This is a genomic window from Paenibacillus nicotianae (assembly GCF_042681745.1).
GTDB classification, from domain to species: domain Bacteria; phylum Bacillota; class Bacilli; order Paenibacillales; family Paenibacillaceae; genus Saccharibacillus; species Saccharibacillus nicotianae.
Window position 1 is genome coordinate 1 of record NZ_JBHUGF010000001.1, and the last position, 57,671, is coordinate 57,671.

The window sequence follows — 57,671 nt, forward strand, 5'->3', positions numbered from 1 at the left end:
ACACGTATGATCTACGTGGCAATCGGAAAACGCTGAGTGATACTCAGGAAGCATCGGCGACTAAAGAATCCAGTTATAGCTATGATCCTGATGATCGCTTAACATCGGCTACGATCGATGGAACCAAAACCAGTATCGACTATCTACCGAATGGCTTACGTTTCCAGAAAACAACAGGTACGATATCGACTCAGTACGGATACGATGCTCAGAACAATGTTACTTCTGAGAAAGTCAGTAGTGGTGCTCAATCGACATACATCTACGGCGACCGTATTCTTTTGAAAAAAGACCAGACAGCAAACAAAGATTACTATTATCTATCCAATGGACACGGCGATATTGTGCAGATGGTGGATACGACTGGAGCTATTGTCAATAGTTATGGATATGATGAATGGGGTAATCTGACTCAAAATAAGGAAACAGTCGCAAATAACTTCAAATATGCAGGCGAAGCGTATGATAGTGAGACGGGATTGTATTACTTGAAAGCAAGATATTATGATCCAAGTCAAGGACGATTCTTGAAAGAGGATAGTTATGAAGGACAGATTACCAATCCACTGACGCTCAATAGTTACACATATGTAGAGAATAACCCAGTGAACTATGTAGACCCAACGGGTTATAATCCTGAAGAACCCTCTCAGGAAACAGATGCTGTACAAGGTTTCAGAGGGTCGAGTATACCCAAAGGTTCTAGCGGAAGTGGAGGCAAATCTTCTACTAATTCGTCGAACGGAAGCAAGACTGAAAAACCAAAACCAGCTCCGGTAAAACCTTTACCTAAATCAAGCGCAACTGATGTAGATTTACTAAAACAAGAACAAGCAGCACAAAATGCGGCAAAAGCCGCAGAAAAAAGGCTTTTTACTAGTGCCATGAATGCTTTTAAAAAAGTTGATTTTACCAAGTTTACTATTAAAAACAAACATTTGGATCTTCCAGAAAATGCAAATAAAAATTGGTCTAAATTTAATGTGGATACGCCTGAAGAAGCTAATAAGTTAGTTGACTCAATAATAAAGAAAGCAAAAGCTGATAATAGTCTTATAAAAAAAGTTGAAGATAATGATAAAGTAGGTTCTGATGGTGCATCTTCATACAAAATATGGATTGATGCACAAAAAACTGTAGGCGTTAATGGAGAAACTGCAATCCGTGTAATCTATGATGGTTCTAGCAATCCTTGGAATGTATTTCCTGATAAAATTCCTTTAAAATAGAAACGGAGAATTGAATATGATTACCAAACAAGAGTTTATTGAGAAAAAGGGTAAAAGTGCGTATAGTTCATTAATTGATTTTTTGCATCTAGAAGTTACTGAAGATTCATTTAACTGGATCTATGAATTTTTAAGTATTGAGAACTTCCGCAATGGAGAATATGAGGGAACACAATATATTCTCAAAAAATTGAATAAAAAAGAAATTATTATTGTTGATACAGTTGCAGAAGAATTTAGTAAAGATTTATCTACAACTTATTTTCAATTATATGTATCAGAGATGTTATATATTATGGATGAAATAGATGAGTGGAGAACAGGGCTTTAATATAAGTTAGTTTTATTATGTGGCAAAATAAGAAAAGAAAAGGAGAACAAGAAGAGTATGAATTTCAAAAAAAAAGACTTTATGATGAAGAACAGCCAACGTTCATGGGAAATATTAATTGACTTTTTAAATATAGAAATCAAAGAAGAGAATTTTAAAACAATATATACTTTTTTAAAAGTAGGCAACTTTAGAAAAGGGGAATATGAAGGCAATAAGCATGTTTTAAAAAAATTATATTCAGAAGAAGTAGTGATTATTGATCTTTCAGTAGAAGAAAAAGATAATAATTCTTCCCCAATACCATTTTGCTTAACCGTAAATGAAATGATAACTATTATGGATAATATTGATGAGTGGAGAAAGTACAAAATAGAGTAGAAAATTTGTATCAAAAAGAACTAGTTGATAATATTATATTTCCTTTTTGAAGATACAAAATTTAAGAAATAATTGTAGAAGGAAAAGTAAAACTTTTTATAATCTATTTTTTAGAGTGATTTATTTGACCTTGTTTGGTTTTATACCATTCAAGGTTTTTTTCGATTATATAACCAGTCTAAAAACAGCAACGGAGTCACCAGCAACTATACCTATGATGCTCTAAACCGACTCACGGCTGTGCAAGATGGGATCGACCAGACGACTCGCTATGCATACGACGGCACTGGAGGTCTGACGAAGATCACTGTGAACGACCTTGCTGGAAAAAGCGAAACGTTATACACCAAAGCCCAGACAGCGAGATACTATAACTCAAGTCACAAATAGTTCTTACTTATAATATAAGATATATATGAATTACAGATTACTAATGAACAATAAGGAGAATCACAATGACGTTAAATCTACTTTCTCTTAAAAAAAATAGTTTAATTTCAAAATCTACATGTACATATAATCCATCTATTCGAACATTTAATATTGTAACTTCATATATGAACGATGAATGTATACCTTTTCAGATTGGGATGGGTACTTGCATATGGTTAAATGAATCGGGCGCAATGGGAGAGATTGAACTTATCTATCCTATACAAACATCCAAACCAAATTTCTTTGAACCAGATACGATTGAGAACACTATAGGCGAGCCTAGCTTTAGTGTGAGTGAAGCTGATTACGATAATATAACTGTTGAAATTTCCCGAGAAAATTTCATGATATGGTTAAAAAGCGAAAGTGAATTTGATCTGAAGGTAGTCTCAGAAAATGTCTATTACTTGTTTCAAGATAAGGAATTAGTAGCTATAGGAGTAGAAGCTTATGATCTTATAGAATGAAAGAATGGATCTAATTGAACGACTTCCCTATGCTCCAGCAGATGAGTATGAAAAGGAGAATAATATGAAAGAATTTATTTCAAAAGAAAAACTTATTGAACGAAATAATGAATTTTTATACATTATGGATCATATAGATTATTGGAGAAAAAATAAATAAATGGTTCAAAGAAACGAGATCAGCAGTGTCTTAAAGGAGAAGAGATACTATGGAACAAGTAATAGACTACTATCTCGGTTTTGAAGGAGAACCGGAAATTCGGTTTATGTATATTAGTTCAGACAATACTAGATTTTCAATTAAAATGTGGGAAGGCTATTTTGATACTTTAATGTCATATATTCAGCCTACTACTGTGGGAGAAAAAGTATTATTTTACTACTATCATACGCATACTGGTTGGTACGATCATTCTCCTTGGAAGCTCCTGGATGTTTCAGGCGTTATTAATGAATTACAAGGTATAGACAAAACACATGTAGATCAAATATGTTTAGGCATTTTAAATGATATGTATCACTTAGCTTTACAAGCAAAAAAACAAGCAACGTACATTTGGATTACATATGATTAATAAATGTATATATTGTTATTAATCTGATTTTGAAAATATTCTAAAAAAGGTGAACACAATATGTCATCAATAAAAATTTATGTTGAAGATGATTCGGAGTTAGCAAATTTTGAAGCGCTAAACAAAGGTTTTCGATCAGATGTGTATGTAGAAATAGGACAACTTAGATATAAATTAGCTGTTCACGATATCGTTAGACTACAGCAGGATGTTCAATCAGAATACGAGAATTATGGATATTACGAGGTCTATCCAAATTTAATTATTGTAAAAGAAGTAACCATAGAAGAAATAACACGAACAGTCACTCATTTATATCAATGTAACTTTTTTGAACACTTAAAACCAATAAACTCTATAGTGCTATGCACAGATAATCAAATAACCAAAATAAAAGGAGCAAATATGAAAAAGAAAATTACTAAAGAAGAATTTATTACACAAAAAGGTCAACGAGCCTACAATGTATTGATAGATTTTCTGAATCTTGAGATCGAGGATGATTTTCTCGAAGTGATATATGCTTTTGTCAGTGTTGCGAATTTTCGAGCAGGCGAATATGAGGGTAATCAATATCTTTTGAAAAAATTGAATGCACAAGAATTAGTGATTATTAATATTTCAGGAGAAGGATTTGTTGAAGAAGAAAAGTTGTTCAGATTCAATATAAGTGTAGCTGAATTTTTATATATTTTAGACGAAATCGATGACTGGAGAAAAGAGTTCTGGAAAAATTGACAGGAGGGTAATATGGAAGATATTCATTATATAGCGTTAAATGATATGCAAACGATAAAGCATACCTTTGATAAGAATGGTTGTATGTATATTGCTGAGCTAGATGGCAAAGAAATTCAGACTTTGACTGATTATTTGACTCAAATGTCGAATCTGTTCCAATTTCCTATTCCGTCTCTTGGTCTGGACGGATACAACGACTGGATGAGAGATTTAGATTGGCTTAACAAAGAAGGTTATGTATTCATTATTTATCATTTTGCTGAGTTTTTAAAACAGGAGTTACTGATAAAAGAACAAATAGTTAATAACTTTCAAGACACTATATTACCTTTCTGGCAATATGAGATTACAACAACGGTTGTAGGTGGCAAAGTGAAACCATTTAAGATCTATTTCGTGGATTAATATTTGGTGTTTACAGATATAACAGTATAAATTATTTTTGAAGATAGGCTGAATAAAGGAGAAATGAAACATGGAGATTAAGCTTACTATTCCGGCTTATTCATCTAGCAAGGGATTACGATTAGATTGGGAAGAAGATTTTGAGATTTTCTCTAGCGTGGAAAATGATACGATCACAATCAGAGCCAATTCAGCAGAAGTCATCTTGGAGAAAATATAAAGATTTATTGACTATGTATTTATTTCTAAAATAAAAATTTATAAATATATAAAAGAATAGTGAGTACTTATTATGAATAAAGAACATATGGATCAGCAAATAAATATACTATTAGAAGAACTGGGTTTTGAAAAATTCATGTTAAATCATAATGAGTTTTATAAGTGGGAAGAGAATTATTACAAACTGGTATTTATAGATAAATTTCAAGCGTATATTCTAGAATTTGCTGTAACTTTACAAGAAGCTGAAAAGAATATATTTGAGGATAGTGATATATATCCATTATCTTTAGAAAACTTGATAGCTGATCTGCATTCTGATTTGCTCAAATATTATAGCAAAAGAAAAGTAGGTACAGACAATGATTAAAGTAGTAGGAATAAACAATAAAGATGTGCATTTTAACATAACATATATTGAAGAGGTAAAGACTTATAATATAACTACTGAATTTATGTCGGATGAGTGTGTAAACTATAGAGTTGAACAGAGTAATATGATTTGGTTAAATCATGAGGGAGCTATAGCAGAAATAGAAAGTATATATCCGAAGATTGTTCAAAAAGAATGCTGTTATTTTGCAAAACAAGTAAAGTTTTTGTCTGGATCTCCTAGGCTACATATTATTTCAATAGCAGATGACTTTTGTATACAACATGCTCAGAATAAATTTACAATGTGGTTTGCCAAAGAAAAGATTATTGATGTTCATTTGCAATCAGAGAACATTGATTTTTATATTGGAAAAGATGAATTGTTAGGGATACATTGTAGAAAGATAAAAGTTATCATATAGCATTAAAGTGAATTTACATCAATGTAAAGTAACATAGTCATATGAGGAGGTAAATATGCTTAAACGCATGATTATGAGCATAATCTTTTTAGGACTTCTGTGTTAGGTTTTATTTTTTTATCGGACAAAGAAATAATAGAGAAAGATTATTTTATGAGAGCAAACATAAGCTCTTTTTTCTATAAAAATATTATTTCTAATAAAGGTAATCCTTTATCTGAACATACAAAATTCGATCCAAAGAATGGTCAAGAATATGCAAAAGAATTGTTATATCCAGGCTACCGCTTATTCTTTATGAATAAAAGTTCTGCTAATAATCAAAATGACTATTTTTTAGCTAATGTAAAAATCACAGATGATAATTACCGTATTGGAAGTGAAAAAACAGGTATAGGAACCTCAAAACCACTCGTAGAAAAGGTATATAAAGGTAATAAGAGAATACTAGATATACGTGATGGATTTATAGATGGTGATACGTGGATAGACTATAGATTTGATAAAAAACAGAATATTAGTGAAATAAAAATTTATTACGGACCTTAATAAAGATGTACTCAAGTTAAACACTAGGAGGAATCGAATTGAAAAAAAGTAGTGTTATATACTTCATACTTCCCGCACTTTTACTAAGTGGATGGGGAGACTCTAATCCATTGGAGTTAGAGCAAATGACTGCATTACATAAACCTGCTATACAGACCAAAGAGGAAAATAAACAAATCGTACCTGTTGGAAATCAGACGCCTTCTTTTGTGCAAAAATATCTATTTGGTCAGTGGAAAGTTAAAAAAATTGTAAAATCTGCTTGGATTACAACGATTGCTGAATCAGCAGCAAAGAAATTAGTAGGTACCCAATTCACATTTGGTGCACAATCGATTATATCGGATAGTAAAGCATTAAAGCCTATTTTGATCAACGAAGATAAAGCAACCACACCACGCTTATCTAATCCTACATATACTCAAACCTCTGTAAGTAAAGCAGAATTTGAGACAGATAACGATATGGCACAATTCAAAGAACTTGGATTCACCCATAATTCTATTAACATTATCGAAATATATACAGACAAACATTACGAAAACTTATGGAGTCTGGGTTATATCTATATTGATCCATTAACACCCAAACGATTAATTGTGACTAGCAATGGATACTACTTTGAATTACAAAAAATCAAGTGATGACAAACAAACAACATAATCAAAAAGATATAAAACTCTCCACATAAAAAAGGGATAGGTTCATATAAATGAACCTATCCCTTTTTTTGTTTCACTTCACACTAGATGCTTATAATACAAATTCGTAGCATCTAATCCGCCATTGCCTGACTTGGCGTAATTGGGAATTTGTCCGGCTTGGATATAGCCTAATGACTGATAGAGAAGATTGGAAGGATCTCCATCCCGGGTATCAAGCACAAGTAGAATACGGTTCTCTTCTTTTGCTTTTTGTTCGATATGTTCCATAAGCCGGCGAGCAATACCATGACGGCGGTAGTTGAGATGTACCATCAACTTGGCAACTTCAGCCCGGTGATCTCCGTTAGGCTTGGTACATAGGTGCAATTGAATCGTACCCGCAATAACATTGTCGATTTTGGCAACATATAATAATGTGCCTGGTTGTAGTACCTGTTCCCAATAAGCACTAGCTTCTGCATGAGCCAGAGGTGGGAGAAATCCGATCGATGCGTCTGCATCTACTATTTGTACCAGCATATCCGACATTTCATCGAGATACGGTTCAATTTGTTGTACTTGTTCGATCACAACAGTCTGTAGCAAAAGAGCACCTCCATATATAAGATCAGTGATACTATAGTGTTTATTGTAGCGTGGGCTCTTTATGATAAAAATAGTAAAGTAGCAGCGAAATATTTCTACTTTTCGTATGGAATAGGTGTTAGTTGTGCATATGATTAGGTGTCCTGAAACCACAGCGTAGCAAAGTCTACCCATCCTTTATGATTAACATGTACTCCGCGCAACGATGGATGATAGATTGTACTTGCTGTCCGCACCACTAGAAATGCGCTTGTCCAAGATTCATGGAATAATTGATTAACTGCACTAGACCAGTTTGCAATAGCATGCTCGGCAGAGGAAGCCAGCATATGTTGAGTGAGCTGATCTAATTGGTGTACAGTCTGAGTAGGTAAGAAATACCTGATCCAATTACGATCGGATTGAACATATTCGAGCAGTCCAATAGGCTGATCACTAACCATCGCTTCAAATAACATAAGGTCTGCTTGTTCCATTATGTCAGGTTGAATAGTCTCTGCCCATGTTACGATATGCACCTGTATCACAATCCCGAATGTCTGATACTGTTGTTGAAGCCAGTACGCATCTGTAGCATGACGGGCAAACGTATACAAATGTAGAGTTTTTCCAGCATAAGGAGTGTGCTGTAACTGTGCTAGCATAGATTCCCGAATAGCTGTATATTCTGATTGCTCTACTAACAACTCTAGAAACCCACTTGTTATAGCGTCTGTCTGAATATGTAGTCCAGATGCAGGGCAAAGATGGGTTGCTCCTAATTCTTCGGTCATTTGTAGACGGTTGATCCCCTGAACTAACACTTCCCGAAATCTCGAATCTTGTAAAATAGTATCTTTTCGCAGATTAAACGTCAGCGTGGATACACCTGTGACTGTTTGTGTTAAAGGCATTTGCAGATCAGCAGGGATCTCCAATTCTCCTGTAACTACCGTCAATACCCCTGGACTGGTACCAAAGCAAGCTTCTGCTTCATTCTCAGGCACAATAATAATTTCTATCTGATCGATAAACCCTTTATATCCAAAATAACTTGAAAACAATGTCAGCGTACATTTTCCAGGATGATGGGATATCACCTGATAAGGCCCTGAACCGATAGGCAATATATGCTTTGAATGAGGTAATAACGAAGATGCAGGTGAGATCGAAGCGGCACTATGACTCATATAGAAAAGAAACTGCGTATTAGGTCGCCGCAGGGTGATCTGTATTTGATACCGATGGATGATTTGAATATGGTCGATATCTTGCACCAACCAGTGATGAATTACCGATGGATCTTGTAATCGGGTAAGACTAGCATCTACATCTTGCGCAGTTAGTTCTTGTCCATTGTGAAAAGCAATCCCTTTGTGAAGGTGAAAAGTCCAGCAGGTCGCATCTTCGTTAACTTCCCAGTGATGAGCGATGTCTTTGGTAAATGTCTGTTGCAAGTGATCGTATTGCACCAATCGACTATAGATTTGATGAATCAGATGGGTATCAAAAGCATACATCGCATTGGCTGGTTCTAGCGAGACAATCGGTCGATAAATCGGTAAACGCAACGTCTCGATCATCCGATCTTGTCCGATCTGTTGTGTACTATGCCCGAAGTAAGTCATCAGCCATTCTAAAAAGAGTGGACGTACGATAGCCAGCGGTTCATGGGCTTGAAGCCAATCAAAAGCACTCTGCACATCTCCCTGTAGAACTCGTTGCTTGGCTTCCTCTAGTAATACCGTTGTCACCGGATGTAAAAAGGTGAGTTCAGACGTATTTCCTCGACCTCGACCCGAGCGAAATTCAACCCAACAGACTTGCTCCATTTTGGTGATAATTAATTTGGCATTACGAGGGGTGCAAAATAAAGCCTGTGCCAATTGATCCATCGTAATATGAAAAGGTTGTTGATCTGCATATTCTTGAAAAGCGAATCTGAGCTGCACATAATCTTCTGCTATCCGCAAAACCAATCGCTCCTTTACCCTATCCAAAATGCACAATAAATGAGTTCTAATGTAAACCATAGTAGCAGAAAACAAAAAGTAAAGAAAAGAGATCACCAATAAGCAAAAGAGCTATAATAGATACTGTATATTAACTTCGAATGGAGATACATACATGTGGATAGCATTGCTAGTTACAGGAATCGTTTATCTAGGATACTGGATTGTTCAGCGGATTAGGGTGAAGCCATTGAATCCACCAGTGAAAGTAATCATCGGATTGGATGCACCGCCACCTGCTAGCTTTTTTGTCAAAGATGCCAAAGAATCGGAAAAGATCGATTTTTATCATAAAGCCACTTGGTTACGTGTAAAAAGTAAAGATTCGATCGCTGTCCAAGTTGAAATTGACCGTATTCTAGCACATATCGATCGCTCTACTCAAGCCAGGCAACCGATCAGTGAGAAATGGGTGTTTACGACGGTCGAAGAGTGGATACTGGTGAGCAGTTATGATCTGCCTTCTCCTGAAGATGAGCAAGGATCGCAACAACTGAAGCAACTATTACAAGTACTAAGTAGTATATGGGGAGAAGCCCATTATTTCGCTTATTATCGGACAGTGCATTATTACGCCTGGGCAAAAGCAGTTGATGGGCATTTAATTCGTGCATACGCATACATAAGTGGTAAAGAAGATCCTCTCTGGGAAGAAGGTAGATTAACTCCAGAAGAGATACAGTTAGAATTGGACTTTCGAGATACAGGACGAATGTTGGAGTGGGAAGATCCTATAGAGGAAGAACAATATTATACACCTGATGAACAATCGGTAAAAATGATCGCTGCGGCATGGCGAGCGACAAGTGAACAATCTGTGCTGTAGCTAATTATCCTATAATAATAAAGTAAAAAGCACAATTGCACTAACGATAGCAATTGTGCTTTTTTTTACATAAAATATTACTTTTTATATCCATAGACAAAATGAATAGCACCCGAGTAATCGATATATACATCGTGTACATTCGACTTTTGCAGAAAATACGTATTAAAATAATAAAGAGGAATAGCAATCATCTGATCGGTAAGCATTTTTTCAGCAGCCCGATATTCTTTCATACGAGCTTTTGTGTCGGTTAAGCTGTATGCTTTAGTAATATGAGCATCGTAGGTGGCATTTTTCCAGCCGGATGTATTTTCACTGTTCCAGGAAGTGAATAATTCGAGAAAAGCAGCAGGATCGTTATAGTCTGCTGACCATCCACTGCGTGCTATCTGATAATTTTTCTTCTGCTTGTCTTGCAATAATGTATAGAAATTTTCGACTTTTACTTTGATAGTAACACCTAGATTTCTTTTCCACATATCTGTAATTTGATTAGCAACATACTGATTACCATCTCCATTAGTGATTAACGTGATAGAAGGTAAAGAAGTAATTTTTTCCTCTTTCATCCCTTTTTTCAGTAATTGACGGGCTATTTTAGCGCTGGTCTCAAAGTTGGTTACTGGATATTCTTTACGGAATGTAGAAGTAGACCCTTTGATTACTGGGGGTACAAAGCCATAAGCAGATTTGGGACTGATTAATGCAGAACGCTTTATCGACAGCGCAAAGGCTTTACGGATATTTACATTGTTGAACGGCTTTTTAGTGATATTAAAATTGTAATAATATAGCGATGCTGTATCAGGATAGACGGTTTCTTTTTTCATCGTATTGGTCATTTTATACGTCGGAATATTACTTTCTGAGGTGCCTGACCAGTCTATTGCCCCTGTTCTATACATATCATTTTCTTTATCAGGATCGTTGATAAAACGGATAAAGACTTGATCAAAATGCACTTTTTCCACTTGAGCATATTGAGGGTTACGAGCTAATGTGATCGAGCGTCCTTTGGTCCAATTTTTAACAACAAACGGGCCGTTACTTACTATAGATTGTGCTTGAGTATCCAAGTTGGTATCGGTTGTCGTACTTGATGTATGTACTGGGAAATAGGCTGGAGACGATAATGTTTCGAGAAAGTAAGGCAACGGCTGTTGCAGAACGATTTGCAAGGTGTGATCATCTAATGCTTGGAATCCTAATTGGCTAGAGTCGGTAAGTGTACCTTTGTAATAGTCTTGAGCTTGTGCAATTGGAAATAACATAGAAGCTAATGGAGAGCGAGTGGCAGGTGTCAATACACGTTGCCATGCATGAATAAAGTCAGAAGCAACAAGAGGATCACCGTTACTCCAGCGAGCATCGGCACGTAATGTAAATGTGTACGTTTTGCCATCCGGTGAAATAGTCCACGATTCTGCAACTCCAGGTTCTATCGCTCCATTGGATTTGGTACGCACCAGTCCTTCGAAAATAGCTTTCACAATCGTACCGGTTGTGCTATCACCAGACAATGCAGGATCAAGAGTAGCTGGTTCCAAATATAGATTAAAGCGAAACGTTTGTGCTGGAGCTATGGCGGCTTGAGTGATACTGGATGTACTTGTACCTCCTAACAGTACACATATAAGCAAAATGACTAGACGGGCTATGTATGTTCTTCTCATAAATCAATATATCCTCCTTAACCATAAGTACGTTCTTTCTAGTTATAACATACTATTCAGTCAGATAGAGTACGAATCCAATAATATACAATATCCTTTTATGATATGGCTATCTATAAATATTCAAAAAAGTGCAAGTCATGAACGACTGAAATCGGGTAATACATTAATGATAGAAGTGAGAGTAAGGAGAGACTAATCGTTATGAATAAAGTAGAAGTCATGCAAGCTGCACAAAGTGAATGGACATGGTATCGAATGAAAGATGTGAAGCTTCTTATGGAACATCCTGATTTTGATGAACATTTGCAGAAATGGGCGCAGGAAAGTCTAATGTGCACACACAATCGAATAACTTCTATTTATTATAAAGACAAAGATAAGAATTATATTAGTGGAACATTAGCGATCAATATGAATCCAGATCACTGGGAAGATCTCAATATATTGCATTATTATATCGATGCGAATCGAATGATCACTATCGGCGATAATACATGGTTGTTACATGATATGAGTTATGAAGAATGGGATCACTATATTTTGGGCTGTGATTATCCAGTCGATGGATTTATGTTTGTCGTTAATGCGATTATTCGTGCGTTTTTCGGGCGAATGGATGAGATTGAGATGCAATTGAAAGAGATCGAATTTAAAATGAAAGAGAATAACGGTGGGAAATTATTACGCGAAATTGTAGACTTGCGTAACCAGATGACGCGCTGGAATGTACAGACAGTCGCTTTGAAAGAAATCCGCTTTGCAATTGAAGAAGTATTCCCTGATCTCGTCAAAGACGCACAAACCTTCCACACGTTAAAAGTAAGATTATCCCGTATCCAAATGCTTCAAACAGCGTATGAGCATGAAATTGATACCTTACTCAAAATCGATGATAATGTAGCGAATTACCGTTCTAATAATATTATGAAAACATTAACAGTTTTTACTGTATTACTGACGCCGATGACAGCTTTAGGTGCGATCTGGGGAATGAACTTTAAGAATATGCCTGAATTAGAATGGAAATGGGGATATCTTGCTTCATTGATTTTGATCTTCGGGCTTACCGGGTTAACGTATTGGTGGCTCAAACGAAAAGGGTTGACTGGAGACATTTTAGATATGAATTTAGAACATCAATCCAAACGCAAACACAAAAAGAATATGCCTCACAGCAAATAAATCACAAGACAACATCTCTGAATAGAAGGGAAGTTTGCTTATGTATCCAAAAATATTGTTGGCGGTAGACGGATCAGAACATTCATTACGAGCTACAACAGAAGCGATTAAGCTGGTGTCATTACAACAGTCGGGTGAGATCGAAGTGGTGTTTGTCGCTGATTTTGGCAAAAGTCGTGATGAAGTATTACGCTATGGAGATATTGATGAATTAGAACTATCCAGACGACAAAAATTATTTCCGATTGAAGAACTACTGCAACAGCAACAAGCAACCTATGCGCTAAAAATATTACATGGAGAACCTGGACAAAGTCTAATCAGACACGCTAACGATCATGCTTTCGATCTGGTTGTGATGGGGAGCAGAGGGCTGGGCTCTTTGAAAGAAATGGTACTCGGAAGCGTCAGCCACAAAGTCGCTCGTGGTGTAAAATGTCCTGTGCTGATCGTGAAATAAATGGCAAAACACGTATACATGCGGAGTCTACTCAAGATACTCCGATTTTGTATACGTGTTTTTGTGTTAGTTATTAAATCGTATGAAGCGTTCTATACTTTATGACTTAGGAACAGATACAGGAACATATTTAGCAACATCTACAGCAACCTGTTCTAGCTTCGCTTTACCTAGCAAATGATAAGGTGAAGAAATCGTTACATAACGATCATCTAATTTGAATGTTAACATATCTACTTTATCCGGTTTGTACCATTTGGCTTTAACTTGATTGGAATTAGGTAGAGTGACTGTAGTTCCTTTGTAATCATAAGAATAATCACGTGGTGATACTGAAACAGTCATATATTTGAAAAGAAAAGTTACTCCGTCGCCGACACCGCTCACTTTGCGAAACGCATCGCCTTTGATCATACGAGTAGGTACATAAGGCGTCTCAAATCCATCAAAACCTGCAAAAGCTTGAGTGATTTTTTTGAGTTGAGCAGAAGAGTAGTTTACATTGGTTACCGGATATTGCTTGTTGGTCGTGTTAGAGCTAGCAGTAGTTGCTTTAGCTTCTATGTTACCTGAATGGCTTGGAGTTGTAGCGGCTGCGTGCGTTGTTGTCGCTCCTGTCAGAAGTACTCCTGCGATAACAGAAGTAGCGATCCATTTGTGCATATTCATAATTGTACATCTCCTCTATAGTGTGTTTGTCTTGCCTTTTATATTACACAGCAAATGTATCTAACTTAAATACCAATTGTATCCAACTTGTAAATAATTACAGTCACTTAGGCAATCATTAAGAAACTGTTGCTAATTTATGACGAATCTTTGGTTGTTCGTTAGTGATAACGATGTTAACTTACATATAGTCGATAGATGTACACCTGATCACCAATCGATAACTGGCAAAAGATTTCAAAATAAATAAACAAACATGGAAACTTTTTGCAAGAGGTGTGCGTCTATTAGATGGGGAATAAAGGACAAGCTTAATAGATAGCGTTTGGCACTATTTCGGGGGAACGAGGATGAATACAAATGAAAAAGAAGATTTGTTCAGCAGTATTAGTAACAGCTTTGACGGTAAGCGGAGGTCTACATACACCATCCGTCAGCGCAGCAACACCGATTAAGATTACGATCGACGGGGTTCAGCTAACAACAGATCAGGCACCTGTAATGTCAGCGAATCGGACGATGGTTCCATTAAGAGGTGTTTTTGAAGCGTTAGACGCAAAAGTATTTTGGAAGCAAAGCACCAAAACAGTAACAGCTACAAAAGACGGTACAACGATTGTATTACCGTTAGGATCTAAAACAGCAACGATTAATGGCAAATCGGTTACATTAGATGTACCTGCGAAGTCGATTAAAGGAAGAACCGTTGTCCCTTTACGCTTTGTCAGTGAATCGTTGGGCGAGAAAGTAGGCTGGAACGCATCTACGAAGACTGTGAGTATTACAACCACAAATTCAAAACCAACTACACCGACTCAACCCACTACACCAACCACTCCATCGACTTCGATCTCACCTGTACCTTATGTAAACACCAAAGTGGTAGGACAACAAGGAAATGGAAATGATTTAGAAATTAGCTTTCCGGCTTCTGCCAGTACCAAAGGAATCAGTCAATACCGAATTTTGGTGGTCAAAGCAAGTAATAGCAATCCATTTAATGTAAATACAGCATTAACCGTTCCTGCGGCGAATTATACAGCTATTCCGCAAGGAAGTAGCAATTATACGATCACCTTAATGCCTCAAGCGCGTGATACAGATGGTGCATTGATTCAGAAAAATATGAATTACCGTGTCTATGTATTGGCAGTGGGCGCTACTGGATACAATAGTGCTTTATCTGTTAGTTCACCGATTGTATCTCTAGGCGTAGTTGCAACAGCATCTGCTATAGCAACCGATGTCAAAGCAAGTGATGTCTCCGACAATGGCGATGGACGCGATTTTTCAGTGACATTTACCAAAGCAAGTGATGAAAGTAAATTAAGCAATTACCGTGTATTTGTGGTAAAAACGACAAGTGCAGGTAGCTTTAGTGCGACAGAAGCAGCTAAAATTAGCAGTTCTAACTATACAACGATTAACAAAACAGGTTCTAATCCAACAACACGCTTAACGAACACGACACGTGATACATCTGGTGAACTGATTACTACAGGAACAGCCTATACCGTATTTGTGGTATCTATCACCAGTGGTGGCGACAATATCGGCATATCCGCAGGTTCTAATTCATTGACATTGGGACGTACCGTAGAAGCACCTTCGATCACTAAAGTGGAAGATGTGAGCAACTACGCAGATGGACGCGATATCCAGGTGACATTTACCAAGTCTTCTGAAGAATCCAAGATCAGTGGCTATCGTGTATTCGTGGTACGTAGCAAAGCATCTGGAGATTTTGATATTGCTACAGCTAACGGATTAGCATCAAGCCGTTATATTGATGTATCCAAAACAGGTAGCGATCGCACAGTTACACTAGCGACTTCTCTTAAAGACAGTGGCGGAGAAACGATTGTGAATGATGTACCTTATCGTATCTATGTAATGGCACTGGGTTCAGGTTCTTATGCAAATAGCCTATCTTCTGCATCCTCTACGCTTACACTAAAAACCGGCGATCAGACAGTCGGAAATGTGAGTGGTATCGCTGTTAGTGATATTAGCGATTATGGCGATGGACGAGATCTACAAGTAACGTTTAACAAAGCAAGCGATGAATCTTTAGTGAATAACTATCGTGTGATGGTCGTTAAATCAATCAATGCGAGCAAATTCAACCTTTCTACAGCGAACAGTGTATCCAGTTCAAATTATTTGCAGATTAGTAAAAATGGTTCCAACCCTACAGTAACGTTCAGTGCAGGTTCCAAAGATGTAAATGGTGATCTGATCAAAAACGGTACGAATTATCAAGTATTTGTATTAACAACAGGTACAGGGAATGCTTCAGGCAACAATTCGTTGTCAGGTGCTTCGTCTGTGATTACGTTAGCTTCGAATGGCGCAACATCGGCTGTCAATACAGTAGCGACAACCAATAGTGCTTCGACAAGTACAGCATCGGATATTACGTTTAGTTTTGTACCGGCTAACGATACAGGCATTTCGGAATATCGTGTCTATGTTGTACGTGCCGATCAAGCAGGTTCTTTTAACTTGAGCGTTGCGAACAATGTAGCCGCAGCAAATTATACACGTATTGCCAAAACAGCAACAAAAGTAACACAAGCTTTAACAACTAGCACTAAAGATTATAACGGTAATGCAATTGTCAAAGATGTAGCTTATCGTGTGTATGTATTAAGTGTAGCGGATGGTTCAGTTCGCTCTGTAAATACATTATCTGGAGCATCTAATGACTTTACGATCACTACACCAACTGTAGCGCCGGCTACCAATCTGAATGCGACTGCAATTAATGGTGGAATTAAAGTTACTTTCTCCAAACCATCCGGTGAAACAGGGATTGCTAGCTATGCTGTAATGCTGGTACCGTCTGCAAGCTCAGGCAGTTTCTCATTAGCAGATGCGAATCGGGTGAGTGAACGCAATTATGAGACAGTGACCAAAGGCGTGTACAGCGAGTGGACGTTTACAACAACAGATGTTGATATTAATGGTGCGGCTATCCGCTCAGGCGTTGCGTATAAAGCATTTGTATTATCGATTGCTGATGGACGTGTAGCGACAGTCAATGCTCTCTCTGTCGCTTCGAGAGAAGCTCAAATCATCGCTCAATAAAATGTAATCTGTATCTATATATTGTAGTCTCAAGCAAGCTCTAATCGGTCTTTACCGGTAGAGCTTGCTTTTTAGTTGCTCTACATTTACTGGTGATCCGGTAACAATCATTGAAATAATTAACTCATTATGTCTATTTTTGGTTATGATAAGTAAGAAAGTATCGATTTTTTTACTAATCGTATCGACTTGCCTCCGGGCGGAAAAGAGGGACATTAATGCAATATGTAAAATTGGGTCGTACCGGTCTCGATGTATCGCGAATTTGTTTGGGATGTATGAGTTATGGAATACCTGATCGTGGAGCACATCCATGGACATTAGATGAGCAGAGCAGTCGTCCTTTTATTAAGCAAGCTTTGGAAGCAGGCATTAACTTTTTTGATACAGCAAATGTCTATTCAGATGGAACAAGTGAAGAGATTGTCGGAAAAGCACTGAAAGAATACGCGAATCGTGATGAGATCGTTATCGCTACCAAAGTACATGGCAAAATGCATCAAGGTGCGAATGGTGGTGGACTTTCACGTAAAGCGATTATGGCAGAGATCGATCATAGTCTACAACGTCTAGGAACCGATTATGTGGATTTGTATCAGATTCATCGCTGGGATCCTCTTACGCCGATAGAAGAAACATTAGAAGCGCTGCATGATGTAGTCAAAGCAGGCAAAGCTAGATATATTGGTGCTTCTTCGATGGCAGCATGGCAGTTTATGAAAGCTTTAGATATTAGTAAGCAACATGGATGGACACGCTTTGTATCTATGCAGAACTATGTCAATTTACTTTACCGGGAAGAAGAGCGTGAGATGCTTCCTTTGTGCAAAGAAGAAGGTATTGGCGTGATTCCGTGGAGCCCTTTAGCACGTGGTCGTTTAACTCGTGATTGGGAAGAAGAAACGTCACGTTCTGAAAGTGATAGCTTTGGTCAGAGCCTGTATGCAGCAAGTGCTGAAGCAGATCGCAAAGTAGTGGAGCGAGTAGCAGAGATTGCTTCTGAACGCGATATTCCACGCGCACAAGTTGCTCTAGCATGGGTATTACAAAAAGAACCAGTCACAGCACCAATTGTAGGAGCAACCAAGCTACATCATTTGCAAGATGCAGTAGCGGCTGTAGATATTGTTCTCACTGAAAATGAAATCAAACGTCTCGAAGAACCTTATATTCCGCATCCTGTCACAGGATTCTAAGCTATATATAACAACAAAACTCCAATCCGATATATCTCAAGGATTGGAGTTTTGTTATTTGATGACACGTTAATCTCAATAGATTATCCTGTATTAGAAGCAGTGACGGTTTTGTTTTTACCTGTACGCTTGGCTTGATAAAGATAATGATCGACCTGTTCAAATAATTGTTCTTTGGTCTTTTCAGAGCCATAGCTTTGCAGTCCGATACTGACTGTAATAGATTTTCCATTCAGTTCAGGATGTTGCAAATCAGCCACACCACTACGTATACTTTCTACCAATGCATAAGCTTCTTCAAAAGTCTGATCAAATAAAAGCAAAGCGAACTCTTCTCCACCATAACGGGCAGCAATATCGCTAGAAGACATATGTTGTTGGATCACTTCAGAGACTTTTCCTAAAATAGCATCTCCTGCTTGATGACCATACGTGTCGTTAATAGCTTTAAAATCATCAATATCAAGTAAAGCAAGATGAAGCTTAGCACCCTTACTGGCATAATCAAAAGCAGTATTGTAATAATCACGAAAAGAAATTTGATTATATAGATTGGTTAAACCATCTGTTTTGGAAAGTTTACTCATGATAGCATTTTTTACAATAAGATCTTGCTTCGCTAACATCGTTGTCTGTAAATCTGTTAAAATTTCTATACCACAAGCAACAATAATATGAGCAATACACGTACTTACAATAATAAAAGCGATAACAGCAATCACATCAAAGGAAGATAGATAATTGCGGAAGTGTGAATCTGTTAGATACAATGAAGTAAAAGCGATAAGTTGTAAGATTGAAGGAAGCCATAATAAACGACGTTTGAAAAATACAACGGCTGACAAAATCGGTAACAAACATAGTGCTGTAATAATGCGAATATCATAATTTAGATAAATAATCGTCCATGTGATCAGTGTACTTGCGCTAAATAACACGTAAAAAGATAAATGATTCCAACGGATATACATCCATTTTGTAATCAAAGTAACAATGCTCATCCAAAGAGTCGGTAAAATTAGAATATAAATATAGAAATGAGAAGCACTATCGTTATAATCCAAAAATACAAAAGAACCCCACTGAGCAAAAAAGTGGACACTAATAACAATCCAGTATACTCTGAAAAATTGATATATCCATTTGGACTGCTTATTCATAACATCACCATACAGCCTCAAGATTTAAAATGTGTAAGCTTACACATTCATGTAAAGACAAGTATAAATCATTATACGATCATAAGAAAAGACAAGCTTTACCAAAATAAAAATATAACTATAGCAGGAGGCATAGCAATATGATTGATCCAAGCTGGTATACACAACTAACTTTAGAAGATTACGCTTATGATGTTACAGAAGAAGTTACATTTGAAGGTCAATATACATTGGATCTGATCGGGCAAAAGGTAGTAATTCAAGTAGAGTTTATTCAAGCGGTTGATCATGAAGAAGAAATAGAACATCTGACAGCTCCTTCTATAGAACAGCAACAGATCTGGGAGCATTATATCGAACATAGCGAATCTATTCAGCAGGATGTGCTACAGATCGTTTTTGAACATTATCAAAAGATTGAAGACCGATATCGTCAAGCATGGCAAATTGATCCTCAAGATCCAGCTACAATAGAAGAAAGAGATCAAGCGATTCCGTATATTACACAGTATGAGCAATTAAAAGAGTACATCACATTACAAGGATTTTTGATCAAAAATCCTTCATCAGAAGCTAGCTACTATCTTAATTTTCATTGTACATGGGATACAGAACATGGATTAGGTGTCAAAATAGTTAATCACCAACCTGTGCATGTGAGTTCTTTTTATACAGCATATGATATCGATTAAACAGTAATTAACTAATAAAGTATACGCTTACATTTATTGTTTGAAAGCGATTCAGTTCTGTATGCTCTGGTATAAGCATAAAGTGAGCCTTATGACCTTAGCGATTGCTGACGAAAAATGTCATCGTCTAAGATGAAAGATGCGGTTTAGTGAAATTACAAAAATTACCTGATAAAGAGATTGTATTTATTCATGTAATCGGTTATAATAAGAGTAACGAAAACGTGACTGGTACTCACATATTGTAGAGGGTTGTTATGTTAGAAGGTCAAGAGCCTTGTACAATATGTGATTATTCTATTTTATCGGATGTTAATCTTCTGAATAAAGAAGGTCATGTAAATTTAATTTCTTTGGAGGTACTACAATGCAAACAGGTACAGTAAAATGGTTTAACGCAGAAAAAGGATTTGGTTTTATCGAAGTTGAAGGCGGAAGCGACGTATTCGTTCACTTTTCTGCTATCACTGGCGACGGTTTCAAAACTTTGGACGAAGGTCAACGCGTAGAATTCAACGTTGTTGAAGGAAACCGTGGTCCACAAGCTGAGAACGTTGTAAAACTGTAATTTCAGTTTATAAGACGCCCTTAACGTTAGTTAAGGGTGTTTTTTTATTCTAATATTTGTAACTTGTGCAAGAAACAAATAGATATTATTACTGGGAGGGGACTACACATGTACTATTCACGGAAAAATCCATCGCAAGAGATTCCAATGGCAATGACTGACATATGGGAATGTACGAATCCAGATTGCAAAGGATGGATGCGAGATAATTTTGCACTTGCAGATGTACCGGTTTGTTCACAATGCAAGTCGCCCATGACCCGCGCTCAAAAAGAATTGCCGGTGTTGGATAATACAAGCTATAGTAGACCCAACAAAAAGCGTTAATTCTGATGAAGAGTTTATCAAGAATACTAAAAAGCATTAGTTTACTGATGGATGATTGTGATCCACAGATAGACTGATGCTTTTTTTAATTCTGTTAATTATAAATGATAAAGAACCACACATAACATCAACAATACGACAAAACACATAAACAATAGAAAATCATAACTATATTCCAAATATTTGGTGTATACCTCTTTGCATAAATGATATAACATAGTATACTAAATGATAATAGTAAATCTAAACTGAAGGTGATTGTATGGCAGATCAGTCAATATCGCTTAAACCGAGATATGAACAAATGTATTTAACGCTACGTAATCGTTTTCATTCAGGAGAATATACAATAGGAGATAAGATTCCGTCTGAGAAAGAATTAATGGAACAATTTGAAGTGAGCCGGATTACTTCAAAGAAAGCATTAGATATGTTAGTGCAAGATGGATATATTGTACGGCAACCAGGTCGAGGTTCTTTTGTTATTCATAATGGGAATCAATCTGACGTTGTAGAAGCAGAAGAGGCAGGCAAATACGATACTCCAAGCAGACCACGTACAGCCAGTAATCAGATTGTACTTGGACTGATTATGGAAGATTTTAGCGATAGTTATGGTAAAGAAATGCTGGTCGAAATGGAAAGAACCGCTCAAAAAATGGGTGTATATTTGATGTTACGGCTTTCATTTTCACAGACAGATATCGAAGAAAATGCGATACGGATGTTGAGAGATTATGGAGTCGATGGGTTGATTATTTATCCGACTCGCGGGCAGATATTTAATTCTGAAATTTTGAAATTAGTCATTGATCGCTTTCCTCATGTACTGGTTGATCGCTATGTCAAAGGCATTGATTCGACATCGATTAGTACCGATAATGTAGCCGCAGCAAGCCTGGGCACACATTACTTGTTGGATCAAGGACATCGTCATATTGCTTTACTAGCATCTAAAGTAACCGATAATGTAGCGATTGAAGAACGGATCGAAGGATTTGTACAAGCCCATGCAGAACGTGGTGTTGTACTGGATCGCTCATCATGGTTAACCGATATGTACTGGAATAGTAATCAAGAAGAAGATGAGCAAGTGCTTGTTCAACATACTGTCGATATGATTCAGCAAATGATAGAAACCCATCCTCAGATTACAGCATTATTTGCAATGCAGTATGAGTTAGCTTTATTTGCCAAAGAAGCTATTGAACATATGGGACTGCATATTCCGCAGGATATTTCGATTATCTGTTTTGATAGTCCGCAGGCAAGTGCAGCATTATATCCATTTACACATATGCAACAAGATCAACAATCATTAGGTAGATTAGCGATAGAAAATGTACTTGCACTTATCGAAGGTGCATCATTACCTAGCAAAATTTCGTTACAAGCGAATTTGATTCATGGACATTCTGTTACAGAAGCATCTGTTCATTCCTAAGTTATCTAATCCAAAGGTGTATCTTGCTTATTAAGGAGATACACCTTTTTTGCATAGATATACATTTTCTATTCTTAATCTTTTTCTTTAATAACATAATATAATGTATTGACATGTTAATATAGTGTGATTTATTATATAGCTATAAATGTAAGCGCTTAATAAGAGGGGGATTGCAATGAACGATATCGGAAATGATGTATTACCACTCTCTGTTCAACAATTAATAGCAGATGTGCAAGCACATCTTACAGAACGTCCCAAGCTTGCACGTATGTTTAACAATTGTATTCGTAATACACTAACGACGACGCTCAAGCCTTTAGAAGATGGAACCGTATTTGTGATTACCGGAGATATTCCAGCGATGTGGTTGCGAGATTCAGCCGCCCAAGTTAGACCTTATCTTATTCTTGCCAACAATGATGAAACATTAAGTGGTCTGGTCGCAAATGTAGTCAGACGACAAGTGCATTATATTCAGCTTGATCCATACGCGAATGCTTTTAATGAAAAAGATAATGGCAATGGGCATCAAGAAGATAAGACAGAGATGAGCAAATGGATCTGGGAACGCAAATATGAAATAGATTCGTTATGTTACCCGATTCAGTTAGCCTATCTATTATGGCGAACTACAGGCAGAACCGATCATTTAGACGAACATTTCCGCCAAGCTTGTCATATTATTATGACATTATGGCATACCGAGCAGAATCATAATGAACGTTCACCGTATACGTTTGAACGAACTGATTGTCCGGTATCTGATACGCTTCCGTATGAAGGCAAAGGAAATCCGGTTGGTTTTACAGGAATGACATGGTCAGGATTTCGACCGAGTGATGATGCTTGCGAATATGGATATTTGATTCCTTCAAATATGTTTGCAGTCGTTGTACTTGGTTATATGGAGCAGATTGCAAGCGAAGTATATCAAGATGCAGAATGGATCTCTCAAGCTTCGATATTAAAAGCACAAATTCAATTAGGCATTGAACAATACGGAATTGTAGATCATCCTGAATTTGGACGGATGTATGCTTACGAGACCGATGGATTAGGCAATTACAACTTGATGGATGATGCTAATGTACCCAGTCTACTTTCGCTTCCTTATCTCGGTTATTGCACACTGGATGATCCACTATATCAAAATACGAGAAAGTTTATACTCAGTCAGCACAATCCTTATTATTACAGCGGTACAGCGGCTCAAGGGATTGGTAGTCCTCACACCCCTCCTCAATATATATGGCACATTTCGTTAGCTATGCAAGCGTTGACATCTCAACATCAATCAGAAATTCTATCTTTGTTACACACGCTGGAAAATACCGATGCAGGTACCGATTTTCTGCATGAAGGCTTTCATATGGATCGACCGGAAGAGTATACACGCGAATGGTTTTCTTGGGCTAACTCATTATTTAGCGAACTGATTTTGACGTACTGCGGTTATAAAGTGCCCAGTGGCAAAATTCAATCGTCGTAACATAAGACACAAATAGCGATTACGTTGTAAAAGTAAGTACACCTTGGATGTCACATGATGTTGTTTGTACCCAGAACTAACGATAAGGGAGCGATAACGATGGCAAAAGGCAAACGTAAATGGATAGCAGGGTTGTTGGTTAGTTTGACTGTATTAACAGCAGCTTGTTCGAATAACAGCGCAGGAACGAGCGCATCTGGTGGAGATTCATCCAACAAAGTTGTCAAAGTAGCGTATGGAAAATGGAATGAAACAGACAACTGGGGCAAATGGTTAACCAGTGTCAAAACAGAGTTTGAGAAAGCGCATCCAGGTGTGACAGTTGAATTGCAACCGATTCAAGGGGCGCAATATGCGACCAAAATTCCTTTATTGATGTCTGATCCGAGTACTGCTCCTGAAGTACTTGCAGAAGATTCTTTTATGATCAATGCCGATAGTGAAGCAGGATATTTGGAACCGCTTAAAGTCGATAGCTGGTCAGATTGGAGTAATTTTAACGAAGCGATCAAAGCGGCTGCAAAAGGAAAAGATGACAAAACGTATGGTATTCCTTTCTCTACCGATGTACGGGGATTGTATTACAACAAAGAACTATTCAAAAAAGCAGGCTTACCGGTTCCATGGCAACCTAAAAACTGGCAGGATATTTTAACGGCTTCCCAGACGATTCATGAGAAATTACCAGATATTATTCCATTCTGGATGAACTCCGGTAAAGCGGGTCAAGAAGCTACGACGATGCAGACTTTTGAAATGTTATTGTACGGCACAGAGAATCCACTATATGAAAATGGAAAATGGATTACACAAAGTCCGGGCATCCTGAGTTCTCTTAACTTTATCAACAATATTTATTCCAATGGCTTTGGTCCACCATTATCTCAAGTATTGACTGCACAAGCCGGTCAAGTGTTGGAAACAGACCTTATGCCGAATCAAAAAGTAGCGATTGCACTTAATGGTAACTGGTTGACAGGTACATGGGCATCTTCAGGTAGCAAACCTTGGCCAGAAGCGTTAGATGTCTATGATTTTGTCAAAATGCCAACAGAAAATGGACAAGCACCTGGATTCACTTCGATGTCTGGTGGATGGACACTTGCTGTAGGTGCCAAATCGGTTGAAAAAGAATTAGGTTGGGAATTTATTCAATTGGCTGTAAATGAGAAACACAATAAAGAATTTGCAATGTTGGATGGCGCGTTAACACCTCGTCTTGATGTAGCGAAAGACAAAGAGTACAGCGAACAACCAGGTACATTGTATGCAAAAGCGGCTGATTTTATCACGTACACTCATGTTCGTCCAAGCACAGCCGATTATCCTGTTGTGTCTACCGCTATCCAGGAAATGGTCGAAAAAGTAGTAACTAAAGGTGCGAGCCCTCAAGATGCGATGACTCAATATGCACAAAGTGTACAGCGTAGCGTGGGTGCAGACAAAACAGAGACCAAGTAAAGGAAGAGGATCGTTCAATCTATGATGGGTAGATAAGGTTGAGTAGAGGCTTTAGGTAGCGTCGATCAGCCTTATCTGCTCGTTATGATTGTTCGGTAAAGGAGGGTTCCAGATGGAAATGTCACATCCGCGTGTGTCCAAACCCAAACGCCATGGAAGTGGCGAGCAATGGCGTGCAGCTTTATTTTTATCCCCTAGCTGGTTGCTATTGTTACTGTTCTTTTTTGTTCCAACGATTTTGACATTTTATTTTGCCTTTACCAATATGGCACTGACAGGTGCAACAGCAGCCAAAACAGAATTTATCGGGTTTGAGAACTTTAAATATATGTTTCAGGATGCTAATTTTCGTACGTCAGTATGGAATACATTAATTTTCCTGATCTTCTCAGCCGTCATTGGACAACAAGTGATGGGCTTTATTATCGCTGTGATGATGAACGGTCGAAAACAATGGTTCCGTAGTGTTATTGGTTCGATTGTGATTGCAGGTTGGGTCGCTCCAGAGGTAGTATGTGCATTTGTATGGTTTGCCTTTTTGAACGATACAGGAACGGTCAATACTGTGATTGAATCGCTCGGGATGAAGCCGATAGCATGGTTGTATACTTTTCCGATGGTGTCTGTAATTATCGCGAATATCTGGCATGGTACAGCATTTTCAATGATGGTATTTCAAGCGGCTTTAGGAGATGTACCGAAAGAAGTTGAAGAATCCGCGATGATTGATGGTGCTTCAGCATGGCAACGGATGATTCGGATTACATTACCGATGATTATGGGCTCTGTTACTACAAATATGGTATTGGTGACATTGCAGACGCTTGGCTCATTTACATTAATTTATGCATTAACCGGTGGTGGGCCTGGTATGGCGACCGAGACATTGCCTATTTATATGTATCATCAAGCGTTTGTTAATTATCAATTAGGTTATGGAACAGCAATCTCACTAATGTTGTTAGTGATTGGTATTGTCGCCAGTCTGTTGTATATGCGTATGTTGAAAGTGAAGTTATAAAGGAGGAGAGACCATGAGCAGTCTAAATCTTGGTAAACGGCGTCGAATGAATCGTTTTGTGGTTGCACGTACGTTGCCTTATATTATTCTCTCTCTAATCGGTATGTTATTTCTATTACCATTATTATGGTTGTTATTTGCATCGCTAGATCAAAATGCAACATTGGCTCTCAAGCTACCGAGTGCATTTACTTTGGACAATTATGTATCTACTGTGACCAATACCGATAATCAAAAATCGTTTGGCAATGGATTGATATTGGCGGTAGGTCAGGCACTACTTGTAGTGGTTGTAGCAGGGCTAGCTTCTTATCCATTGTCTCGCTATCAACTAAAATATAAACGTTCATTTATGTACATTATTTTATTCGCTACAGGCTTGCCGATTACAGCGGTAATGGTACCTGTATACCAATTTTTTATCTATTTCCGCATGCAAGATTCGCTCTTTTTTACAGTGCTGTTTTTGACTGCATCAGCACTTCCGTATTCGATCTGGATGATGAAGAACTTTATGGATTCAGTTCCGCTTGAATTGGAAGAAGCAGCATGGGTCGATGGTGCTTCGATCTGGACGACATTGCGCTTGGTAATTGTACCGTTGATGTTACCGGGAATTTTTACTGTAGGAATCTTTGCTTTTGCAGGCAGTTGGGGTAACTTTTTGGTACCGTTTATATTGTTGCAAAGCCCGGAGAAATTACCAGCCGCAGTAACAATTTATCAATATTTTGGACAAAATGGTCTGGTGCAGTACGGTACACTTGCTTCGTTTTCGATCATTTATACGATTCCAGCAGTAGCACTATACATTATCGGGCAACGTTATATGTCTCAAGGATTTAGCTTTGGTGGAGCAAATAAAGGTTGATCTTGATGCATGAAAATGGATCTAAACAATATGTTAAAAAGAGTAATGATAGCGTGTAGATCATTGCTCTTTTTTTTGATTTGTTGCGCTATATCGAAATTTGTTGTCAGTTTACATAAAATTTACTGAAATCACTTGGTACAATAGAAGGAGTATTGTATGATATAGGTTGTGAAATCATCCCAATACTTATGAATGGACAAGGTGAATAAATATAATGAAACCAATAGATTTGCAATATAAGATGCCCGCAGAATGGGAACAACATGAACGTACATTATTATCTTGGCCGATTATGGATTCGATGGTCTATCCTGATGATTATGCGACAGTCTGTGATGGATACGAAGAATTAGTTAGCGCTATTGCTGAATTTGAGCCAGTAACACTGGTTGTGAATCCAGATGATGTAGATAATGTAAGCAAGCGTTTTGTAGGTCAAGCGGTAGACTTTTTGCCACTTGAACATAATGATGCATGGTTACGTGATAATGGGCCGACGATCGTTGTTAATGACAAAGGAGAGCGTGCAGGGATCAACTGGCACTTTAACGCTTGGGGTGGAAAATACGAGCCGTGGGATTTGGACGATGCAGTGGCTCCAGCGATTCTCAAACACTTGAATATCCGTCAATTCGATGCACCACTTGTGCTTGAAGGCGGTTCGATTCATGTCGATGGTGAAGGAACGATGTTAACGACAGAAGAATGTCTATTGAATACGAACCGTAACCCTGATCTTACACGTGCAGAGATTGAACAGCATGTAAAAGATTTTACTAATGTAGAACAAATTATCTGGTTAAATCGTGGTCTTGCTGGCGATGAGACAGATGGTCATGTCGATAATGTAGCTTGTTTTGCGGCTCCAGGGAAAGTGATTATTCAAGTGTGTCATGATCCTGCCGATGATAATTATGAGATCACGCAAGAAAATCTACGTATCTTAAACGATGCTGTCGATGCTAAAGGACGCAAGTTAGAAATTATCGAGATTCAGCAACCGCCTATGGTGATGCATGGTGAGCAACGCCTGACACTAAGCTATTTGAATTTCTACTTCGTCAATGGTGGTATTATTTTACCAGTATTCGGTGGTACAGCAGAAGAAGCAGATCAACATGCAATGAATGTATTGCAAGCAACATTCCCTGATCGTAAGATTCGTGCGATTAATGGTATGGCTGTGATTCGTGAAGGTGGTAACGTCCACTGCACAACGCAACAAATTCCTGCTCAAGCTTAATCATATAATGAATGACCTTACTATAGAAAGGATGACAATAACATCATGAGAAATGTCAAAGTAGCGGCTACACAAATGAGCTGTACGTGGGATATCGACGATAACATCCGCAAAGCCGACAAATTGGTTCGCGAAGCGGCGGCGCAAGGTGCGCAAATTATTTTGCTACAAGAATTGTTTGAGACTCCATATTTCTGTCAGAAAGAAAAAGCAGAATATTATCAATATGCGACTGAATTGGAGCAAAACAAAGCGATCAACCATTTCCGTCTTGTTGCCAAAGAATTAGATGTTGTGTTGCCGATTAGCTTTTATGAAAAGAAAAATTATGCACGTTATAATTCATTAGCTGTGATCGATGCAGATGGTGAGATTCTTGGGAAATATCGCAAAAGCCATATTCCAGATGGCCCGGGATATGAAGAGAAGTTTTACTTTAATCCAGGAGATACAGGATTCAAAGTATGGGATACCAAATATGCCAAAATCGGCGTAGGAATCTGCTGGGATCAATGGTACCCTGAAGCGGCACGTTGTATGGCGTTGATGGGTGCAGAATTGCTATTTTACCCGACAGCTATCGGTTCTGAGCCACAAGATACATCAATCGATTCCAAAGATCACTGGCAAGCATGTATGCTCGGTCATGCAGGCGCAAACTTGATTCCTGTCATCGCATCGAACCGAATTGGTAAAGAAGAAGACGAAGATTCGTCGATCAACTTCTATGGTTCTTCCTTTATTGCAGGCGCTCAAGGGAACAAAATTGAAGAAGCGGATCGTCATAGCGAAGGTGTATTAGTCGCTGAATTTGATCTAGATCAATTGGAAACGCAACGTCTGGAATGGGGTATTTTCCGCGATCGTCGTCCTGAATTGTACGGTATAATCGGTACGTATGATGGCGAGAAAAAAGTCTGATCAATTGATCATCTTTGTCATATAGAGCATTATCGAGAAGCATATAAGCTTCTTCTAAATAGAAAACACCTTGTTATCTTTCGAGATCATAAGGTGTTTTTTTTGTTCTCGATATGAGGATGCTGTATGCCTTTGGCTGTATAAAGAATGAAGACTGATATGATGTATAGTTTATTTGGAAATGTGGTTGTATTAATGAATTGTTCTTAATGCTTCAATAACGGTTAATACTACATTAAAGTGTCAACAGACTGCTAAGGAGGATTACAGATGACTAACAAACGCCACATTACACTTAAAGATGGAACTGTTCTACCTGCAATCGGACAAGGAACATGGAATATGGGCGACGATTCTTCTCGTAGACAAGAGGAGATAGACGCGTTGAAATATGGAGTAGAATTAGGTATGACTGTGATCGATACCGCAGAAATGTACGGAGAAGGACGCTCAGAATTGTTAGTAGGAGAAGCGATTCAAGGGATCAGAGATCAGGTGTTTCTTGTATCCAAAGTCTATCCTCACAATGCAGGTGGAGATTCATTGATCCGTAGCTGTGAAAATAGTCTAAATCGACTGGGAACCGATGTGTTGGATTTATATTTACTTCATTGGCGCGGACGTATTCCGTTGGAAGATACGATTCAAGGGATGGAAAAGCTAGTGCAAGATGGCAAGATTCGCCGTTGGGGTGTATCGAATTTGGATACAAAGGATATGAAAGAAATGATGAAATTACCTAATAGCGACCACTGCGCTACCAATCAGGTATTGTATCATTTGGGATCACGCGGTATAGAAGTCGATTTGTTACCCTGGCAAAAAGAACAAGGTATGCCGATTATGGCGTATTCTCCGCTAGCACAAGCAGGATCATTGCGAAGTGAGCTTACAACCGATGCTACGGTACAACAGATTGCCGAGCAACATAGAGTTCATCCTTTCCAGGTGTTGCTGGCATGGTGTATTCGTGATGGTCATGTACTGGCGATTCCAAAAGCATCCAGTCGTAGCCATGTAGAAAGCAATGCGCAAGCAGCAGAACTGGTATTAAGTGAAGCAGAAATCGCTCAATTGGATCAAGCTTTCCCTGCTCCAGATCACAAAGTGCCACTGGATATTATTTAAGAATATGCTCTTTAACTACGTCAGGTTTTTGATCCATCAGCTCCAATAATCTTGAAGCAGAACCATTAGGGCTATTAATACCTCTTTCCCAAGCTTCAATTGTTTTGACAGATACTCCAATAGTTTGAGCAAATGTTTTTTGAGTTAGTGTCATATTTAAGCGAATACGTTTGATATCTTCTTTGCTGTAAGATTCTAACGGCTTTACACTAATAGTTTGTTGACGGGCTGATTTCGTATTTCCTTGTTCATAGTCTATAGCTTGTTCCAAACCTAATTTAATTTCATCAAAAAAGGAAAGATTTTGTTTAGTCATGATTATACCACCTTATAATTACATTATAGATATATACTTTTGAATTGAGCCACTAAGGCTTTAAGCATATTTTTTTCCTGTTGTGTAAGATTAGATTGTTCATTTTTACCGAATGCAGCGATTAGAATAATTTTTGATTGTGAAGGCATATCTAAATAAATAATACGAGCATCGCCACTTTTTCCTCTTCCTTCGCGAGCATATCTCAATTTACGGAGTCCGCCAGTTCCCTGAATCACATCGCCTTTGGAGGGAGAAGTCAATAAATCGTTTTGTAAAGCTTTAAGATCAGTATCATATAGGTCAAGACTTGCAAACTTTTTATCAAATTGAGCAGTCATTATAAATATTCTTTGCATAGATACCTCTTATATATAGCAGGAATAATTAAACAAATTATAAGTTTATAATACCCTACTGAATAGGGTATTACAATAATATAAATAATATATTTTTTCTAAATATGATGGGAGATACCCTATGTACCACTATCGGTTCACCAGTAGCTGGAAGATGGAGACGACTAGAGAGCAATTGTGGGAACTTGTAGATCATTTTGAAGATATCGATTTCTGGCAAGGTGTAAGCTTTGCGAAAATAAAGCAAACTGGAGATGAGAATGGAGTTGGCGATGAGTATGAGTGTACTTTTCGTACCAAAATGCTATTCAAACTCAAAATTCTGCTGAAAGTCGCTGATAAAAGCAAGCCCAATCAGTTTAAATTAATGGTAGAAGGCCCACTTGCTGGTGAAGGAACTTGTTTTTTAGAAGAATTAGATCATGGACGCGCGACACTGATTCGTTGTGTCTGGGAAGTTCGTCTAGATCATTCTATGTTGCGAATAACCAATCCTGTGATGCGTCCTGTCTATGTATGGAGCCATAATAAAGTGATGGATGAAGGCGTAGCAGGAGTAGGGAGACATTTGCAAGCCCGCGTATCCGAAGCTTCTCATACGACCAAAATATATCGTTAATCTATCGCTAATGATCAGGTAACAATTTTTACACAGGGGGCATCACTATGGGGAAATATGAGTTTACCGAAAGCTGGTTGCTGGAAGCAAGTACACATGAAGTATGGAATTTGATTAAAGATTTTGAGAAATTACATTGCTGGCAAGGGGTATCATTTCAACGGTTACAAGAAGGCGCCAGCAAAAATGGAATAGGCGATAAATATAGAATGAATATGAGAACTAAGCTCTGGTATACGATTTCGCTTGATTTTGTAGTCACCGAAAAGCAAGAACAAACGCTGATTTGTCTGGAAGCTTATGGCGATCTGAGCGGGCAAGGTATATTCCGTTTGCAAGAAAGTGGAGCCTATACTCGCTTGCATTACGATTGGCAAGTACACACGAACAAACCATGGATGCAACGCTGGGAACCGTTATTGCGTCCTCTTTTTATCTGGAATCATAATCGTGTCATGGGGGAAGCTGTGCGCGGTATATCTAATCAATTAGGCGCGCGTCTGGTATAATCAATAGATACTAATCAGATGCAGGAAGTGAATCTATGTACCAAAAAGCAATACTACGACTAATATTAATTATACTAGTGATGGTGATTGCAGGATGTAATCACCAAGCGAGTTATGAAGAAAATTCGTACCGAATTAACGATGTAAATATTAGAGCTTTTGTTTTACCAAATGGGAATTTGGATGTGCACGAGTTTTATACGTATACCTTTTTAGATGCTGTTCGTGGAGTTACTCGTTCTATTGGTCAACAAGGACATAAAGGCGTTTCCAATTTTCAAGCGTATGCTATTCCTAAAGGAGAAAGTATACCGTCTATTATTGAACATCCTGAACGCTTAGAGTTGTTACCTGTTCAACAGTATAGTAATAGCAATCTAGATACCTACCAAATTGCTAAGTCTTCTGTGCACGAGACTCAATCTTTTTATTATCATTATGAACTTCAACAGGTTGTACATAAATATACAGATATTAGTGATCTTTACTGGTCTTTTTTTGATCAACAGAATAGTAGCACACTTCACAATGTCCAAATTAGTATTACATTACCTCAAAAAGGCTCTATACAAGATATACATGCTTATCTTAAAGACAAGTATGACGGAACTTTTTTCTTTGATCAAAATCGAACAGTTTATTATGAAACTAAAGAACTTCCAGCACATCAATTATCAGAAATACGTATATTATTTCCATCGCAAATGATGTCTAATATGCAGGCACAACCGATTTTAGCTAAAGATTCACTGATTAGTGAAGAAGACACATTGGCTATAAAATATGCGTCAAGAACTGCAAAGTTACAACAGTTACGCTCTATTTTAAATAATGTCATGCTTGGTTTCATTCTTCTTATTATCGGTGGACTGATCTGGCGAATCTATCATCATCGTCGTGCTAAGAATGCTCGTTTTGCTGAGGGAGAGTTAGAGCATACCGATCCATTATTATTAGCTTATTTGTGGCATCCAGGTCAGGTTATACCTGAAGATATTATAGCTTCGTTATTCTCTTTGTATCGCCGAGATGTCATTACTATAGAGACGGTTCCGATTCGACTTCATTATCTTCACGATAGTACAGCACCGGATTATACATTACGTTTCTCGATTAAAGATGTGATTTCTATCCCTCTGCAAAAAGATGAACGTTATTTGTTAGAGTGGCTTTTCACTGACTCTCAAGGTAGTTTTACATTAGATACTTTAGCAGGACCGACTTTGCAAGAAAAGCATGATCCAGAGCGGATGGAGTATTACAGTGCTTAGTACAAAAAATTCTATAAACATTATCGAAAATGGAGCAAACAAGTTAAAAAACGGCTGGATTGGAATAGCTACTATCATGCGCCGATGCTGTTGTCTCCTATATGTATTGTGCTAACACTACTACATGCAGGGATGCTGGCTTATTTATACGTTATAGATATTTTACCGCCTTTGACAAATGTTATAGGATTAACGTGTTTAATCATTATGACAGGAATTACAATCATGTATTATCGCTCTAAATTCATATTTACGTTATATATGATCGCCTATGTATTGATCCTGACACTTGGCGTGACTATATCCGATGTATACGATCTATTACTATGGTGTAGTATTTTATTATTAATATGGCGTTATGTATTGCCTAATAAAGTATGGACAGATCAAGGATTGCCTTACCGTTACGGAATCAAGTCATTTCGTGGGCAATTACGTACAGGTGGGTATACACATGAGAATAATCCAGAACAATTAGATATATTACTCCAATGCAGTATTATTTTAAAAGAGGGTACATCTTTTTTAGCTACACATCCTCAAGTTACTAGTTATCAATATACCAGTCATGCTATTCCATTACTGTCTGGGGCAGAAATAAATACGTATACGATTCAATACACGTATCAAACGATGAGACGATCAACATATTCTCCATCGGATTCTTCAACAATCTATATTCCTAATTATCGTAATGATTCAGATCAAAACGATTCAGATTCTTCTTCTAACCACTCTTCAGGTGGAGGCGGAGGAGCAGGTACTTTTTGAGAAATAACGATTTCCTTTCATATATATTTAACATTATGTTTACTTCACTAAAGATCGGGTAAGTTGTAGATAAGCAATACACAAAGGAATCAAATGAAACTCAAGTATAGATTGAATCATACTGAAGGAGGAAATAAAAATGACTGGAAGAAAAGCGTTATGGAGTGCGATCGGAATGGGTGCAGCGTATCTTATGCGTAACAAAAGTGCACGTGATAAAGTGATTTCTCAAGTTCGTCGTGTAGCAACATCGATACGTGATAAGAAAAGTGGTAATTCATCCAATACAACCAACAACAATTACTAAGGTAAGCTTGAAATAAATAGAACTGAAACGCCAACAACGTAGACTTTATACGGGGTAGGCGTTTTTTTATTGACAAATACCAAGTTATCGGATAGGATTTAACAATAAACCGACTGACGAGTCAATCAAGGGGTTGATCGTATCGATCATACAACGTTAAGTCCTCGCGAACAGGATGCGATAGAGAAGCGTGACAAGTTGATGCAAATAGCGCTCAAGCAATTTGTAGATGCTGGTTATCATGCGACTAAAGTGTCTGATATTGTTGCAGAAGCAGGGGTAGCGCAAGGAACGTTTTACTGGTATTTCAAAAGCAAAGAAAGTATAGCACTTGAAATTATAGAGCAAGGTAGACAGCAATTATTGGAAGTGATTGGTGTAGGTTATCGCACCCATTCAGGCACTGCTGATGATATGGTGCAAGCTTCTGAGAAATTGTTATATCGATTATTTCAATTTGCTGAGCAGCATACTCATTTGATGCGGATGTTATTAGACGGTACAGGCTTTAGCGAAGCGGTAAGGGAACAGATTATGCTCACTCGTTCACACATGGAGCAAGGATTTGTGCAGAATATTCAGCGAGCTATAGAGTTGGAGATGTTACCGGTACATACGGAAGCGTCTGTACGGGCAGCCTTTTTGATGAGTCTGATCGAAGGGGTAATTGTACGCTGGTTGTTCAATTCAGGCACAAGTACATCTTCTTCAGGTCTGGCGAATCGTAGCGCTGAACAATTGGCAAAAGAAACAGCACGTTTTGAATTTTATGGTCTGCTGGGCAGAACCGATTAAAGGAGAATAACAGGATGAAATTATTGCGTCGTACATCTACACCGATTGCTTTGGCTATGTTGCTTATGGTTGTACTGGTATTGAGTGCTTGTGGTAATGCGACTCCACGTTCAACAGATACCAATACAGCAAGTAATACCACTTCAGAAAGTACAGCAACGACAGCTTCAGGAAATGAACTTGAAAATATTAAATCTGCGGGTGTGCTTAAAGTTGGATTGATGGGTACGTATGCCCCTTATAACTTTTTGAATGCGAATAAAGAAGTCGATGGATTCGATGCAGATATCGCCAAAGAAGTAGCCAAGCGTCTAGGAGTCAAAGTTGAATTTACTACACAAGCTTTTTCTGGACTGATTCCAAGTCTACAAGCAGGCAAATTCGATGCCATTATTAGCCAGGTAACGATTACAGATGAACGTAAGCAACAACTGGATTTCTCTGATCCTTATATTACTAATCAGGTTAAAATTATCGTCAATGCTAATAATACTGATATTACCAAGCTAGCTGATTTTAAAGATAAAAATATCGGTGTAGGGCTAGGTACAAATGATGAAACGTACCTGCGTACAGAAGTATTGCCACAGGTCGGTAATTTTACGATCAAAACGTATAACGATGTGATTACTTCTCTACAAGATTTGAATGTGGGTCGTATTGATGCCACGATCAATAATATTTATGCACTCAAACCGATCGTTGAAGAAAATGGATTCAAAATCAAAGCTGTCGGTGATGCAATCAAATCCGACCAAGCGGGTATCGCTATTCGTAAAGATAATCCTGACCTTTTAAAAGCATTGAACAAAGCATTAACAGACATGAAAGCAGACGGCACGTACGATACTATTTTTGTAAAATGGTTCGGTGAAAAACCTGCGGCTGAATAATAGCAAATATCAAAGCTTGATCAGGACTGCGTTCACTACGGTGCGCAGTCTTCTGTTTTACCTTGATCAAGAAGGGAGATAAAAGATATGCAATTAGTATGGGATAACCTACCTTTTCTTTTAAAAGGTGCAGGTTATACATTATTGATTACCGTAATATCGATGTTTTTTGGATTGATTATCGGCGTGATTGTAGCGATAGCACGTATGCAAGGCAATCGTCCGATTCGCTGGATTGCCCGGTTCTACGTATCTGTGATTCGGGGGACGCCTGTGCTTGTACAGCTAGTGATCGTGTATTACGGGCTGACGGATTATGGAATTACACTGGATGCTATTCCAGCCGCCTGTATTGCTCTAAGTATCAATATCGGTGCGTATTTATCAGAGACGTTTCGCGGAGCGATTCTTTCGATTCCGAAAGGGCAGACCGAAGCGGCTTATGCAACAGGGATGACTTCAGTGCAGACAATGTGGCGTATTATTTTGCCACAAGCGGCACGCACAGCCATTCCACCGATGGGAAATACCTTTATCGGGATGCTCAAAGAAACGTCATTGGTATCGGTGATTACCGTAACCGATTTATTGCGGTCGGCTGATTTGTTGATTGCTCAATATTATGTATATATGCCTTTTTATATTGGAATTGCGATTATGTACTGGATAATGAGTACGATATTCTCAACGATTTTGGAACGAATTGAACGAAGACTTGCTAAAGCATACTAAAACGAATGTGAGGGAAGAATTATGATCCAAACTCGTGGATTGTCCAAAACATTTGGCACACATCAAGTATTGCATGAGATTGATTTGGATGTACAAGCAGGTGAAATTGTTGTACTACTAGGCCCCAGTGGTTCTGGAAAAAGTACATTATTGCGCTGTCTGAATGGATTAGAAGACCTGAGCGCAGGTTCGATAGAAGTGAATAGTATTGAAGTCAACAGCGCGATGAAGCTAAAAGAACGTCAGCAAAAAATGCTCCAGATTCGCAGACAGACCGGTATGGTGTTTCAACAATTTAATTTGTACCCTCACAAAACAGCACTTGGAAATGTGACTGAATCTTTGCGAATGGTCAAAAAGCTAGACGCTACTCATGCTCGTCATATCGGCGAAAGGGTATTGGATCGAGTAGGATTATTGGAAAAGAAAGATCAATATCCTTCACGGTTATCAGGAGGACAACAACAACGGGTTGGTATCGCTCGGGCATTAGCAATGGAACCGGATATTATTTTATTTGATGAACCTACTTCTGCTCTTGATCCAGAATTGGTAGGAGAAGTGCTGGATGTTATGAAATCATTAGCGCAAGAAGGAATGACGATGATTGTTGTGACTCATGAGATGAAATTTGCCCGTCAGGTTGCTAATAAAGTGATTTTTATGGATGAGGGACGAATTATTGAGCAGTCTGATCCTGAATCCTTTTTTGAACGACCTGTTACAGACAGAGCGCAACGTTTTCTTAGTAAAGTAATGGATTATTAATACAATATAACGAAAGCAGGTAGAGATCATGAATGTAACGACAGTATGGAATGGTAAAAGAGCGTTTGAAGCGGTAGGGCCTTCCGGTTATCCAATCGGTATGGATGCTACAGCCGCTTATGGTGGCGATGGTAAAGGGGCAACACCGATGGAATTATTGCTTGCTGGTCTAGCAGGATGTATCGGTATAGATATTACGATGATTTTGGATGCATTTTTGCATAACATCGATAAGATTGAGATCGAAACAGAAGGTACCCGTAAAGAAGCGATGCCTAAAGGATTTACAGCGATAGATCTTATTTTCAAAGTAGATGGAGATATTCCAGATTATCGGGTATGGAAAGCAATTCAGATGGGTAAAGAAAAGTATTGCGCAGTCTCGGATTCACTCAGTGCCGATATTCATTATCGTCTGATTTTGAACGGAGAAGAAGTGGTACAACCCGCTTAAAAGCAAAGAGATGTCTTGTTACTTATACAAGATATCTCTTTTTTTATAGGATAAGAGCAAGTCTTTCTCCAAATAAGTGAAAAATTATACATAATAAAGATAGTCAACGACTATTCGTTAAACGCATTAAAGGGTAGTTTATACATATGAAAGCTTTCCGATGATAAATTGTGAAAGTGCGTACGGCAACATGGAGGGGAATACAGTGATTAACCATTCAGAACAAAATCAATTGATTTATGAACATATATATCGTATGTCTCCTTTTGGGATTGCTGTTATCTCACCTAAAGATGGAGCATGGTTACAGGTGAACCCTGCTTTTTGCAAAATGCTTGGTTACTCCGAAGAAGAAATGTGCCGGATGCGTGAAGAAAATATTACTTGTTTGGAAGATCAATTTCAAATCGGATATCAAAGTATACACGCACAAATGAAAGAGAACCAATCAGAACAATACCATACAGAACATCGGTATTTGCACAAAAAAGGTCATTTAATTTGGACGTCGATCGATGTTTCGATTATTTATGATATGCAGAATCAACCTTTATATTATATTGCTCAATTTCAGGATATCACCTCGCAAAAAGAACACGAGATGATTATTGCTGAGAATGAAGATTTATATACTTTAATTACCGAGAACGCGCGGGATTTAATTTCATATAGTACGCCGGATGGAACATTACGTTATGTATCAGATTCATTTTATGCTGTGCTCGGATATCACCCTGAAGAAATGATCGGACAAAATCGGATGCAATATTATCATCCTGATGATGCATTACAAATGAAAAATAGCGGCAATTCTTATCTAGAATGGGGTACGATGACCCGTCGTCTCAAACATAAAAAAGGTCATTATTTGTGGTTCGAGATTTTATTTCAAGTGGTGCGTAATGAGCAAGGAGATATCGAGAAAATTCTAGGTGTGGGACGTGATGTGAATGAGCGCAAAAAGAATGAAGATCGACTGGTTGAAGCTCAGCGGATAGCGCATATTGGAGCATGGGACTGGGATATATCGAATCAATCTTTTAGTTTTGCAGAAGAAACAAGACGTTTGTTTGGATACGCATTTCGAGCAGAAGAACCTTATACAGAAGAACTTTTGAAAATGATCCATCCTGAAGATCTGCCAGATTTCCGTAAAGCGATTCGTTACACGCTGCTTACTGGTGAAGGTGGCGACCATATTTACCGTATTATTTTAGCCGATGGTACGATGAAATATTTGCAGTCTCACTGGAGTGCGGCACTTGATGATCGAGGTCAACCGATTCATATTATCGGGATGACACAGGATATTACAGAACGCACACGTATGGAAGAACGTCTCAAAGATAGTGAGCGTAATTATCGCTTGATCTCAGAAAATTCGCTAGATTTTATATCGCGTAATTCTGTAGAAGATACAACTTATCTGTATTGCTCACCTGCTTGTTATTCTATTTTGGGTTATCAGCCTGATGAATTAGAAGGAACCCCGGCAATTGATTATATTCATCCTGATGATGTAAGTACGATCAAACAGTATATGACTCTCAATCTACAAGGAGAACAGCCTCAACCGATTACTTATCGACAGCGCCACAAATCAGGTAGCTATGTATGGATGGAGTTGTCCGGTCGCTACGTATACGATGAGCATGGAAATATTCAAGAAATGGTATCGATAGCGCGTGATATTAACGATCGCAGACAGGCGGCTTTGTTAATTGAAGAAAGCGAACAGCGGTACAAATCATTATTTGAATACAATCCAGCAGGTGTATTTTCTTTTGATGTGAACGGACGTTATACCACTGTTAATTCCAATATGGAGAAATTGCTAGAACGTACAGAAGCAGAATTGATCGGGATGCCTTTTGAACCGCTGGTTGCTCCTGAAAATATCTATGATACAGCAGAACATTTTGAATTAGCATTAAAAGGCAAACCGCAAACCTACGAATCTCAGATCATTTTGAAAAATGGAGATCGACGTGCAATCAGTCTGGTCAATGTACCGATTGTTGTTGATAAGCAAATTGTAGGTGTCTACGGTATTGCGACAGATATTACCGAAATGAGAAGATATATTGAACAGATTGAGAAGTTGAGTAATGAGTATACGCTTATTCTAAATTCGGTATCTGAAGGTATTTTCGGTCTGGACAATGAAGGGATAGCTACCTTTATTAATCCAGCGGCAACACGTATGCTAGGCTATCATGCACGCGAATTAATCGGCAAACATCTACTTGATATGTTCCAGCTAGCACATCCAGATGGTGGGCCGTATGTTGCTAAAGAAAATCCAATCTATGTTGCATTATTAGAAGGTTGTTTTCATGAAGAACAGGAAGCTATTTTCTGGCGTAAAGATGGTTCTAGCTTTCTCGTATCATACCGGATTACACCGATCTGGGATCGAGGCAAGCGCAAAGGTGCTGTTATTGTTTTTAATGATATTACCAATGAGAAGCAAATTATTCGTGCCAAAGAACTGGCTGAACGTGCCGATCGTGCGAAGTCTGAATTTCTAGCTATTATGAGTCATGAGATTCGGACACCGATGAATGGAATTATAGGCATGACCGGCTTGCTAGCAGATACACCACTAGATGAAGAACAACTAAGCTATACCGAAATTATTAAAGATAGCAGTGATGCATTACTGCATATTCTAAATGAAATTCTAGATTTTAGTAAAATAGAAGCGGGTAAAATGGTGCTGGATCATGAACCGATAGATCTAGTGATGTTAGTTGATAGTGTACTGGATCTATTCACTTCCCGCGCCGCCGAAAAAGATATTCAGTTAACTTATCATGTAGACAATAGGGTACCTGCTTCAGTGGTAGGCGATGCTTCTCGATTGCGACAGGTGTTGGTTAACTTGGTGAGTAATGCGATTAAATTTACCGATCAAGGAAGTGTACGGTTGTCGATTTCGCTATTAGATATGCGGTCGACAGGAGAATGTGTTTTGGAGTTTGAGATCAAAGATACAGGAATCGGTATATCTTCAGACAAACAGGATAAATTATTCCAATCGTTTTCTCAGCTTCATCCCGCAATCAATCGTAAGTATGGAGGAACAGGTCTGGGTCTGGCTATTTGTAAAAAGTTGATTGAACTGATGGGTGGTTCGATCGATGTGGACAGTGAAGAAGGGCAGGGAGCGACATTCCGTTTTGTTGTTCCATTCAAGCCGTTTGACGAATCGATCCATGCTATTCAAGCGATAGGAACAAGTAGCAATCATCAGAACCGTTATATGATGCCTGAATTTAAGTACGGCCCTTTGCGGATTCTACTAGCGGAAGATCATCCGGTCAATCAGAAGTTAATGGTCGAGATTTTGAAAAAGATTGGGTATCAAGCAGATGTAGCCAATAATGGACGTGAAGCTTTATCAGCGGCGATTGCTCATCCTTACGATATTATATTTATGGATATACAAATGCCTGAGATGGATGGTATTGAAGCTACTCGCAATATCCGTGAACGTCTGACAGAGCAAGAACAACCCGTAATTATTGCTGTTACTGCTTTTGCACGAATGGAAGATCGCCAAATGTGTTTGGACGCAGGGATGCAAGACTTTATTAGTAAACCACTACGGTTCCCTGATATCGATCGTGCTCTACAACAATATGCTAAATATATTCAGTCATCCGAATAAAGGAGGCGTCACATGAAGCGCAAACTATTAATAACAGGCGCAAGTGGTGTGATTGGCAGTAGTCTTTATCAAGGGTTACAACAAGAATATGATGTACTAGCAACAGATATTGAAGGCGATCCAACACAAGGAATAGAATCATTAGATATTACCGATGTAGAGCAAATCAAACAAAAAACAGTAGGCATTGATACGATATTGCATATCGCCTGGCAAAAAGATGAGGACGACTTTTTGGGGGTAGCGCTACCTGTGAATGTGACTGGTGCTTATCATTTATTTGAAGCCGCCAAAGAAAATGGGGTTAAACGAATTATTTTCGCAAGTTCCAATCATTCTACAGGCTTTTATAAAGTAGGAGAAACAGTAGATATCAATGATCCTTATCGTCCTGACAGTATTTATGGATTGAGCAAATGTTATATTGAATTGTTAGGTCGTTTGTATAGTGATCAAAATCATCTGTCTTCTTTCAATATTCGTATTGGAAACTTTCCTGGTGATGATCGACCTCATTCCGAACGTGCCACGCATATCTGGATCTCTGAACGTGATCTTCTTCAGTTGGTCAAATGTTGTATAGAAGCACCAGCAGATCGCAAATATATGAATCTGTACGGTACGTCAGCTAATACAGATAATTATTATAATATCGATTATCTGGCAGAAGAGATCGGTTATCGTCCGCAAGATAATGCTGCCGAAATATTGGCTGCTGAGAACCAAAAGAAAGAACAGCTTCCTCAAGATGAGACCCTATTTCAAGGCGGACAAAAAGGATAGTCAGGGTAATATAGATAAAAAAGCCAGTCACCTTCGTATCTGATATCTATTCAGACGTGAAGAGACTGGCTTTTGTGTTAAATCGCGGATGGTAGATTAATTATACTTTGAACACTGAAGCGGCTGTATTGAGTTCTTCCGCCAAGTTGGCTAATGATTGAGAGGTAGCGGCTGTTTCTTCAGAAGCGGCAGCAGATTCCTGACTAGCTGCGGCAATCGATTCTACAGCAAACATAACTTCGTTGGCTTGAGCTGCTTCTTCTTCACAAGCCGCTGCAATTTCATTCACTTTAATAGCGGAGTCATTCACTACATTTACAATTTTTTGGAATGCTTCTTCTGTATGTGCAGATTGAGTGACACTATGAGTAACTGCTTTGACGCTGGTTTGCGTATTTTTTTGCATTACTTTGATAATCGTTGCAATTTGCTTGGTAGCATCTATACTACGTTCAGCTAACTTGCGCACTTCATCAGCGACAACAGCGAATCCTTTACCTTGATCGCCTGCACGAGCGGCTTCAATCGCAGCATTTAGCGCAAGTAGATTCGTCTGATTAGCAATATCATCAATAACACTAATAATTTCACCAATGCGCTGCGAATCATCTTCTAATTTAGTCATAGAATCACTTACTTCATTCATAGATACTTTAGATTCACTGACAATCTGTTTGCCTTGTTCAGCCATATCTACAGTAAGATTGGAGAGTTCAGCCGCACCACTTGCACTAACAGCGACAGAATCAATCGCAGCCGAAAGTTCTTTGAACAATTCGGTAATCATAGAAGCAGATTCTGCTTGCGTATTGCTAGTATTGGCAATTTGTTCTGTACTTGCTGATATTTCTTGCGAAGAAGCGGCAACATTTTCTGAGGATAGTGTAATGCGTTCGATCAATTGGCGTAGATTAGCAGCCATCGTATGAACCGATGTAGATAACTGTCCAACTTCATCTTTATTTTTATTTTCCAAACTTTCACTGAGGTCGCCTTTCGCATAGTTGGAGATAAGACCATTAAGCTTGCGTAATGGGGAAGAAATACTGCGTGAGATCAGAGAACCGAGCAAAATACTAAATAATGTGACCAGAATCAAAGAAATAATCGTGATTTTGACACAAGCAAGATAGCTATCTTCAATCTCTTGACTGGCTTGTTGAGCAAGAGTCGAATTGTTTTCGATCATCACAGAAAGTGCTTCAGCTACCTTATCGCCCGCAGGTTTTAGCGTATTGTCTTTGTAGTCGTTAAAAACAGTTAAGTTATTGGCTTGCGCTAATCGTGTAGCTTCCTCATATAACGTTAAGTATTCTTTATAGGTTTGATTAAAGTTCGCAAGATTTGTTTTCTCTTTGTCCGTGGTAATTGAATTGCCGTATGTTTGAGCCAAATCTTCCATGTTGGTTTGGAAATCTTTCATTTTAGTAAGAAATTCCAGCTTCTTTTCTGCGGTCTGCGCGGTACTCAGATCCCGTACAGCTACTCGCAAACGTTGGTAGTATACTTCAATTTCTGATAAATCTTTTACAGCTATAAGATTATGGCTATACATATTCTTAGCTTTGTTGTTCAGATCTTTTAGATTTTGTAAACTGTATAATCCGAAACCAACAAAGATTAAGGTAATAATTAAAAAAGCAGAGATGATTTTTGTTGCTGTCCTCAAATTCCGAAACCATTGCATACCCTAACCTCCCAATTGCATAATGTAGACATGATATATATTTCGACACTATACGATAATTCTTAATAGGAAATTCAAACTTTTGTACCAAAATTTTAAAAAAAATAAATATTTTTTGAATATTTGGTTAACATATACACACTATGACGTTGATAGCAGACTTGTTTCTGGATTAGGAATAAAGGGGATAAACTAATAAGAGTTACTCATTTCAAATATATTTGCAGGTTCATGCAAACAAAGGAGAGTATAGTCATGGAACAAGTAATCGAAACACAGCAAGGGTTAGCATTGCAAATAGATGGCGAGACCAAAGCAGAAATCGGATTTAGTGATTATGATGAGCAATCGATCAGTATCGACCATACATTTGTATCGGAAGAATTGCGCGGGCAAAAAGTGGGGCAAGATCTGGTGAAAAGAGCTGTAGACATTGCTCGTAAACAAGGAAAAACAGTTGTACCTGCTTGCTCGTATGCATTAGCATTATTTAAACGCAATAAAGATTATCACGATATCTGGCGTAAAGACGTTTAAAAGACCAACAACTTTAAAATGTTCAAACTGTTGTCACCAAAGTGCTTACCCTCAACTCCAATATAAAACTATAATGAGAGTATGAACTTGAAAGATGGGGAGCGTTTGCATGGATAAAAACACACAGCCTAATGTGGTCACACCAAAAACGAATAAAAACTTTGCCGGAATCATTATTACGGTATCCGTTATTGCTAACGTTATTATTTTGTTGCTATTTTTCTCGCCAGCTATTGGTTACAAAGGTACCGTCGATTTCGATATTACCTTATTGCCACGAATGAACGCGATCTTTAACAGCTTTACGTTTATTTTTCTGGTAGCGGCTTTAATTGCTATTTTGAGAAAAAATATTAAAGTCCATCGCGGCTTTATTTTAGCGGCTTTTTCGTCTACATTGTTATTTTTAGTTACGTATTTAACATTTCATTACCTATCACCAGAAACAGCTAAATTTGGCGGTGTAGGTATTGTGCGTCCGATCTATTTCTTTATTCTGATTACACATAGTTTCTTAGCTGCGATTATCGTACCGCTTGCTTTGTTTGCTCTCGTGTGGGGATGGACGATGCAGATTGCCAAACACAAAAAAATTGTACGTTGGACTATGCCAATCTGGTTATATGTAAGTTCTACAGGCGTTATCGTATATCTAATGATGGCGCCGTATTATTGATCATTTTGGATTAATCAGAAATTACTCAGAACATAAAAAAACCGCAGCTATCCGGGCTGCGGTTTTTTTATACATATGGCTATAAGAAAAGTATTGTAAAAGCTGTATCTTATACAATACCGTCTTTGTAATTGTTCTGCCAGTGTTTGTCACCTTTGTGGTTGAAGTCTTCGACTGTTCTTTCCAATGTTTCTACCAATTGTGCTTTGATCTCAGCAATAGTATCACGGTATACGCGTTCTTCATTACCGTTGATTTTGTCGCCATAGATTGCTAAAGAAGCTGTATATTGGCGGTGTTTTTCAACCAACTCATCAATAGATTGTAATGCGTGTTCTACATAACGAGTAATAGATTGTTGATCTTTTGGAAGCATATCACGAAGTTGTTGTACTTTACTTGTATTTGTCATTTTCGGTCACCTCTTATTATTAATTGTAAATTTACATTAACACTTTTTCACATTAATTACCTTAAATTCGGATTAAATTTTGACGAATTTATGAACAAACTATAACGACAGTCCAATAAAAGTGTTGATACATAAGGGAAAAAATATATATATGATCAAGACCTTTGAATTAGGTTAAAGGTCATTGTTTACTGAAAAATGATGTGTCCAATATGTGTCTGTTAATGTCTATACTATCATTTCGGTAGAATTATTTTCAAATGTTATAGCAAATACTACTTTAGTCACAATTTGTCGATAAATAGGAACTATGTCCTACTTTATTTCCTATAGTCGGATAGGTAATCATTTTTCTAGTACTATTTTAGTATAAATCTTTATACACAGTATAAATTTACATATAAATCTATGATATACATTATAACCTCTTTTCCAAATAATTAACCTGTGATACAGTAACGGTCAGCTTGTCTATCTTTACCAACACGTCGAAGAAGTAGTCTTTTTGCAATAAGGATATCTATTCAAGATCAGAACAATGGTGTAAAGAAGATTATAATGTCTATGATTCAGAGCACATCGAACAAATTCTAATAACGAGGACGGTGAATTATGGAAGTACAATCACTACGACAGGTCGAGAAGTTAGCACTTGAAAAAAATCGTATCTACAAACAAAGCAAGCTTCGTTATTTATCGCGTTCGATGCTTGCCAGTATGTTTATCGGATTTGGCGTTATTGTTGCTTTCAAAACAGGGAACTTCTTTTACGCGGTGGAATCTCCAATGGCGTACCCGATGGCTGCGCTAACGTTTGGAGCGGCGATCATATTGATCTCCTACGGCGGTGGGGACTTATTTACAGGAGATACCTTCTATTACTCCTACGCGGCGATCAGGCGTAAGCTGAAGTGGTTAGATGTGATCAGGATGTGGATCACAAGCTATTTTGGGAATATACTCGGAGCATGTGCATTTGCATTATTAATCTTTTTAACAGGGCTATATGCAGATCATTCAGTGAATGCTTTTTTATTAAATGTGGTTCAGCACAAAATGGAAGCGCCTACGATGCAATTGTTTTTCCGCGCTATTTTGTGTAACTGGCTTGTCTGTCTGGCTTTCTTTATCCCGATGGGCTTAAAAGGCGATGGCGCCAAATTATTTGCAATGATGCTTTTTGTATTTTGTTTCTTTATTTCAGGGTATGAGCACAGTATCGCGAATATGTGTACATTTGCGATTGCTTTAGTAGTTGATCATCCGTCTACTATTAATTTTGCCGGTGTTGTTCATAATCTTATTCCGGTGACATTAGGGAATTTAATCGGTGGAGCAATCTTTATGTCAACGATGTACTATTATGTGAATAAACCATTTATGGACGAAGAACATGAAGCGTAATCCAATCTAATATGCACAAAAAGACCAGCCAAAATCATCATTTAGCTGGTCTTTTTGTTATGTAGTCTTAAAGAACTAAAAATATTTTTGAATTTTAATGAAATGTGTGTTTATTCGACAAAATATTGGTTATAATTATATAGTAGTAAGACTTATTACATGTGTCCAACACAAAGGGAGAGCCAACATGAGTGTTTATCAATTTTCTGCTAAAGCTATGAATGGTAAAGAAGTATCACTGCAAGAATATAAAGATCAAGTTATCCTAGTCGTAAATACAGCAAGTCAATGTGGTTTCACTTTCCAATATGAAGATTTACAAAAGTTATATGATCGTTACAAAGAAAAAGGGTTAATCGTTTTGGGCTTCCCTTGTAATCAATTTGCTGATCAAGAACCTGATGGTAATGATAAAGTAGAAGCATTTTGTATGTTGAATTATGGCGTATCGTTCCCAATGTTCCAAAAAGTAGATGTGCGTGACCAAAATGCTCATCCATTGTTCAAGTATTTAGTGGAACAGAAGTCATTTGAAGGATTTAATATGAATCATTCAGTATCTAAATTGATGGTACAATTGCTGAACGAAAAGCATCCAGAATATTTGCCAGGCGATTCTATCAAATGGAACTTTACTAAATTCTTGATCGATCGTAACGGTGAAGTAGTAAAACGTTTTGAATCGACAACCGATCCATTGGATATGGAAGAAGATATCGAAGCACTGCTATAAAACTGTATTACATTAGTATGTATGCTAGAGATAATCATTCAAATATATTGAACTCCTATATAGTAAAAGCCTGGCAGGGTATTATCCCAGCAGGCTTTTTTTGTGTATAAAAAAACCGACATCTTCGCAAATGAAGTATCGGTTTGAGGAACAGACGGTGGTGATAGATTCAACCATTCCAATCTTCCTTATATATAGTATAACAAGATCATCTGTATGATCTTTATTCTCAGTAACAGGGATTAATTTGGATTCTTAACAGCTATGCGCGTGTTCTAGAAGGAGTCTGGCTGTGTTTCATATATTCTAATTTACGAATAATTTCTTTTTGCCATTTAAGATCGCCAATACGTACGGCAAGGTTGAGAAGATCCAGATAATCATCTACTTGTAGTGAAGTCTTCTGTGTCATTACGTTCATCGAGATTCCGGCTCCTTTGAAGTTAAAATAGGTTGCTGTGCTTTATCAACATCTATATTATCATTTCATTATCAGTTGACTAGGAATGATAATCATTATCATAAATTTATTGTAAACATTAATACAGTCAATTGCAAATGAATTATGCAATTTTTATTAAAAATAAGTCTATATTTTGATATGTTCACATGATGTCCATACGTGAGATATGTCATAATCCTCTGCAAACACGTACAATAGTGATCGCAAAGATCTATTTTTACGTAAGTAAAGGAGAGTTATATGTCGTATACCAAAATTAAATGGATCATTTTATTTTTACCTACTGTAACGATTGGGTTATGGGAATATATTCGTCACCAATTTTTAATGCCGTATCTTTCTATGGAAGTAGGCAATTGGTTATCACCTGTGATTATCTATGTGGTTAGCGTTACTTTGCTACGGCAATTATTTGATATGCTAGAAAATACACGCGCCGCGCTCGATCAAGAGCGTATTGTCAAAGGAAAATTAGAAGAACGTCAATTGCTTGCAGGAGAATTGCATGACGGGGTCGCTCAATCTTTATTTTTATTAGGCGTGAAGTTAGATCGAGCGAAACGAATGTATGCTGATCCACATGTACAGGAAACGCTTAACGATATTAGTCGCACAGTAAGTGAAGCTAATCACGATGTACGACAAGCGATTGCTGATCTGAAGCATGTTCCTCGTAGTGGAGCAACTGAAGAAGTCTCACTTGCTTATCGTGTCTGGGAAATGATTCCGTTAGCCGGTGTACAAACAGAATTAGATTGGAAGTTAGATGATCAATATATCCAGCCTGAAGAACAAGCAGAACTGTTAGCTTGTATACGAGAAGGATTGTTGAATATTCACAAACATGCGCATGCCAAGCAGGTCTGGATACATAGTGAAGGCAATCAGAACGGGTGGCAGATTGTGATTGAAGATGATGGAGAAGGATTTCATGAACAGTCTTTACAATTGCCCGGTCGATTTGGATTGAAAATTACAGCCGAACGTGCGCAGTGGAGAGGATGGACGTTTGCTTTGCACCGTCAACAAGAGCGAACTTTATTTATCATCAAAGGAGGTCATCGTGATGAATAGTGTACGTGTCTTAATTGTAGATGATCATGCTCATGCGCGCGAAGCAACGCGTGTCATTTTGTCAGAAGATCCTATGTTCAATATTGTAGGTACAGCGACCAGCGGTCAGGAAGCTTTAGAGTTCACCGAGCAATGGATGCCGGATCTTATCCTGATGGATATTTCGATGAAAGGTATGGATGGGTTAGAGACAACGCGTCTGATTAAGCTTAGATTTCCGTATATCAAAATTATTATGATGACCGTATCCGATGATGCTGCTCATCTATTTGAAGCGATCAAGCAAGGCGCGCAAGGATATATTCTCAAAAGCTTACCTCCTTCGATGTGGTTAGAATATTTGCGTAGTGTTGTACTGGATGAAGCAGGGCTTAGTCAAGAAATTGCACTGCGTATTCTACAACAATTCCCGTCGACCAAAGCGCAAAACGATCCGGTAGCTAATACATTAACTCCGCGTGAAAGAGAAATTTTGCATTGGGTATCGTCAGGGCTGACCAATCGAGATATTGCGGCAGAGCTTAACATTTCAGAGCAAACGGTCAAAAATCATCTCAAAAATTTACTGCACAAATTGCAATTAGAAAATCGAGTACAATTGACCAGATATGCGATTGAACATGGATTAGCGTCTGATCAGCTCTATCGTCCATAATCTTTTCAAATTTAAGCCATATTTGTAACAGATATAGCCCTATATAGTCATGTTCAGAATGTACTCACTTCGATACTATAGAGATTGTGATTGCAGAAAACAGACTTCATAGAAGGCATCTCACATAAAGTAGGTGAATCATATTTATAATCAATCATTTGATTTTTCGATAACCAAACAGCGATTGTTGTTACCTGTATTGCTGGTGCTTTTGAGTATCTTCGGGGGATTATGTTTGCCACAAAGCACTTATGCTCATTCATATGTGCAACAATCTTTCCCTGCTCAAAATGAAGTGCTGGATAAAGCACCGGACAAAATTACGCTATTATTCAATGAATCGATACAGCCTGCGTATTATCAGATTGTATTGAATGATTCATCCGGTCAAAAAATAGATGGAGTCAAAGCTGTTATCGATAGCAAAAATGCGGCTCTATTAGAAGCAACGATTCCTGTACAACTTCCCGATGATATTTACAATATTTCATGGAAAGCGGTCTCAGGAGATGGGCATCCGGTAGAAGGTGGGATCGTTTTTCAAGTTGGAGACGGTGCTGGCAAAAAAATGTCATATGCACCAACGACGATTGCAGATAGTAAATCGGTTAATCCACTATTAATTGTTATGCGGTGGTTACAATATACCGGTCAATCATTGGTATTAGGATTGCTTGCGTTATCGTTATTTTTATTACCTGCTCGCTTGCGTACATCGGAAGCGACAACATGGATGCGTCAGCGACGATATGCTTTATTTTTATGGATTGGTATGGCGCTCACAGTGGTTGCTTTACTGGTTCAATTGCCACTGCGTATCGCCTGGAATGCAGATATTCCAGTTACACAGACTACAACAGAATTAGGAAATACATTCCGCGAAACGACTTTTGGACAGGTATGGTTGATCCAGATGATTGCGGCTGTGCTGATCGTAATTCTGTTGATCTTATATGCTCATAGCAAACTTACTACCTCTGCCAAACGCACGATCGGAATGATGGCGATTGTATTGATGATTGTGCAATTATTAGCCAAATCGCTAGATGGACATGCATATGCAGAACCGTATGCAGGCATCGCTATTGCGGCTGATTTTATCCATCTAGTGTCGGCTCTGATATGGAGTGGTGCACTGGTAGCAATAGCTGTATTTGTACCGCGTATTGTAGCTCCTTTTACAGGAGAAGAACGCAAAACGGTATATTGGAGTATTATTCGCCGATTCTCATGGTGGGCGATCGTATCGGTAGCGGCTTTATTAATTACTGGTATTTATGGAAGTATTATTTATCTGCCTAATCTAATGGCATTGTTCAATACCGCATATGGCTTAACATTACTTGCAAAAATGTTATTGTTCCTTGTAATGGCGGCATTTGGCGCAATGAATTATGTCAAAGGACGACAGCAAAAAGAAGAACTAGGCAAAGACTTAATGTGGGAAGTGTTAACCGGTTTTGTGATTTTGATGCTAGCAGCAGCGCTGGTGCATCTTTCTCCTCAAGCGGCTCCGATCAGTAATGGAGCGACACCGAAGCAGACTGTACAGACACAAGAAGTGAATGGATACGAGATTACGCTTGAAGTACCTAAAGCGCAGATGGGTAGTAATACGTTTATCGTATCTGTTAAAAATAAAAATGAATCTAAAGCGGTAGATGTAGAACAGATCACGTTAACGATGAATCATATGGATATGGCGATGGCTCCAACCGAAATCTTGCTTACAGCCAATGATGGCAAAGATGGAGTCTACCAGAAAACAGGTATGGTCAGTATGAATGGTAACTGGAATGTCAAAGTTCATATTTTGACCAAATCATTAGATACGATTGACACTGAATTTACACTACGTATTGGCTGATAAAGTGTTGTACAGCAGGCAGACTATATTATGCCTGTATCATATATAAAAAAGGGAGTATGACAAATGAAAAAAAACTCGGTATTTACTAAAATGATCACGATAGGTTCAGCAGTTATGGTTGCAGGATTACTAACATTTAGCAGTATTGCAAGTGCTCATGTTACGGTCAAACCTGCTCAATCGATGCCTTCCGCTTGGGAAACGTATACGATCAAAGTACCTTCTGAAAAAGACTTGCCGACTACTAAAGTCACATTAAAAGTACCGGAAAACTTATCTTTCAAACAATACCAGCCTGTACCGGGTTGGAAAACAACAACTGAAAAAAATGATGCGGGTGAAATCACTTCGATCACTTGGGAAGCAGAAAGTGGCGGAATCGAAGCAGGTCAATTTCAACAATTCGTATTTGTAGGTGAAAATCCAGCCAAAGACGGAGAATTAGCATGGGATGCTTATCAATACTATAGTGATGGTAGCGTCGTGGAGTGGACAGGGAAAGAAGGTAGCGAACTGCCACATTCGATTACTACGATTACAGAAAATGCAGCTACGACAACACCAGCGGCTCCAACAACAGACGGACATGATACAGCATCTACAGAAGACACTGCAACAACTACAGACGAAGCGACTGGAACAGATACAACAACTGAAAGTACTCCAGCTACAGGCACAACTACAGATACTGCGGCTTCTAACGATATGAATAATATGCCGATGGAACAACCAGCTAGTAGCAATGGTCTACAAGTAACTACATTGATTATTTCGATTATCGCTTTAGTATTAGGCGGAGTCGCTGTTATGAATTCACGTAAACGTAAATAAAAAAGGTAAGATAAAAAGACATTTTATAATATAAAGCCAAAAGATTGAGAACTTAGCTGTCATTGTTCTTGATCTTTTTGGCTTTTTTTATGCAGAAAAACTTATTTTTATCGAAAAAATTAATATTTTTGTTAAAAAACCTTACATATCTATTGTATCTTATGCATATTTTTTTTATACTGCATTAAACGAAAATGTCGTATTATGATCTTAAAATGGAGGGAATGCTAGTGAGTCAAACACCAGTACAATCGCCGTCAAGTCCAGGAAGAATATTTACATGGGTCGAGAAGATCGGTAATAAAATTCCTAATCCATTTTTACTGTTTGTGTATTTGATCATTATTTTGATGGTAGCAACAGCTATATTGTCGTGGTTGCATGTGTCGGTGAAAGATCCGACAAACGGAGAATCCGTTGTTGTCAAAAACTTGCTGAGTGCAGAAGGAATCCAGTGGATATTACCTAATATCATCAAAAATTTCAGTGGATTTACGCCTTTAGGTTCTATTCTGGCACTGGTCTTAGGAGCAGGATTAGCAGAAAAAGTAGGGCTGTTACAAGCGTTAATGTTAAAAATGGCTTCACGCGTCAGTGCCAAGTACGCCAGTTATATGGTGTTATTTATCGCCTTTTTCAGTCATATTTCTTCAGATGCCGCGTTAGTGATTATGCCTCCACTTGGTGCGCTGATGTTCCTAGCAGTAGGTCGTCATCCGATTGCAGGCTTGATGGCGGCTATTGCAGGAGTAGGTTCTGGATTTACAGCGAATCTACTGGTGGTAACGACAGATGTATTGCTATCTGGAATCAGTACAGAAGCCGCCAAAGCAGTAAATAATACGATTAGTGTTAGTGTATTGGACAACTGGTTTTTTATGGCGACATCGGTGATTGTACTGACGATTACAGGAGCGATTATTACCGATAAATTTGTAGAACCACGATTGCCTAAATATCAAGGAACAGATCAAGACAAAATGGAAGCTTTGACTCCTATTCAAAATAAAGGTCTACTGGCAAGTGGTATAGCGGCAATTGTATTTATTGGTGTGATGTTATTATTGATTTTGCCTAGCAACGGCATTCTTCGAAATCCAGAAACAGGTTCGATTGTCCCTTCACCATTTATGTCAGGGATTGTGCCTATTATTATTATTTTCTTTTTTGTTGTTGCTGTTACTTATGGTGTGGTTACCAAGCAGATTCGTAATCAAGGCGATATTCCACTGTTGTTGATTGATCCGATGAAAGGGATGGCTGGCTTTATTGTTATGGTTTTTCCGCTATCTCAATTTGTTGCTTTCTTCAACTGGAGTAATATGGGGAAATTTATTGCTTTGGGGTTAACCGATCTTTTAGAAAAAACCAATATGACCGGAATGCCTGCTTTTCTAGGATTGATGTTCTTGTCTGCACTACTATGTATGTTTATCGCCAGTGGATCAGCCATCTGGTCGATTTTAGCCCCTGTATTTGTGCCGATGTTTATGTTGCTTGGATATCATCCAGCCTTTGCTCAAATGATATTCCGTATCGCTGATTCGTCGGTAATTCCTTTCGCTCCAATGTCACCATTCCTTCCATTGTTTTTAGGATTTTTACAGCGATATCAGAAAACTGCTCGTCTAGGAACGTATTATTCACTTATTTTGCCGTATCCGATCGTTTTCTTGATCGTCTGGTCGCTTATGCTGGTTGTCTGGTATATGGTAGGGCTTCCGATTGGGCCAGGGGTATATCCTCGATTGGCTGATTAGTTACTAGATTATTGAATTGATCACTATATGCTTCTATACAAGATGGACATCGAACAAGGAGATGAACTTACATGTTAAACATCATTGAATTACGCCGCGATCTGCATCAACATCCTGAATTGGGATTTACCGAATATCGTACAGCTTCGATTGTTGTACAGACGTTAAAATCGCTAGGTTATGACGTGATCTACGGACAAGATGCGATCGATGGCGAGAGTCGCCGCGGATTACCAAGCGAAAAAGTACTGGAAGAATCGTATCAACGCGCTCTACAACATGGTGCTGATCCCGATATTTTAGCAAAAATGCGTGGTGGATATACCGGTGTAGTCGGTATTTTGAAAGGAAAGCATTCAGGGCCTACACTGGCTTTTCGTTTTGATATGGATGCACTGCCTATTGTAGAAAGCAAAGACGATGATCATTTTCCACAACAGCATGAATTTGTTTCGCATTTTCCAGGGAATATGCATGCTTGTGCGCATGATGGTCATACCACGATCGGGCTTGGTGTAGCAGAAGCATTAAGCCAGCAAGATTTCACCGGAACGATCAAGTTGATTTTTCAGCCAGCCGAAGAAGGGGTACGTGGCGCTTATGCTATGGTCGAAAAAGGAATGCTGGACGATGTGGATTATCTATTTTGCGCTCATCTGGGGTGTGAAGTGCCTACTGGTCAGTTGCATGGAGGAACAAAAGGGTATCTAGCAACAACCAAGTTAGCAGCGCATTTTCATGGAGTAGCTTCTCATGCAGGAGCAACACCGGAAAAGGGACGGAATGCACTGCTTGGAGCGGCAACCGCTTTGCTGAATATTCATAGTATTCCACGTTACAGTACAGGAGATACGCGAATCAATGTAGGAGTACTGGAAGGCGGTACAGCAGCCAATATTATTCCTGAACATGCGCGTATGATTATCGAGACTCGATCTGAATCCGAAGAGGTCAATAGCGAGCTAGAGCAACGTGTACGCACGATTATTGAACATAGTGCAGGTATGCATGGATTAGAGTATGAGGTTGAGATCGTAGGTGGAGCTATCCCGATTACTTGTGATGAAGAGATGATACAGATAGCGCGAGAAGAAGCGGTAGGTATCGAAGGGGTGCATATGATTCCTGAAGAGAGCGCCTATTCTACAGGTAGTGAAGATGCTAGTTATATGTTACGACGTGTACAAGAAAATGGGGGTAAAGCTACGTATATGATTATAGGAGGTAGTAACCCTGCTCCTCACCATCATCCGAAGTTTGATATTGAAGAAGCGGCATTGCCGATCGGAATCGAATGGTTCCGTCGAATCGCTCTGCGTATTCTTCGTTAAAATCATCCAAGCTTCTTTTGCCTATAGAACTTGATATAATAAGAAGTAACGTATATTCAAGTGTGAGGACAAAGGAGAAGATGATGACGTATCGATTCGGTATCGTGGGGCCGCTCCCATCTGTAGAACGTATTTTAAATCTGACCCAACATCTAGCGGACGATGTAGAATTTGTGGCGATGGTCTACAATCATCCACGAGAAATTCCACAAATTTTAGAACAGTATCGTTCCACAGTTAAAGGCTGGTTATTTTCAGGGCCTATTCCATTATCAGTCGCAAGCCCTTTTTTGAAAGAAGATGAGTTAACAGCCTATTGCAAGCCTGCGGGTTCAGGATTATACAAAGCTTTATTGCAAATGAATAAAGATTATCCTATTCAAGATCAACGGTATTCAATCGATATTATTCGTTCAGAAGATTTGGATATGCACGAGTCTTTTGCTGAAGCAGAATTGCCGATTGATCAAGTATATTTGAATATATTTGAAGGCTCGGATGAACCGGAGACATTGATTCAATTTCATATGGATAAATGGACAAGCGGGCAAAGTGTTGCCGCAGTAACGTGTATGCATTTTGTGTATGCCGCTTTGCAAAAACAAGGGGTTCCTGTGTATCGTCTGACTACAAGTTCGCAAGATATTCGGCAAGCAGCCAAACTACTGATTCAGCAAGCGAGAAGTTCTTATTTTAAAGATACTCAGATCGGGATTCATATGATCGAAGCTGATCTACTGAATCATCGTTCACTTACTGAATCGACTTCGTACGGATTGCAGTATGCTGAATTACGTATTAAAACGGTACTTCTACCATTATGTGAACATATGGATGGGGTACTGGTAGACAAAGGAAATGGGCGTTATCAGATATTTAGTACACGCGGAGCGATCGAACGTGAGTTATCGAGACTGCATCATAGTATCGAACAGATTGCGCTGGAGATTGAAGTAGAAGTGTCTGTAGGAATAGGGTATGGAGATACGGCGTTAGCCGCAGAAAATCATGCGCTACGCGCTCTTCAGCAAAGCAAGCAACAAGAGTCTTCTTCACGCATTATTATTGTGCAAGATAACGGTGTGATTCGTGAAGCAGTAGGGCAGATCGAAGAATGGAGTTATAGTTCTCGTTCTCTGGATCGAGCATTATTGTCTCAATTGAACGAAGCTAATATCA

Annotated in this window: 62 protein-coding genes (1 of these 62 running past the window's edge); 52 read left to right on the plus strand and 10 right to left on the minus strand. The window is 38.3% G+C overall.

Annotated features, from left to right (window positions below; all coding sequences use genetic code 11):
- From ACFSGI_RS00005 to ACFSGI_RS00070, 13 genes are all read left to right on the plus strand, one after another.
- Positions 1 to 1,229: RHS repeat domain-containing protein (locus ACFSGI_RS00005; RefSeq protein ID WP_379282093.1), on the plus strand; the 1,229-nt coding region annotated here is incomplete at its 5' end.
- 16 nt (positions 1,230 to 1,245) lie between these two features.
- Entirely contained in the window at positions 1,246 to 1,560 is a 315-nt protein-coding gene (locus ACFSGI_RS00010; RefSeq protein ID WP_204826343.1) for a hypothetical protein, read from the plus strand.
- A 57-nt stretch (positions 1,561 to 1,617) separates the two neighbouring features.
- A complete protein-coding gene (locus ACFSGI_RS00015; protein ID WP_204826344.1) occupies positions 1,618 to 1,941 on the plus strand; it encodes a hypothetical protein in 324 nt (107 codons plus the stop codon).
- Positions 1,942 to 2,396: 455 nt separating this feature from the next.
- Complete coding sequence (locus tag ACFSGI_RS00025; RefSeq protein ID WP_204826346.1) at positions 2,397 to 2,843, plus strand: hypothetical protein; 447 nt, start codon at positions 2,397 to 2,399, stop codon at positions 2,841 to 2,843.
- Between the two features lie 4 nt (positions 2,844 to 2,847).
- On the plus strand, positions 2,848 to 3,003 hold the full coding sequence (locus tag ACFSGI_RS00030; protein ID WP_379282097.1) for a hypothetical protein: 156 nt from the start codon (positions 2,848 to 2,850) through the stop codon (positions 3,001 to 3,003).
- 49 nt (positions 3,004 to 3,052) lie between these two features.
- Positions 3,053 to 3,418 carry a dihydroorotate dehydrogenase (quinone) gene (locus ACFSGI_RS00035; protein WP_204826347.1) on the plus strand — a complete coding sequence of 122 codons (366 nt, stop codon included), beginning with the start codon at positions 3,053 to 3,055 and terminating at the stop codon, positions 3,416 to 3,418.
- Between the two features lie 60 nt (positions 3,419 to 3,478).
- Positions 3,479 to 4,156: a hypothetical protein gene (locus ACFSGI_RS00040; protein WP_204826348.1), complete on the plus strand. Its 678-nt coding sequence runs from the start codon at positions 3,479 to 3,481 to the stop codon at positions 4,154 to 4,156.
- Between the two features lie 12 nt (positions 4,157 to 4,168).
- A complete protein-coding gene (locus ACFSGI_RS00045; RefSeq protein WP_204826349.1) occupies positions 4,169 to 4,564 on the plus strand; it encodes a barstar family protein in 396 nt (131 codons plus the stop codon).
- A gap of 70 nt (positions 4,565 to 4,634) precedes the next feature.
- Positions 4,635 to 4,784 carry a hypothetical protein gene (locus ACFSGI_RS00050; protein WP_204826350.1) on the plus strand — a complete coding sequence of 50 codons (150 nt, stop codon included), beginning with the start codon at positions 4,635 to 4,637 and terminating at the stop codon, positions 4,782 to 4,784.
- Positions 4,785 to 4,856: 72 nt separating this feature from the next.
- The gene (locus ACFSGI_RS00055) at positions 4,857 to 5,156 is read left to right on the plus strand and encodes a hypothetical protein (RefSeq protein ID WP_204826351.1); all 300 of its coding nucleotides are present in this window, start codon (positions 4,857 to 4,859) and stop codon (positions 5,154 to 5,156) included.
- Complete coding sequence (locus ACFSGI_RS00060; RefSeq protein ID WP_204826352.1) at positions 5,149 to 5,583, plus strand: hypothetical protein; 435 nt, start codon at positions 5,149 to 5,151, stop codon at positions 5,581 to 5,583. The genes ACFSGI_RS00055 and ACFSGI_RS00060 overlap by 8 nt, the downstream gene beginning before the upstream one ends.
- A 153-nt stretch (positions 5,584 to 5,736) precedes the next feature.
- A complete protein-coding gene (locus ACFSGI_RS00065; protein ID WP_204826353.1) occupies positions 5,737 to 6,132 on the plus strand; it encodes a hypothetical protein in 396 nt (131 codons plus the stop codon).
- A 38-nt stretch (positions 6,133 to 6,170) separates the two neighbouring features.
- A complete protein-coding gene (locus tag ACFSGI_RS00070; protein ID WP_204826354.1) occupies positions 6,171 to 6,776 on the plus strand; it encodes a hypothetical protein in 606 nt (201 codons plus the stop codon).
- 96 nt (positions 6,777 to 6,872) lie between these two features.
- Here the strand turns inward: ACFSGI_RS00070 and ACFSGI_RS00075 are convergent, their stop codons facing one another.
- Positions 6,873 to 7,325: a GNAT family N-acetyltransferase gene (locus ACFSGI_RS00075; protein ID WP_204826660.1), complete on the minus strand. Its 453-nt coding sequence runs from the start codon at positions 7,323 to 7,325 to the stop codon at positions 6,873 to 6,875.
- 191 nt (positions 7,326 to 7,516) lie between these two features.
- Complete coding sequence (locus ACFSGI_RS00080) at positions 7,517 to 9,334, minus strand: ABC transporter substrate-binding protein (RefSeq protein ID WP_204826355.1); 1,818 nt, start codon at positions 9,332 to 9,334, stop codon at positions 7,517 to 7,519.
- Positions 9,335 to 9,488: 154 nt separating this feature from the next.
- Between ACFSGI_RS00080 and ACFSGI_RS00085 the strand changes: the two genes are divergently transcribed.
- A complete protein-coding gene (locus ACFSGI_RS00085; RefSeq protein WP_204826356.1) occupies positions 9,489 to 10,199 on the plus strand; it encodes a hypothetical protein in 711 nt (236 codons plus the stop codon).
- A gap of 77 nt (positions 10,200 to 10,276) precedes the next feature.
- Here ACFSGI_RS00085 and ACFSGI_RS00090 read toward each other — a convergent pair whose 3' ends face one another.
- On the minus strand, positions 10,277 to 11,875 hold the full coding sequence (locus tag ACFSGI_RS00090) for a peptide ABC transporter substrate-binding protein (RefSeq protein ID WP_204826357.1): 1,599 nt from the start codon (positions 11,873 to 11,875) through the stop codon (positions 10,277 to 10,279).
- A gap of 204 nt (positions 11,876 to 12,079) precedes the next feature.
- Between ACFSGI_RS00090 and ACFSGI_RS00095 the strand changes: the two genes are divergently transcribed.
- Positions 12,080 to 13,060, plus strand: a complete 981-nt coding sequence (locus ACFSGI_RS00095; RefSeq protein WP_204826358.1) for a magnesium transporter CorA family protein — start codon at positions 12,080 to 12,082, stop codon at positions 13,058 to 13,060.
- A 40-nt stretch (positions 13,061 to 13,100) separates the two neighbouring features.
- On the plus strand, positions 13,101 to 13,520 hold the full coding sequence (locus tag ACFSGI_RS00100; protein ID WP_204826359.1) for a universal stress protein: 420 nt from the start codon (positions 13,101 to 13,103) through the stop codon (positions 13,518 to 13,520).
- A 99-nt stretch (positions 13,521 to 13,619) separates the two neighbouring features.
- On the opposite strand, the gene ACFSGI_RS00105 is transcribed toward ACFSGI_RS00100, so the two are convergent.
- Positions 13,620 to 14,189, minus strand: coding sequence for a hypothetical protein (locus ACFSGI_RS00105; RefSeq protein ID WP_204826360.1), 570 nt, complete (start codon positions 14,187 to 14,189; stop codon positions 13,620 to 13,622).
- 360 nt (positions 14,190 to 14,549) lie between these two features.
- Between ACFSGI_RS00105 and ACFSGI_RS00110 the strand changes: the two genes are divergently transcribed.
- The gene (locus ACFSGI_RS00110; protein WP_204826361.1) at positions 14,550 to 17,279 is read left to right on the plus strand and encodes a stalk domain-containing protein; all 2,730 of its coding nucleotides are present in this window, start codon (positions 14,550 to 14,552) and stop codon (positions 17,277 to 17,279) included.
- Positions 17,280 to 17,497: 218 nt separating this feature from the next.
- Positions 17,498 to 18,475, plus strand: a complete 978-nt coding sequence (locus ACFSGI_RS00115; protein WP_204826362.1) for an aldo/keto reductase — start codon at positions 17,498 to 17,500, stop codon at positions 18,473 to 18,475.
- Between the two features lie 83 nt (positions 18,476 to 18,558).
- Here the strand turns inward: ACFSGI_RS00115 and ACFSGI_RS00120 are convergent, their stop codons facing one another.
- Positions 18,559 to 19,635: a GGDEF domain-containing protein gene (locus ACFSGI_RS00120; RefSeq protein ID WP_204826363.1), complete on the minus strand. Its 1,077-nt coding sequence runs from the start codon at positions 19,633 to 19,635 to the stop codon at positions 18,559 to 18,561.
- 140 nt (positions 19,636 to 19,775) lie between these two features.
- Between ACFSGI_RS00120 and ACFSGI_RS00125 the strand changes: the two genes are divergently transcribed.
- The 11 genes from ACFSGI_RS00125 to ACFSGI_RS00175 all read left to right on the plus strand — a co-directional run bounded on the left by ACFSGI_RS00125 (position 19,776) and on the right by ACFSGI_RS00175 (position 30,809).
- Complete coding sequence (locus ACFSGI_RS00125; RefSeq protein ID WP_204826364.1) at positions 19,776 to 20,327, plus strand: DUF6985 domain-containing protein; 552 nt, start codon at positions 19,776 to 19,778, stop codon at positions 20,325 to 20,327.
- A 367-nt stretch (positions 20,328 to 20,694) separates the two neighbouring features.
- Positions 20,695 to 20,895, plus strand: a complete 201-nt coding sequence (locus ACFSGI_RS00130; protein WP_069329657.1) for a cold-shock protein — start codon at positions 20,695 to 20,697, stop codon at positions 20,893 to 20,895.
- Between the two features lie 108 nt (positions 20,896 to 21,003).
- Positions 21,004 to 21,222 (plus strand): cold-shock protein, encoded by a 219-nt coding sequence (locus ACFSGI_RS00135; RefSeq protein ID WP_204826365.1) that lies wholly within the window; start codon positions 21,004 to 21,006, stop codon positions 21,220 to 21,222.
- A 262-nt stretch (positions 21,223 to 21,484) separates the two neighbouring features.
- Entirely contained in the window at positions 21,485 to 22,666 is a 1,182-nt protein-coding gene (locus ACFSGI_RS00140; RefSeq protein ID WP_204826366.1) for a GntR family transcriptional regulator, read from the plus strand.
- A 178-nt stretch (positions 22,667 to 22,844) separates the two neighbouring features.
- Positions 22,845 to 24,161, plus strand: a complete 1,317-nt coding sequence (locus tag ACFSGI_RS00145; RefSeq protein WP_204826367.1) for a glycoside hydrolase family 125 protein — start codon at positions 22,845 to 22,847, stop codon at positions 24,159 to 24,161.
- Between the two features lie 99 nt (positions 24,162 to 24,260).
- On the plus strand, positions 24,261 to 25,622 hold the full coding sequence (locus ACFSGI_RS00150; protein WP_204826368.1) for an extracellular solute-binding protein: 1,362 nt from the start codon (positions 24,261 to 24,263) through the stop codon (positions 25,620 to 25,622).
- A 118-nt stretch (positions 25,623 to 25,740) separates the two neighbouring features.
- Positions 25,741 to 26,643 (plus strand): carbohydrate ABC transporter permease, encoded by a 903-nt coding sequence (locus ACFSGI_RS00155; protein ID WP_204826661.1) that lies wholly within the window; start codon positions 25,741 to 25,743, stop codon positions 26,641 to 26,643.
- A gap of 13 nt (positions 26,644 to 26,656) precedes the next feature.
- A complete protein-coding gene (locus ACFSGI_RS00160) occupies positions 26,657 to 27,514 on the plus strand; it encodes a carbohydrate ABC transporter permease (RefSeq protein WP_379282107.1) in 858 nt (285 codons plus the stop codon).
- A 217-nt stretch (positions 27,515 to 27,731) separates the two neighbouring features.
- A complete protein-coding gene (locus ACFSGI_RS00165; RefSeq protein ID WP_204826369.1) occupies positions 27,732 to 28,760 on the plus strand; it encodes an agmatine deiminase family protein in 1,029 nt (342 codons plus the stop codon).
- A 45-nt stretch (positions 28,761 to 28,805) separates the two neighbouring features.
- Positions 28,806 to 29,681 (plus strand): N-carbamoylputrescine amidase, encoded by an 876-nt coding sequence (gene aguB, locus ACFSGI_RS00170; RefSeq protein WP_204826370.1) that lies wholly within the window; start codon positions 28,806 to 28,808, stop codon positions 29,679 to 29,681.
- A gap of 270 nt (positions 29,682 to 29,951) precedes the next feature.
- Positions 29,952 to 30,809: an aldo/keto reductase gene (locus ACFSGI_RS00175; protein WP_204826371.1), complete on the plus strand. Its 858-nt coding sequence runs from the start codon at positions 29,952 to 29,954 to the stop codon at positions 30,807 to 30,809.
- Here the strand turns inward: ACFSGI_RS00175 and ACFSGI_RS00180 are convergent.
- Together ACFSGI_RS00180 and ACFSGI_RS00185 are read right to left on the minus strand one after the other, a co-directional pair.
- Positions 30,802 to 31,125 (minus strand): helix-turn-helix domain-containing protein, encoded by a 324-nt coding sequence (locus ACFSGI_RS00180; protein WP_204826372.1) that lies wholly within the window; start codon positions 31,123 to 31,125, stop codon positions 30,802 to 30,804. The genes ACFSGI_RS00175 and ACFSGI_RS00180 overlap by 8 nt on opposite strands.
- Positions 31,126 to 31,148: 23 nt before the next feature.
- Positions 31,149 to 31,484 carry a type II toxin-antitoxin system RelE/ParE family toxin gene (locus ACFSGI_RS00185; protein ID WP_204826373.1) on the minus strand — a complete coding sequence of 112 codons (336 nt, stop codon included), beginning with the start codon at positions 31,482 to 31,484 and terminating at the stop codon, positions 31,149 to 31,151.
- Between the two features lie 121 nt (positions 31,485 to 31,605).
- On the opposite strand from ACFSGI_RS00185, the gene ACFSGI_RS00190 reads away from it, so the two are divergent.
- The 12 genes from ACFSGI_RS00190 to ACFSGI_RS00245 all read left to right on the plus strand — a co-directional run bounded on the left by ACFSGI_RS00190 (position 31,606) and on the right by ACFSGI_RS00245 (position 43,059).
- Positions 31,606 to 32,103: an SRPBCC family protein gene (locus tag ACFSGI_RS00190; RefSeq protein WP_204826374.1), complete on the plus strand. Its 498-nt coding sequence runs from the start codon at positions 31,606 to 31,608 to the stop codon at positions 32,101 to 32,103.
- Between the two features lie 47 nt (positions 32,104 to 32,150).
- Positions 32,151 to 32,612: an SRPBCC family protein gene (locus ACFSGI_RS00195; RefSeq protein ID WP_204826375.1), complete on the plus strand. Its 462-nt coding sequence runs from the start codon at positions 32,151 to 32,153 to the stop codon at positions 32,610 to 32,612.
- A 35-nt stretch (positions 32,613 to 32,647) separates the two neighbouring features.
- Positions 32,648 to 33,883 (plus strand): DUF2207 domain-containing protein, encoded by a 1,236-nt coding sequence (locus ACFSGI_RS00200; protein WP_204826376.1) that lies wholly within the window; start codon positions 32,648 to 32,650, stop codon positions 33,881 to 33,883.
- Positions 33,884 to 34,090: 207 nt separating this feature from the next.
- A complete protein-coding gene (locus ACFSGI_RS00205) occupies positions 34,091 to 34,654 on the plus strand; it encodes a hypothetical protein (protein WP_379282112.1) in 564 nt (187 codons plus the stop codon).
- A 139-nt stretch (positions 34,655 to 34,793) separates the two neighbouring features.
- Positions 34,794 to 34,961 (plus strand): hypothetical protein, encoded by a 168-nt coding sequence (locus ACFSGI_RS00210; protein ID WP_204826378.1) that lies wholly within the window; start codon positions 34,794 to 34,796, stop codon positions 34,959 to 34,961.
- Positions 34,962 to 35,162: 201 nt separating this feature from the next.
- Positions 35,163 to 35,756, plus strand: a complete 594-nt coding sequence (locus tag ACFSGI_RS00215) for a TetR/AcrR family transcriptional regulator (protein WP_204826663.1) — start codon at positions 35,163 to 35,165, stop codon at positions 35,754 to 35,756.
- Positions 35,757 to 35,770: 14 nt separating this feature from the next.
- The gene (locus tag ACFSGI_RS00220) at positions 35,771 to 36,649 is read left to right on the plus strand and encodes a substrate-binding periplasmic protein (RefSeq protein WP_379282114.1); all 879 of its coding nucleotides are present in this window, start codon (positions 35,771 to 35,773) and stop codon (positions 36,647 to 36,649) included.
- 87 nt (positions 36,650 to 36,736) lie between these two features.
- Positions 36,737 to 37,381 (plus strand): amino acid ABC transporter permease, encoded by a 645-nt coding sequence (locus ACFSGI_RS00225; RefSeq protein ID WP_204826379.1) that lies wholly within the window; start codon positions 36,737 to 36,739, stop codon positions 37,379 to 37,381.
- A gap of 21 nt (positions 37,382 to 37,402) precedes the next feature.
- The gene (locus ACFSGI_RS00230) at positions 37,403 to 38,149 is read left to right on the plus strand and encodes an amino acid ABC transporter ATP-binding protein (protein WP_204826380.1); all 747 of its coding nucleotides are present in this window, start codon (positions 37,403 to 37,405) and stop codon (positions 38,147 to 38,149) included.
- Between the two features lie 28 nt (positions 38,150 to 38,177).
- Positions 38,178 to 38,603 carry an OsmC family protein gene (locus ACFSGI_RS00235; protein ID WP_204826381.1) on the plus strand — a complete coding sequence of 142 codons (426 nt, stop codon included), beginning with the start codon at positions 38,178 to 38,180 and terminating at the stop codon, positions 38,601 to 38,603.
- A 205-nt stretch (positions 38,604 to 38,808) separates the two neighbouring features.
- A complete protein-coding gene (locus ACFSGI_RS00240; protein WP_379282118.1) occupies positions 38,809 to 42,276 on the plus strand; it encodes a PAS domain S-box protein in 3,468 nt (1,155 codons plus the stop codon).
- A 12-nt stretch (positions 42,277 to 42,288) separates the two neighbouring features.
- Positions 42,289 to 43,059: an NAD-dependent epimerase/dehydratase family protein gene (locus ACFSGI_RS00245; protein WP_204826382.1), complete on the plus strand. Its 771-nt coding sequence runs from the start codon at positions 42,289 to 42,291 to the stop codon at positions 43,057 to 43,059.
- 100 nt (positions 43,060 to 43,159) lie between these two features.
- On the opposite strand, the gene ACFSGI_RS00250 is transcribed toward ACFSGI_RS00245, so the two are convergent.
- Positions 43,160 to 44,746, minus strand: coding sequence for a methyl-accepting chemotaxis protein (locus ACFSGI_RS00250; protein WP_204826383.1), 1,587 nt, complete (start codon positions 44,744 to 44,746; stop codon positions 43,160 to 43,162).
- A 255-nt stretch (positions 44,747 to 45,001) separates the two neighbouring features.
- Between ACFSGI_RS00250 and ACFSGI_RS00255 the strand changes: the two genes are divergently transcribed.
- On the plus strand, positions 45,002 to 45,283 hold the full coding sequence (locus tag ACFSGI_RS00255; RefSeq protein WP_204826384.1) for a GNAT family N-acetyltransferase: 282 nt from the start codon (positions 45,002 to 45,004) through the stop codon (positions 45,281 to 45,283).
- A 109-nt stretch (positions 45,284 to 45,392) separates the two neighbouring features.
- A complete protein-coding gene (locus ACFSGI_RS00260; protein WP_204826385.1) occupies positions 45,393 to 45,959 on the plus strand; it encodes a DUF420 domain-containing protein in 567 nt (188 codons plus the stop codon).
- A gap of 109 nt (positions 45,960 to 46,068) precedes the next feature.
- Here ACFSGI_RS00260 and ACFSGI_RS00265 read toward each other — a convergent pair whose 3' ends face one another.
- Entirely contained in the window at positions 46,069 to 46,371 is a 303-nt protein-coding gene (locus tag ACFSGI_RS00265) for a hypothetical protein (protein ID WP_204826386.1), read from the minus strand.
- A 612-nt stretch (positions 46,372 to 46,983) separates the two neighbouring features.
- Between ACFSGI_RS00265 and ACFSGI_RS00270 the strand changes: the two genes are divergently transcribed.
- Entirely contained in the window at positions 46,984 to 47,775 is a 792-nt protein-coding gene (locus ACFSGI_RS00270) for a formate/nitrite transporter family protein (RefSeq protein ID WP_204826387.1), read from the plus strand.
- Between the two features lie 187 nt (positions 47,776 to 47,962).
- Positions 47,963 to 48,508, plus strand: coding sequence for a glutathione peroxidase (locus ACFSGI_RS00275; RefSeq protein WP_204826388.1), 546 nt, complete (start codon positions 47,963 to 47,965; stop codon positions 48,506 to 48,508).
- 262 nt (positions 48,509 to 48,770) lie between these two features.
- On the opposite strand, the gene ACFSGI_RS00280 is transcribed toward ACFSGI_RS00275, so the two are convergent.
- Complete coding sequence (locus ACFSGI_RS00280; RefSeq protein WP_204826389.1) at positions 48,771 to 48,929, minus strand: hypothetical protein; 159 nt, start codon at positions 48,927 to 48,929, stop codon at positions 48,771 to 48,773.
- Positions 48,930 to 49,211: 282 nt separating this feature from the next.
- Between ACFSGI_RS00280 and ACFSGI_RS00285 the strand changes: the two genes are divergently transcribed.
- The 7 genes from ACFSGI_RS00285 to ACFSGI_RS00315 all read left to right on the plus strand — a co-directional run.
- Positions 49,212 to 50,045 (plus strand): sensor histidine kinase, encoded by an 834-nt coding sequence (locus ACFSGI_RS00285; protein WP_204826390.1) that lies wholly within the window; start codon positions 49,212 to 49,214, stop codon positions 50,043 to 50,045.
- Positions 50,038 to 50,700 carry a response regulator gene (locus ACFSGI_RS00290; RefSeq protein WP_204826391.1) on the plus strand — a complete coding sequence of 221 codons (663 nt, stop codon included), beginning with the start codon at positions 50,038 to 50,040 and terminating at the stop codon, positions 50,698 to 50,700. The genes ACFSGI_RS00285 and ACFSGI_RS00290 overlap by 8 nt, the downstream gene beginning before the upstream one ends.
- 133 nt (positions 50,701 to 50,833) lie before the next feature.
- A complete protein-coding gene (locus tag ACFSGI_RS00295) occupies positions 50,834 to 52,567 on the plus strand; it encodes a copper resistance CopC/CopD family protein (protein ID WP_379282125.1) in 1,734 nt (577 codons plus the stop codon).
- Between the two features lie 66 nt (positions 52,568 to 52,633).
- A complete protein-coding gene (locus tag ACFSGI_RS00300; RefSeq protein WP_204826393.1) occupies positions 52,634 to 53,401 on the plus strand; it encodes a YcnI family copper-binding membrane protein in 768 nt (255 codons plus the stop codon).
- 230 nt (positions 53,402 to 53,631) lie between these two features.
- Positions 53,632 to 55,161: a p-aminobenzoyl-glutamate transporter gene (gene abgT, locus ACFSGI_RS00305; protein ID WP_379282127.1), complete on the plus strand. Its 1,530-nt coding sequence runs from the start codon at positions 53,632 to 53,634 to the stop codon at positions 55,159 to 55,161.
- 71 nt (positions 55,162 to 55,232) lie between these two features.
- Positions 55,233 to 56,492, plus strand: a complete 1,260-nt coding sequence (locus ACFSGI_RS00310) for an amidohydrolase (protein ID WP_204826395.1) — start codon at positions 55,233 to 55,235, stop codon at positions 56,490 to 56,492.
- An 83-nt stretch (positions 56,493 to 56,575) separates the two neighbouring features.
- Positions 56,576 to 57,671, plus strand: the 5' portion of a protein-coding gene (locus tag ACFSGI_RS00315) for a hypothetical protein (RefSeq protein WP_204826396.1). The gene runs 266 nt beyond the window's last position; only the first 1,096 of its 1,362 coding nucleotides appear in the window; its start codon is at positions 56,576 to 56,578; its stop codon lies beyond the right edge, outside the window.

What these genes read in the sequence shown, in the direction of transcription:
- ACFSGI_RS00010 (WP_204826343.1), top strand. Translation starts at nt 1,246, where the DNA reads ATGATTACCAAACAAGAGTTTATTGAGAAAAAGGGTAAAAGTGCGTAT.
- ACFSGI_RS00015 (WP_204826344.1), top strand. Translation starts at nt 1,618, where the DNA reads ATGAATTTCAAAAAAAAAGACTTTATGATGAAGAACAGCCAACGTTCA.
- ACFSGI_RS00025 (WP_204826346.1), top strand. Translation starts at nt 2,397, where the DNA reads ATGACGTTAAATCTACTTTCTCTTAAAAAAAATAGTTTAATTTCAAAA.
- ACFSGI_RS00030 (WP_379282097.1), top strand. Translation starts at nt 2,848, where the DNA reads ATGGATCTAATTGAACGACTTCCCTATGCTCCAGCAGATGAGTATGAA.
- ACFSGI_RS00035 (WP_204826347.1), top strand. Translation starts at nt 3,053, where the DNA reads ATGGAACAAGTAATAGACTACTATCTCGGTTTTGAAGGAGAACCGGAA.
- ACFSGI_RS00040 (WP_204826348.1), top strand. Translation starts at nt 3,479, where the DNA reads ATGTCATCAATAAAAATTTATGTTGAAGATGATTCGGAGTTAGCAAAT.
- ACFSGI_RS00045 (WP_204826349.1), top strand. Translation starts at nt 4,169, where the DNA reads ATGGAAGATATTCATTATATAGCGTTAAATGATATGCAAACGATAAAG.
- ACFSGI_RS00050 (WP_204826350.1), top strand. Translation starts at nt 4,635, where the DNA reads ATGGAGATTAAGCTTACTATTCCGGCTTATTCATCTAGCAAGGGATTA.
- ACFSGI_RS00055 (WP_204826351.1), top strand. Translation starts at nt 4,857, where the DNA reads ATGAATAAAGAACATATGGATCAGCAAATAAATATACTATTAGAAGAA.
- ACFSGI_RS00060 (WP_204826352.1), top strand. Translation starts at nt 5,149, where the DNA reads ATGATTAAAGTAGTAGGAATAAACAATAAAGATGTGCATTTTAACATA.
- ACFSGI_RS00065 (WP_204826353.1), top strand. Translation starts at nt 5,737, where the DNA reads ATGAGAGCAAACATAAGCTCTTTTTTCTATAAAAATATTATTTCTAAT.
- ACFSGI_RS00075 (WP_204826660.1), bottom strand. Translation starts at nt 7,325, where the DNA reads ATGTCGGATATGCTGGTACAAATAGTAGATGCAGACGCATCGATCGGA.
- ACFSGI_RS00085 (WP_204826356.1), top strand. Translation starts at nt 9,489, where the DNA reads ATGTGGATAGCATTGCTAGTTACAGGAATCGTTTATCTAGGATACTGG.
- ACFSGI_RS00090 (WP_204826357.1), bottom strand. Translation starts at nt 11,875, where the DNA reads ATGAGAAGAACATACATAGCCCGTCTAGTCATTTTGCTTATATGTGTA.
- ACFSGI_RS00095 (WP_204826358.1), top strand. Translation starts at nt 12,080, where the DNA reads ATGAATAAAGTAGAAGTCATGCAAGCTGCACAAAGTGAATGGACATGG.
- ACFSGI_RS00100 (WP_204826359.1), top strand. Translation starts at nt 13,101, where the DNA reads ATGTATCCAAAAATATTGTTGGCGGTAGACGGATCAGAACATTCATTA.
- ACFSGI_RS00105 (WP_204826360.1), bottom strand. Translation starts at nt 14,189, where the DNA reads ATGAATATGCACAAATGGATCGCTACTTCTGTTATCGCAGGAGTACTT.
- ACFSGI_RS00110 (WP_204826361.1), top strand. Translation starts at nt 14,550, where the DNA reads ATGAAAAAGAAGATTTGTTCAGCAGTATTAGTAACAGCTTTGACGGTA.
- ACFSGI_RS00115 (WP_204826362.1), top strand. Translation starts at nt 17,498, where the DNA reads ATGCAATATGTAAAATTGGGTCGTACCGGTCTCGATGTATCGCGAATT.
- ACFSGI_RS00120 (WP_204826363.1), bottom strand. Translation starts at nt 19,635, where the DNA reads ATGAATAAGCAGTCCAAATGGATATATCAATTTTTCAGAGTATACTGG.
- ACFSGI_RS00125 (WP_204826364.1), top strand. Translation starts at nt 19,776, where the DNA reads ATGATTGATCCAAGCTGGTATACACAACTAACTTTAGAAGATTACGCT.
- ACFSGI_RS00130 (WP_069329657.1), top strand. Translation starts at nt 20,695, where the DNA reads ATGCAAACAGGTACAGTAAAATGGTTTAACGCAGAAAAAGGATTTGGT.
- ACFSGI_RS00135 (WP_204826365.1), top strand. Translation starts at nt 21,004, where the DNA reads ATGTACTATTCACGGAAAAATCCATCGCAAGAGATTCCAATGGCAATG.
- ACFSGI_RS00140 (WP_204826366.1), top strand. Translation starts at nt 21,485, where the DNA reads ATGGCAGATCAGTCAATATCGCTTAAACCGAGATATGAACAAATGTAT.
- ACFSGI_RS00145 (WP_204826367.1), top strand. Translation starts at nt 22,845, where the DNA reads ATGAACGATATCGGAAATGATGTATTACCACTCTCTGTTCAACAATTA.
- ACFSGI_RS00150 (WP_204826368.1), top strand. Translation starts at nt 24,261, where the DNA reads ATGGCAAAAGGCAAACGTAAATGGATAGCAGGGTTGTTGGTTAGTTTG.
- ACFSGI_RS00155 (WP_204826661.1), top strand. Translation starts at nt 25,741, where the DNA reads ATGTCACATCCGCGTGTGTCCAAACCCAAACGCCATGGAAGTGGCGAG.
- ACFSGI_RS00160 (WP_379282107.1), top strand. Translation starts at nt 26,657, where the DNA reads ATGAGCAGTCTAAATCTTGGTAAACGGCGTCGAATGAATCGTTTTGTG.
- ACFSGI_RS00165 (WP_204826369.1), top strand. Translation starts at nt 27,732, where the DNA reads ATGAAACCAATAGATTTGCAATATAAGATGCCCGCAGAATGGGAACAA.
- aguB (WP_204826370.1), top strand. Translation starts at nt 28,806, where the DNA reads ATGAGAAATGTCAAAGTAGCGGCTACACAAATGAGCTGTACGTGGGAT.
- ACFSGI_RS00175 (WP_204826371.1), top strand. Translation starts at nt 29,952, where the DNA reads ATGACTAACAAACGCCACATTACACTTAAAGATGGAACTGTTCTACCT.
- ACFSGI_RS00180 (WP_204826372.1), bottom strand. Translation starts at nt 31,125, where the DNA reads ATGACTAAACAAAATCTTTCCTTTTTTGATGAAATTAAATTAGGTTTG.
- ACFSGI_RS00185 (WP_204826373.1), bottom strand. Translation starts at nt 31,484, where the DNA reads ATGCAAAGAATATTTATAATGACTGCTCAATTTGATAAAAAGTTTGCA.
- ACFSGI_RS00190 (WP_204826374.1), top strand. Translation starts at nt 31,606, where the DNA reads ATGTACCACTATCGGTTCACCAGTAGCTGGAAGATGGAGACGACTAGA.
- ACFSGI_RS00195 (WP_204826375.1), top strand. Translation starts at nt 32,151, where the DNA reads ATGGGGAAATATGAGTTTACCGAAAGCTGGTTGCTGGAAGCAAGTACA.
- ACFSGI_RS00200 (WP_204826376.1), top strand. Translation starts at nt 32,648, where the DNA reads ATGTACCAAAAAGCAATACTACGACTAATATTAATTATACTAGTGATG.
- ACFSGI_RS00205 (WP_379282112.1), top strand. Translation starts at nt 34,091, where the DNA reads ATGACAGGAATTACAATCATGTATTATCGCTCTAAATTCATATTTACG.
- ACFSGI_RS00210 (WP_204826378.1), top strand. Translation starts at nt 34,794, where the DNA reads ATGACTGGAAGAAAAGCGTTATGGAGTGCGATCGGAATGGGTGCAGCG.
- ACFSGI_RS00215 (WP_204826663.1), top strand. Translation starts at nt 35,163, where the DNA reads ATGCAAATAGCGCTCAAGCAATTTGTAGATGCTGGTTATCATGCGACT.
- ACFSGI_RS00220 (WP_379282114.1), top strand. Translation starts at nt 35,771, where the DNA reads ATGAAATTATTGCGTCGTACATCTACACCGATTGCTTTGGCTATGTTG.
- ACFSGI_RS00225 (WP_204826379.1), top strand. Translation starts at nt 36,737, where the DNA reads ATGCAATTAGTATGGGATAACCTACCTTTTCTTTTAAAAGGTGCAGGT.
- ACFSGI_RS00230 (WP_204826380.1), top strand. Translation starts at nt 37,403, where the DNA reads ATGATCCAAACTCGTGGATTGTCCAAAACATTTGGCACACATCAAGTA.
- ACFSGI_RS00235 (WP_204826381.1), top strand. Translation starts at nt 38,178, where the DNA reads ATGAATGTAACGACAGTATGGAATGGTAAAAGAGCGTTTGAAGCGGTA.
- ACFSGI_RS00245 (WP_204826382.1), top strand. Translation starts at nt 42,289, where the DNA reads ATGAAGCGCAAACTATTAATAACAGGCGCAAGTGGTGTGATTGGCAGT.
- ACFSGI_RS00250 (WP_204826383.1), bottom strand. Translation starts at nt 44,746, where the DNA reads ATGCAATGGTTTCGGAATTTGAGGACAGCAACAAAAATCATCTCTGCT.
- ACFSGI_RS00255 (WP_204826384.1), top strand. Translation starts at nt 45,002, where the DNA reads ATGGAACAAGTAATCGAAACACAGCAAGGGTTAGCATTGCAAATAGAT.
- ACFSGI_RS00260 (WP_204826385.1), top strand. Translation starts at nt 45,393, where the DNA reads ATGGATAAAAACACACAGCCTAATGTGGTCACACCAAAAACGAATAAA.
- ACFSGI_RS00265 (WP_204826386.1), bottom strand. Translation starts at nt 46,371, where the DNA reads ATGACAAATACAAGTAAAGTACAACAACTTCGTGATATGCTTCCAAAA.
- ACFSGI_RS00270 (WP_204826387.1), top strand. Translation starts at nt 46,984, where the DNA reads ATGGAAGTACAATCACTACGACAGGTCGAGAAGTTAGCACTTGAAAAA.
- ACFSGI_RS00275 (WP_204826388.1), top strand. Translation starts at nt 47,963, where the DNA reads ATGAGTGTTTATCAATTTTCTGCTAAAGCTATGAATGGTAAAGAAGTA.
- ACFSGI_RS00280 (WP_204826389.1), bottom strand. Translation starts at nt 48,929, where the DNA reads ATGAACGTAATGACACAGAAGACTTCACTACAAGTAGATGATTATCTG.
- ACFSGI_RS00285 (WP_204826390.1), top strand. Translation starts at nt 49,212, where the DNA reads ATGTCGTATACCAAAATTAAATGGATCATTTTATTTTTACCTACTGTA.
- ACFSGI_RS00290 (WP_204826391.1), top strand. Translation starts at nt 50,038, where the DNA reads ATGAATAGTGTACGTGTCTTAATTGTAGATGATCATGCTCATGCGCGC.
- ACFSGI_RS00300 (WP_204826393.1), top strand. Translation starts at nt 52,634, where the DNA reads ATGAAAAAAAACTCGGTATTTACTAAAATGATCACGATAGGTTCAGCA.
- ACFSGI_RS00310 (WP_204826395.1), top strand. Translation starts at nt 55,233, where the DNA reads ATGTTAAACATCATTGAATTACGCCGCGATCTGCATCAACATCCTGAA.